A 53,478-nucleotide genomic window follows, 5' to 3' on the forward strand; every position below is an offset into this window, starting at 1 on the left:
GGAGTGGCGGGAGCGGCGGGAGCGGCGGCGGAGGAGGCGGCGGCTGGGGATAACGGTGAATGGCGGCTGCAGGTTAGCCAGGCAACTAATTCAGAGAATTCTGCAGCCAAGTGGAATCACTTGGCGTTGCAGGAATGCGACTTAGTCAAAGAGATAGAGCCGGATTCTCAGTTCAATTTGAACGTATGCCGCTCGCGGATCCGGGCTACGATCTAACTCGCATCCGCTGATTGGCGCAGCGCCTCTGTCTCTGCCAACTGGATGCCCATTTCGACAAACGCGGAAAGAACTGAAAAGCGTTCTTCCAACGCAACGCGTGCCAGTCCGGCCAGTACGCCCGCACTCACAGCGCGGGCGGCTGGCTGCGTGGCCGATAGCGCTGGCGCCTCCACAGCTGAACCGTTGCCATGGCGCCCTGCAGCCAGGGCAATCCAGGCGGCCGGCGTTGTTGGCGGCATTGCCGCAGCCTCGCTCACTTCCGGGCGATGGTGAGGGCTCTCCGGTTCGCTGACCCAGTCACGAACAACCGCGAGCAATTCCTGATCCCTGCTGTCGAGCAGAACGGTGAGGTGGCTCAGGCATTCATGTGCCCACCACACCGCAGCCCGCTCAGGAAGCAGATAGGCACAGAACGTAATCGCCTCCTCTGGCACCCGCCCGGCCAGCAGGGCGCGGCAAAATTCGATTGAAGGCTGTTCGGTCGGAAGTGCCACCATGTCCCTGGAAACAGCGGGGCAGGCCATGAAAAGGTCCCGTGCCGTTTTGAATCGAAGCTCATTGGCCATGGCGCCACGCTTTCCCCAGGGAACAATCGACACTGAAGCCCCGGACGGGGCGGGTCAAGTCTCCAGTCCCTGGCAAGATGCAACTGCCCTCCACCACTCGTATGCTTGACGTTTATTGACAGACAACCGCTTCGCAATTTGGTATTGTCCGCAGTCGATGAAATCGATGCTCAAGACAGGAGTAACCGTTATGCGGTTGGGCAGTTTAGCCTTCGTGTTTACGGTCGCGTTTTATTCGACCCACGCTTTTGCCGATCCACTTCAGAAATCAGAAGACATCGTGAAGTTTTTTGACGCGGCGAGCGAGCTCGGCCCGCCGCGTGGAATTTGCGTCGGCACCGAGGAAGAGTGCAACAGCAAGAACAAAGCAGCGCCTGCCGAAAAAACCAGCCTCGACATGCTGATCAATTTCGGCCTTGATTCTGCGGAACTCGATGCGACTGCGCGCGCTGAACTGGACGAGTTCGCCAAGGCACTGAAGGACAGCCGACTGAGCACTTTGAACTTCGTTGTCGAGGGTCACACAGATGCATCCGGCTCGGAGCGCTACAACGAGGGGCTGTCGGAACGCAGAGCCAGATCGGTAACAACCTTCCTGACCTCCAACGGCATCGATCCTGCCCGCATCAAAGCGACAGGCCTGGGCGAAGCGAGTCCGCGCAACCCCAATCCATTCGATCCGGTAAACCGCCGGGTGGAAATGCGGATAAGGACTGAGTAGGGCCGCTCCGACCACCGAGGCACGGCCAGCGTCGACACGCCTGAAACTGGCTCGTCAGTTGTTGTTGAGCACGCCACCCACGGCCACACCGGTGCCGAAAATCAGCGCCTTGGTCAGGAAATCGTTGTTGTCCGGCGGCGGAACATCCCGTCGAACCACGACCTGCTGCCTGCGGGGCTTCTGTGCCACCACCGGCTTTTGTGTGCGGGCCTTCTGTGCCACCGGCTTCTTTGTGCGGGCCTGCTGCACCTGTTTCTTCGGCTGTGCTCGAGCCAGATCGGCAGCGTAGCTGGCGCGCACCGAATCCATCATTGGATCCGTCTGGATCACCAGGAACGTCAGTTGCTCGCGTGTCAAAAAGGTCGTCTGCGGCAGGCCGTTTTTCGCTTGCCAGATGCCGATTGCCTGGCGGGTTTTTGGGCCTATGTTTCCGTCGATACGGCCAAGCTCGTTGCCCAAGGCTTCGATGCGCAACTGCAGATCGATACGGCCCTGGCGATCGAGACCGATCGCGCTTTCCGTCAACTCGGTGCCCGGGGCCTGCTTCACCTCGTCCGAAACCCCAACCGAGGTGCGAACGGCTGAGCCGGAAATTGCGTTGGCCTCGTCCTCATCGACTGCCGGGACCTGCCGATCTTCGGCCTTCGGTTCGTTCAACTGGTCGATGTTCAGCCGTGCCACCGTGGCGAAGCGGCCGCTCGGAAACTGTTCAAGATAGGCTTCGTAGAACGGAATGGAATTGCGCTTGGAAGCTTCGTCCCACAGACGCTGCTCAACCTCCCAGGAAGGAGGCTCGTTGGTCACCGGGGCAGGCGCCGGTGTCATCGCGCCGGACGCACCAGCGATCGGTTTTGTGGCAGGCGCCGCTTCCGCTTTGGACTGTCCCAGGAAGACCTCGCGTCCCAGTGATGCGTTGTGCCAAGGTCTTTGGCGACCTTGTGTCGTTTCGGTCACCTGGCCGCGCACACGCGTCAGCGCGCTCTGGATTTCAACGCTAGGTTCAGTCAGGTGTCTGGCGAGCGCCGCGGAGTAGGGACTGTTTACGCCGTTGCCGTCGAAAGCGATGGCGCCGGGGTCGGTTGCATACGCAATCAAGACTCCGCCGGTTCCAACGCCGTCCGATCTTGCTTCAATCGGCGCCAGTCCGGAGCCAAACGAGGCGGAACGGCTCTTCGGCATCGAGGCGGCCAGCGTCCTGGCCAATGGATTGTCGCGGCAGGCATCGAGGATGATGACGCCGATCGCCGGCTCGGCTGGTAACGCTGCCATGAAGTCGTCGATCTGAACGGTGCGGGTCTTGAGATGAGCGGGCGATGTCAGTTCGGCGTCTATCGGAATCAAGAAATTCTTGCCGTCGACCTGCATGCCGTGGCCGGCATAGAAAATGACGGCGAGCTCGGCATCGTAGGATTGCTCGGTAAACCGACTGATGAGGCTGTGCATGCCTGCATTGTCTTGATCGAGCCCCTCGATCACCTGGAAGCCGGCATTGCGTAGCGTGGATGCGATGAGGTGCGCATCGTTGGCGGGATTGGGCAAGGCAACAGCATGGACATATTTACTGTTGCCGATGACCAGTGCCACGCGTTTGGCATCAGGCGCGGCAGCCTCGGCTCCAAGCGACGTGATGACAAACAGGACAAACCCGCTCAGAAAGACGGCAAATGCTTTCATGGTCCAGCCCTCCGCCCCGCCGGGGCGCACTATCGATGTCTGCGCATGCCAAAATGGCTCCTGGGCGTATGTGATCTCGACCACAGTTTTGGTTCACAAAGGCCCGAAAAAGGTTGGCTATAGTAGCACTTGGCAGCGGGAACACCAATGGACTAACGGCAAACTCGCACGCCTCGAGAAGCAGGTTCAAAGGGTATTCTGCATCGAGCCTATGAGAGCCGTGATCGCCTGCTTGTATTTTTCGAACTCGGGCGATGTCTGCCGGACTTCCGTCGTTGTCGTTGTTTGTTGGCTCACTTCAACCATCGCCGGGCTCAGCTTCCGGCCCATTTTCCTTTCGGCCCAGCTCACGACATAGCTGGCGGACTTGCCGGTGAGGAACGGGTTGGCTTGAATGACGGCCGATCCGAGCACGGCGCTCAATTGCGCCGAGCCCGGCGACGACAACACTTGATGGGCGCCTTCCATTCCCAGGAAATGACAGAGATAAAGCCGGCCGGCTGTGATCTGGTGGCCGCGTGCCCGAAGATAGGCTTCGCCTTCGCGCGCCAGATTGCTGACCATCTCGCGTGAGATGGTGGCGTCAAAACGCAGAGCGAGCAGGTCGGCGGTTGACAGTGTCCGCGCCAGTTCGGGGCGGTAGGTGTTCATCATCCGGATCCACGTCTTGGTTATGAACTGACCGGCGCCGGTCGCCGAAGAAAGTGGGTTCTTGGCGCGGGCTTTGCCGCCACTTTCGACTTGAACGATACGCTCGGTCAGGGTTTCGACAGCGGAAGCGTCCGTCGCGATTGCCGTAACCGTGCCCAGCGGATCGATGGCCTGGCCGTTGCGATAGAGTTCGAAATGCAGGTGCGGCCCGGTCGAAAGACCGGTGGTGCCGATGTAGCCAATGATATCGCCTGCCTTCACCTTCGCGCCGACACCGCCCTTGTCAGCGAATTTCTGCATATGCGCATAGCGCGTCTCGCTGCCGTCCCCGTGCGAAATCTTCACCAAATTGCCGTAACCACTTCCATCGCCCTGAAAGACGATTTCGCCGTCGAAGGCGGCGGCTATCGGCGTGCCCAGAGGCGCCGCCCAATCGACGCCCTTGTGGATACGAACGGTTCCGAGGATTGGGTGCTTGCGTGGGCCGAAAGTCGAGGTCATGACCCCGTTGACCGGTGTGACCATGCCGTTGGCGACTGTCAGCGAGCGAACCTGATCGTCGCCGCTGACGCATGCATACTGGCCGTCGGTCTGCTGGAACACGAAACAGTCAAGGCTTTTCTCGCTACCCCGGACGCCAACATACAGCACCCGTCCGGCCGTCTCTTCCTTGCCACGCGGTTTTTGCGAATAGATCAGGACCAGACGCTGGTCTTCGCTGGCGAAGGCATCCAGATCCTGTCCTCGCGACAGATACATGATCGCTTCTCCGATCACGCCGGTTGGAACCTTGTTGCGCGCTGCTGTCGAGTAGATCGCGTCGAGCAGCCGGTATTGCCTTTTGTGCGTGCCTTGCGCCTGCGCGCCCGAGTAGTTGAATAAATCTTCGCGGACCCACGGGTCGACACCAGACACAAACACACCGGCGGCATTGCGCGTCAGCGTGCCGACAAATACGTTCTTGGCGTAGATCGAAACCTGCATGAGGGACATGGTTGTCGTCTCGCGCGTCGGCCTGAAACCGCGCATGGCGACGACATGACCTGGCTCAAGGCTCTCCCGATTGAAAAGCGCCTTCAGTGCCTCGCCTGCCAGCCTGGCATCCTCGGCGGAGAAATGCGCATCCAGGGCAACGCTGTCCAGGCTGCGGTCGTTGAGGATCTTTACGAAAATGTCCTCGGTAGCCTCGTATCGTTGATGTTCACTGATGACATTTGCAACGCTTGTGTTGTTTTCGATCTGGGTTTTCTGGAACGCGGGAAGGGCTGCCTCGCCTGAATCGATTGTTTCGCCCCAACCTGCTTCGGCATCATCGGTATCCCCCTGCGGGTCCGAAGCAACCGGAGCCTCGTTTGGAACGGGCGGTGGCTGAACATCGTTTTGCAGCTCGTCGGATGGCGCCGGCGCGGTCTGTCGCTGCGCCTGGAAGAAAGCGAAATCTTCTTGCGTCGACGGTATCGTTGTCATGAACTTTTCGCTGGCGCTAAGCATCACGTCGGACAGAATTTCGATCTGCGGAGAAACGCCGGCCTGATCCAGCTCTGCCGGCCGCGGGATCACCTGGCTTTTTGTTGCGCCGCCGGTGTCGGGCGCAAGGGTGATCCACATCGGGTCGCCTGCGAGATCGATGATGGCAGGCACATAGACAGATGCGTCGGCCGGCACATCGTCGGTTCCCTCGACGGCGTGCAACTCCTCATCTTCGTCGCCAAACGACCAATAATCCGCGGTGAGATAGAAGCCGGCAGCGATCGACAACAGGACAGCCACAGCAAGACCGGCAAGAAGCCTGCGCCAGAGCCTGCGTCTGCGCAGGGCGGCGCGCGCCTGCTTTTTCAGCCTGAAGCTTGTGTCGATACTGTGCGTCACGGATTGCTTCCGGTCAGAAAAAAGGTCCACCGCACCTGTTCAAGCGTATCGACTTCGAGAAATCGTGCGGCGATATGGCCGCGCTGCCAGCATTCATCGATGCCGCGTATCGAGAAACGCCGCCGGTCGATGCACATTTCGGTCGACCCGGTCAGGGTCGCATGGCCAAAAACGTCCGTCGCATAGATGTAGATGTAGCGGTTGGTGAGTTCCTCGCGGATGACGTTCACGCACTGATTTGCGCCGATGGTCCACCAGCCATCGGTCTGGTCCGCATTGTCGACCTTTTGGCCGACAGCGAGATTGACGACGTCGAGCGTCTGATTGCAGACGGTGAATTCGGCGCGCGCTTCGTGGGACGACAGGAGAGCCAGCAATGTCGCGCCCAATATCACCACAAGTCTGGTACGGCCTGTCAGGGCAAGCAGGCCGCGAAGCCAATCACGCTGATTGTTGGGCGGGACAGCGGTCAGGAAGGAAAAACGCGAGCTGCGGAGGTCCATCGGCGTCCATGCTACCCGCCGAGCCGGAAGTACTTTGCCGTGGCGGAGAACTCAGCTCGGTTGGCGTCGATCTCTTCGAGTATCCTGGGCAACAGCAGCGCGGCTGGTGTCGGCTCGGAGAACGCCGCAGCGTGAATATCCTGTGGACCCGTGATCACCATTATGATCTGCGGCACGACCTTGCCGGCCGCCTTGTCGGCTGCGCCGAGATCGATCGGAATGTTGAAGGTCGCCTTGTCCGCTTGCGCCAGCATAAGATCGTCGAGGCTGAATGCCATGCCCCTGTGGTCGATCAGCAGCACGCTGGAAATCAGGCCGCCCTGCGTCACCAGCGTGCCACCGATCGGCGAGCCGCTCGGCACCGTCGTTCGATCGAGAACAAGCTGCGGCTTGTCAGCCGGCATCTGGTCCAGAAAGCGCAGAAAGTTGGTGACTTCGCATTGAGCCGGCTCAATGAGGCGGACGCTGATGTCCGGTTCGACACGGAATTTTGCCTGGAAATCGGACAGCATTCGTTCGAACGGCTGGATCTCCGTGCCCAATCCTTCGATTGCGGCGGCGGCCTCGGTTGCCGACGTCAACGTCGCATAGAAACAGTCGCCGCCGTTGAAATCCCGCACCCAGGAGACCCGTTGCGCAGCGGGGTCGAGGGCATTTTTCGGCGGCAGTTTTAGGTCCGGTTTCGGCACGTTCAAGGCAATAGTGGCTTCGCCCGGATGTTTGCCTGCCGCCGTCTCGTCCTGCTGCCGTTTTTCGTTCGCATCATCCGTCTGGCTTTCGGCCCGCGCGTGCTGGCTGGCCGGCTGATCGGGCCTCCGGCTCTCCATAATTTCGGGCCGGACCGCTGCGGGCGGCGAGGTCTTGTCGGCCGGCGGCATTGGCGCGACCTGGATGCGCGGCGGGACCGGGCTTTCCTCGGTTGGCGAAAGGACTTCGGCGGGCGGTGTCGGCTGCAACTTTTGATCAGCCGCGGCATCTGCCCGATCTTCAGCTGGCGATGGCGCCTCGGCTGCCGCCGGCTCCGAGGTGTCCTCGGCGGCCGCCCGCTGCGGGGTTTCCTCGGTTGGCGAGAGGACTTCGGCGGGCCGCGTCGGCTCCAGCCTTTGATCCGCCGCGGCATCTGCCCGATTTTCAGCTGGCAACTGCGCTTCTTCTGCTGCCGGCTCCGAGATTTCCGCGGATGCCGCCGGCTCCGAGCTTTCTTCCGATGCCAACCGTTCCGGGGTTTCCTCGGATGGTGAGAGGACTTCGGCGGGCCGTGCCGGCTCCAACTTTTGATCCGCGCCTGCCTGACCTTCGGTTGGCGGCGCAGTGGCTTCTGTTCGTGACTGCTCAGGTGCAACTGCTTTTGCCGGCTCATCGCCCGGCGAATTTGCCGCGCTGTCCGTCGGACCCGGTTTGGATGCTTTTGGCGACAAGAACGCTGTGTCGCCGGCGGTCGGCGTGGAAGGCGCCATCACGCCGCTGAGATAAACGCCTGCACCCGACGCGACAGCCAATGTCGCCAGGACAGCGATCGCGATCGATCGGGTCCTGGCGGACTTTGCCGGGACCTTTGGCAAGACCGCCCGAGCAGGACCGGCAACTGGCGACGGCCTTGGCTCGGACAGAAGTGCGGGCCGGACATGCGGAACGAAGCGCTGCTCACCGGCGGCCGCCGGAGATTGACTTGCAATCTTGGGGCCGGCAATCTCGGGGCCGGCAAGCCTGGGGCCAGGCGCGGCGGTTCCCCCCGTTCGCGGCGTCCGGTCGCGCGGTGTGATCGACGTTGGCGGCCTTGTCTCCTCGTCCGTGTCGTCACGTGTCGCCCTGGCGATATCGGCCATGCTGATCGGCCGGTCTTGTGGGTCCGGCTGCAGCATGGCCTCGACAATTTCGCGAAAATCGGCGTCGATGTCGGAGAGGTCCGGAACGGTTCGGCGTTTTTCCACGATCTCGTACTGGGAGCCGCCCATGTCGATCGGTTTCCCGCGCAGAGCAGCGGCCAGCACCAGGCCCAGGCTGTAGATGTCGGATTGCTCGCTGACATCGCCGCTGTACAGCCCGAGTTGCTCGGGAGAAACGTAATTGTACTTTCCCGCGAACTTTCCGCCGATCAGCGTCTCGCCGCCGACGGTCGCCGATCGCGCGATGCCAAAATCGATGATCTTTGCGCGATCGACCCGGCCTCCTGGCAGGATGATGTTATCCGGGGAGAGGTCGCGGTGTATCGCTCCGGCCTGGTGCACGGCGCTCAAGCCGGAAGCCAGACGATGGCAGAGCTTGCGCACGTCTTCCGTCGGCATCGGGCCACGTCCCATGATATCGAACAGCGATTGGCCGTCGACGAACTCCATGGCGAGGTAGGGGCGACCAATACCCGGGTCGATCGTGAAGACGTGATATCGCACGACCGCGTCGTGCGACAAATGATTGAGGATCGTCGCTTCCTTGCGGAACAGCGACAGGATCGTCTGGTCACGGGCGAACTCGGGCAATACGATCTTGATGGCGACATGGTCGCCGGTCTGGATGTTGTGGCCACGGTAGACTTCGCCCATGCCACCGAATGCGATTCGCTCGTCCAGTTCATAGATGCCGCTGAGTTGCGTGCCGACCGCTGTGGTGGCCACGTCAGGCGATATCCGCGTCTTGTCGTCGGCGCTCATCGGCCTCAGCCTTCCGCTCTGGAAGGACCGGGATAGGCCCCATTGCGCCCGTCTCCGATCTTGACGAGCACGATCGTGACATTGTCCGTTCCCCCGCGCGCCAGCACCATCTGCAGCAGGTTTTCGCAGGCCGCCTGAGGTGTCGCCGACACCGCCGCCGCCTCGATCTCGGCGTCTGTGACATGCGCTGTCAGCCCGTCGGTGCTCAACACGAATATGTCGCCCGGCATGATTTCGCCTTGCTGGAAATCGATCACGATCTCGTCGCTGACGCCGACCGCATGGGTGATGACGTTGCGGCGCGGCCAGGCGAGTGCTTCGGCTGCGCTGATCATGCCCTTGTCGAGAAGTTCCTGGACTTCGGTATGGTCCTTCGAAATCTGCGAGATCGAGCCGTTGCGGATCAGGTAGACGCGACTGTCGCCTGCCCACAGGCAGGCAAACCGCCCATCCATCGCCAGCAGGGCGGCGACAGTGGAGCCAATGGTTACCCCACGGGATTGCGATATCCTGCGGATTTCGGCGTTGGCCCGGCTCAGCCGGTCCTCGAAGCGCGCACGCAGATCCGGTGCAGAGCTTGCAATGCCGATCGTTGCCAGATGATCGACGATGCTGGCCGAAGCGACTTCCCCGGCATCGTGGCCACCCATTCCATCGGCCACCACCCACAGGCCGGTTTCCGGCTCGACCAGATAGCTGTCTTCGTTGAGCTCACGGACACAGCCTCTGTGGCTAACGCCGAAGCTTTCAAAGGGAAGGGCGACAGTGTTCACTTTGCCACCAAGCGCTTCTCAAGCGTCCTCTGCGGCGCCCCGTCAGGTGCTCGCTCGCGCCAGTTTGCCACAGGCTCGAACGTTAGAGTATCGAAATAAACGTCCGCCCATCTGTTGCCGATGGACAGCCGCACCGTGTTGGGAAATTCAAAAATCATCTCAAAACGCCTTTGGACAGCTGAACCCGGAAAGCGCAGGAAGGAAGAGAGGGTTTTGGTCCGAACTGGCCTGGACCGTATAGGCGACATCGCGTCCGCCGATCACGAAGCGGGCTTGCGTGTTGCCGCCGGTGCTGGTGATATCGGCCTTGTCCAGCAGGCGCTTCAGTGCCCACGGACCGTCGAACTTGATCGCGGACTCACGGCCCGGCATTTCGGGAATGAGGCTCAGGCTCGCCGACGCGGAAGCCATGCCGCTCGGCCAGGTCACCGTGCTTGGCGCGTTGCCGGCCTGGTTGCTTTGGACGATCTGGCCATCGACGTCGAGTACCGCCGTATCGGCATCGCCATGCAGTGAAAACGGTGTAAAGGTGACACTGACCGACGGCACCGAACCACCTGAAGGAAAGAAGGCGTTGCGGATTTCCGCCGCCAGCTGGAAGCTTTTCAAGGTCGACTTCGACAGGTCGCGCCCGAAACGCGCATCCTGCTTCCAGTTCCAGTCCTGGCCGGTCATGTCGATCAGCGATGCGAGATTCTGTGCGAAGAACCGGTCCATCAGCCCGCCTGGAGCGAACAGTTTCGCAAAATCCGCCATCGCAATATCCTCCGGGCCATCGCTGGCGAAGGGATAACGGCCCTCGACCGTCTCCTCGCAGGCGCGCGTGACCGTCTGGTCGAGCAGCTGGTTCAAATTCGTCAGCGAGGTTTCTGCGACGTTGCCGTCAAGCTCGTCGGCGGTCGCAGTAACCATTCGGGCGAGTTGCTTGGGCAGCCGCGAGACATTGGCGCGAAGCGTGGATATCTGCAGCTGCAGATTCATGTTGGCGCGTTCCGTTTGCGAAGGGATATCGGCCGCCAATTGCAGGCTTTGATGGATGTCGCGGAAATTCTGGGTCAGTGCATCGATCGGGCGGCGCCCAGTGGGACCGCTCACCAAAGCCTGGAATGATCTGAATTGCGCTTCGATGTTCGCCCCGGGGTACTGGTTTTGCGCGCGAGCGGACCCCGTGCCGGCCCGGCTTTGCGATTTGCCGCCGGCGATTTGAATGCCGATGCGGGCCAATCCGCTGGCGATATCTGCAGCGTTTTGCGGCTGGTTTTGAAGCATGCCGGCTTCGGCCCCGGAGCCTGACTCTTCACTGGAACCAGCTTCTCGCGTCAGCGCTGTTTCGTCGGCTATCGCGGTAAAAAGCTGGTCGATTGGCGAGCTTGGTGACGCGGCGGCGGAGAGCGCGATATAGTCCGGCTTGTCCTCCAGCATTGGCTTGAACTTCAGCTTTTCGAGAACGCCGTTCCACGCCGCGGCGAACTCCCTGCCATAGCGCTCGACAAGTTCGGGACCGAGTTTTGGCAATTCCTGGTCGATGCCGCCTTGCTCGGCGCCGCCGCCGAGAACCCACTGGTCATCGACAAGCATCTGCGCGATGCGCGAGAGTTGTGCGAGATAGAAGTTGTTGAAGCCGCTATAGGTGTAGATACCGGGAACGCGCAGGCCCGACAGATCGCCACCATCGACACGCTCGAACAACAGCTGCGCTTCCGGGCCGCCTTTGACGGAGACTGAAAAATCGTCCAGTGCTGTGGCGTATACCGCCGACTTCACCAGGGCAGAGGCACGATCGGCAAGGCTCATGCGTCCGAGCGAGCGTTGAGCGGCTTCGACAAGTGGCTGGTTGAGTTCGAAAACCGGATCATAGGCGTCGTCCAACGCCAGCATGGCCCGCAGATGCTTTTCGAGTTGCGCCCGTCCCTCGTGGTTGTTTTCACCCGGATACCGGTTCTGCTCCCAGTCCTGCCTCATCCACGACACGATCAGTTCGTCGTCGACCTTGGGCGCCTTGCCGCCAAGCATCATGTAGATCTTCAGCGGTTCGTAGAGCGCGGTGGGATCAGCCATCCTGGCCTGGATCGTCCGTTCGGCCTGAAGCAGCAGGCGCGAGCGGAACATGCGCTCCAGCGCCTGCCGGTAAGCTGTCTTTGATGCCGAAAGAAGTCTTTCCCGCTGACTGAGACCGAACGTCTCCTGGATCGGGATCGGCAAGGCACCGGTGTCGAACCCGGCCGGCAGTTCGCGTAACTGGTCGAGCGGGCCGATGACGTTTTCAAGGTCGACGTCGGCGACTTCAGTGCTTTTGAGGAGCGGGTCTGCCGTCTCGCGATACTGGCTTGCAGCTTGCGTGGTGGAAGCGATCAGCGACCTGTTGGCTGAAAAGCTCAGGGCCAGGGTGCCCAGAGCCGCAGCAGCCACCAATGCTATTGCGCCAAGGCCGCCATACCTGGCGATCGCTGCACGCCTTTCAGCCGATTTGTCGTATGAAACCCAGCCGGATTCCGCGAAAATGACTTCGGTCAGAAGATCATGCAGGAAGAAGCTTTTGCCGGTGCCGGAAAGATGGGCGCGAGAAGCGCTGCCGAAACTGCGACCGATTGCGCCCAGCACCTGGTCGATCGGCGTGCCCTCCTGCGTGCCTGACGAAAAATAGAATCCGCGCAGGCTGACATTCACCTGGCTGCGGGCCGGATCGAATATGCTGGCGACGAAACCGGCAATACGGCTTTTCAGTGCGTCAAATTGAGCTGGAAAGCCAAAGATGGCTATGCGCGCGACCGGATCGGCCTCTTCCTGCAGGCGGTCGGCCATCTCCTCCGCCAGGCGCTTTGCCAATGCGTCGAATTCGGCCGGTGCCTCACCGGCCATGTTCTTGCTGCGATCGGCGGTCTGGAATGTCGCGCCCCACACTTTGCGGCGGCGCTGCTCGTCGAAGCCGCCAAAATAATCCATGAAACCGGAGACAAGGTCGGCCTTGGTGAAGAGCAGGTACACCGGGAACTGGATTTTCAGTGTTTCGTGAATTTCGCGCAGACGGCTGCGTATTTCGACGACATGGGCGTCAAGCTGCCGATCATCGAGGCTGATGAGATCGGCAAGGCTGATGGCCAGGATAACCCCGTTTATCGGTTGCCGGGTGCGGTTTCGCTTGAGCAGCGACAAGAAGGCGAGCCAGCTCTTCTTGTCGCTCTGCGCATTGGAATCCTGCGTGGTGTAGCGCCCGGCGGTGTCGATCAGCACCGCCTGGTCGGTGAACCACCAGTCGCAGGATCGTGTGCCGCCAACGCCGGCCACTGGCTGGGCGTCGCCCGAACCGGCAAGCGGAAAATTCAGGCCCGAATTGACCAACGCCGTTGTCTTGCCGGCACCAGGCGGGCCGATGACGACGTACCAAGGAACCTCGTAGAGGAAATTGCGCTTGCCGCTCGACCGCTTGAGCGCAGCGATGGCTTCATTCATCCGAGTCTCGAGCACCTGCGAGTCGTCGTCCCTGTCGTCGTTGCGGGCGACTATCGTCTCGAGCGCCTTTTGCGCCTTTCGCTTTTGCCAGAAACGCACGCCATAAAACAGCGTCGCGATCGCAACGATCACGCCGATGATCGTCACGCGCAGCCAGACGGGTGCCAGTGGACGCGTGTCGGCAAAGCGGATCAATGGTCCGGCAAACCAGACGGCTGCCGCGAAACCGGCCAACGCGATCGCGCTGAATATCCGCAGCAGCCAGCGCGTCATGGGCACTTCCAAATGGCCGTGCTCACAGCGTTTCCTCCTTGGGGATCATCAAGTCGACACGGCGATTCTGGGCGCGGCCTTCCGGCGTCGCATTGTCGGCGATCGGTTCGTCTTCACCCTTGCCGTCGACGGTGATCCGGGAAGGCTTGCTGAACCGTGGCGCCATGACAGCTGCGACGGCCTTCGCCCGGGCGATGGAAAGGTCGAAGTTGGATTTGAACGGGCTCGATTTTCGCGGCTTCACATTGTCTGTGTGGCCGACGATCATGATCGGTCCACGCTCCGGTTCCAGCGCGGCGGCGATGTCCGCGGCGATTGGTCCAAACTCCGGTTTTATCTCGGCCCTGCCGGACGGGAACAGCAGGACATTGTTGATCTCCACGATGATGAACCTGCCCTGCGTGCCGACGCTCAGCCCGCCGCGCGCAATAGTCTTGGCCAGTGCCGCATGGATGCGATCGATCTGGGAACGGGTAGGGGCGACAGGCGGAGCGACTTTCACCGGCGCAGCCGACGGCACCACGCTGGCGCGTTCGATGGCGATCGGCGTCGACGGATCGAGCGCCAGCAGCCTGCCGGCAAGGGCATCGCCCTCGTTGGTAATGAAGACCCGCAATGCGAAGAATGCCGCCGTCAGCAGCGCCGACGCAGCCGCCGCAATCACCCAGAGCGGCAGCCGGGCCGACGACTGTGGGCTGGAGACCGCCAGGCTTTGCCAGTGCGGCGAGATGTCGTCGTCGGCGCGCGGCCTGAAGTAACGAAGCGTCTCGTAGACGTCGCTTCGAACGCGTTCGAGATTGTTGTCCTCGCGCGCAAGGCCTCGATACTGGCCTTCGAACCCCAGCGACAGGCAGGCATGCATCAGTTCAAGCAAATCATAGTGTGCCTCCGGCGCAGCCAGTATCTTGTTCAGCGCTTGGTAGAAGCCCGAGCCGGTGGGCACGACTTGAAAGAACTGTGACAGCATGCTGTGCTGCGCCCAGGCGTCTGTCTGGGGCCAAGGCAGGTTGCCGATGAGGTCGTCAGCGGTTTCGCAGAGAGCAAATTTAGCGATCCGTGCATCTTCCTCGGGAACACCGGCTTTCTCCATTGTCCGGTCGAATTTTTCGATCGCCTCGGCGACATGTTCCGCCAGTTGCTCCGCCTGTCTTTCGACAGCCATAAGCCTGAGCTGGCCAAACAGCATCAGCAAAGGCGCGGCCGCGGCGAGGATCTGATTTGCTGCGGAATATCTGACGCTGTCCGTGGCATTCAGCAGGATGTCCTGCTGAATGCCCGGCGCCGCCGCAAAGGAGCTGGTTGCCGCCGCAGCGCCGGGGTCTGCAGCCTGATAAATCACGGTTCCGGATGTCCAGCCCGGCGGTGCATGCTGACCAGGATCGAAAACCGTTGAATCCTTGACCGGCGAGGGACCGGGGCGCCCGCCGTCGGCAACGGCCCGCTGGGGATCGGGCGCTGATTTTTCAGCACGGCGCGGTACGCGAATGACGGTCTTGCCCGCTGGGCCGAAAGGGTCGTCCTTCGAGCTCATCGCCAATCGTCCGTGCACGCGTCGGTGCCGCATGCGCGCCACATGAGGGCAAGACGGTCCCCGGCCGGGCGCAGGGACTGCAGGCGCAGGAACTGCAGGCGCTGCTGACGAGGGCAGTGTCCGGAGGAAGGTCGGCTATATCTTTCTAACCCGCAGTAACATGACATGTGCCGCAGACCCCCAGGTCAATCAGCCTTACCCGCTGGCGAACTGTCGAAAATGATCGTAAGCTTAGAAACGGTCGATTGGAACCAGAAGCAGCGCTGCCAAAGAATTTTTCTTCGCCAACGACAGCGCCGTATCTTTGGGCTCGCCAAGGATACATTCCACCTGGTGCGTGATCCGCTCCGCAGCCGAAGCTAAGCGCAGCAACCGATCCGATTTTCGGGGCACCTGCCAGGTTCAGTCCTGCCGGTCTACTTTTGCTTGTCGGCTTTGGCATAGGCTTCGCTGAAATAGGCCAGGAATATGTCCAGCATGCCGTTTTCGTGCGCTTCCTCCATGGTGCGCCATTTGGCGACGAAGGCGTCCCAAGCCAGGCCCTTCTTCGATGTGAACGACGTCGGTGGGAGTTTTTTGCTGATCGCCTCAGGCGACAAATCGTCAAGCAGCCGGGAGAGCGCAGCTTGCATGGCTGCATAGGTGGCAAATTCGTGCGTCTTGAGATCGCGGAACGCGTCTTCGACACTGTGCTTGGCATCAAGGTAGCCGGATCTGCGCCGCGCAAACATGATTTCTAGGATGTCGTCGGTTCCCGGGACGAACTTTAGGGGGTTGTTATCGGCAGCGCTGATCATCGTCCGGTGTGTGCTCTTGGCCAGTATTTTCGCAGCCGCACGTGCCTTCAGCAGCAGGGCCAGTTCCTCGACAACAGTCCGAAGCACCGCGCCGATTTCGGCGGCCGCTTCATGCGGATCACGCGATTGAAGCAGTTCCGGCGCGATGCCGGCTGCAATCGCGATGTCCCGCAGCACCTCGTCTTTCGTCGAAGCGAGAGGCGCGGGCGTCGAAGCGAGAGGCGCGGGCGGCGAAGACGTCGACACCGGTGCTCTCTGCCCGGGCCGTTGCTCCACCGGCTCGAAGAAAGGCTGGTCTCCGAAATCCCGCGGCCGGCCGGTGGTGATCGGCATTTGTCGCTGCGTCGAACCGTGGCTGCTTCGCGGAAGCCCTGTCGCGGCCCGCTCGTCGTCAATCGAAACCAGGACGACATAGCGGCCGATCAGCAACCGGTCGCCTTGACCGAGCCGGTGGGGGCCGGCCATGCGCTGGGTCGATCCGTTGATGAATGTGCCGTTGCGCGAGATGTCGTACAGCCAGAACGCGCCTGCCTGGTAACGCACTTCGCAGTGTCTGGCGGAGATGAACTTGTCGGGGTCGGGCAAGGTCCAGTCACAGGCCTCGCGGCCGATTTCGAAGCTGCGATCACGAGCGGAGTAGCCGGTCGACATACCGGCGGGCAGGGAGACGACATTGTTGATCTGCAGCCTGATATACATTCAAAATCGCCGTCGATCCTGTCGGGAAACTCACCCAGGACACCCCATTATACCAGCAATTTCTGAGCGCGGCGGCACAGAAGCGTTCAAGTCGATGATTCCACAGGGGGCCAGGCTGCAGTCACCAAGGGTCCCCTTTGGTCGGTGCAAGACATGTGCTAGGCTCAGGCAGAAACGAGCGGCGGGAGGGGGCACGACCCATGCCGAACGAACGTGCCACGGTTGTGCAGACGCCGGTTGGCGCTGACCTGTTGACCTTCACGCATCTTGTCGGGCGCGATGAGATCAGTCGTTGTTTGGCCTATACGGTCGGGTTCGTCAGCAGCAGCCCCGAAATCGATCCGCTGAAGATGCTGGGCGGCGCGGTTTCGATCGAAGGTGAATCAGACCCCAAACGCTGGTTCAGCGGCCTTGTCTCCGAGTTTCGGCTGACCCGGATCGAGGACCGTCTGGCCTACTACGAAGCCGTCATCAGGCCATGGCTCTGGTTTCTCGGCAATACCACCGATTGCCGTATTTTCCAGAACATGAGCGTCATCGAAATCGTCGAGGAGGTTTTCTCGAAATACAGCACGGCAAAATTCGAGAAGCGCCTGCAAGGGTCCTATCCGCCGCGCGAATACTGCGTCCAGTATGACGAGAGCGATCTCGATTTCGTGCAGCGGCTGCTCGAGCACGAAGGCATCCTGTATTTCTTCGAGCACGACGAGGGCAAGCACACGCTTGTGCTGGCCGATGCCATGAACAAGCTCAAGCCGGCGCCGGGCTATGAAAAGGTGCCCTATCACTTTGAAGGGCAGGGCTCCCGGCGCGATGTCGAATACATCACCGAATGGATTCCGGGCAGCTCGGTGCGGCCGGGCGCCTATGTCCATACCGACTATGATTTCGAGAAGCCGGGCGCCGACCTGATGGCCAAATCCGCCCAGCCGTTCAGCCACAAGCTGGCCGCGGGCGAGAATTACCGCCAGCCCGGCGCGCATCTCGACGTCGGTCGCGGCGACAGCCTTGCCGCGATCCGGCGCGAGGAAATCCAGGCTGTGCACCAGCGCATCGCTGCAGTCGGCACCGTGCGCGGCCTGTATTCGGGCTGCACGTTCAAGCTGGACGGCTTCCCAAGGGAAGACCAGAACCAGGAATATCTGGTGGTCAGCGCCGAATACAGGCTGTTCGATCCGGGCTACAGAGCCCTTGCCGACGTCGAAAGCGAGAACTTCAAGGTGATCCTCGGCGTGGCGCCGACCGCCTTGGCCTATCGCCCGCCGCGGGTCACGACACGGCCGATCATGCGCGGCCCGCAGACGGCGACGGTGGTCGGCCCATCCGGCGAGGAAATATTCACCGACAAATATGCCCGGGTGAAGGTGCAGTTCCACTGGGACCGTCTCGGCAAGAAGGACCAGAACAGCTCCTGTTTCGTGCGGGTTTCGCAGACCTGGGCCGGCAGCGGCTGGGGTTTCATCCAGATACCGCGCATCGGCCAGGAGGTGATCGTCGACTTCATCGAAGGCGACCCGGATCTGCCGATCATCACCGGCCGCGTCTACAACGCCTCCCAGATGCCGCCCTACGGGCTGCCGGGCAGCGCCACGCAATCCGGCTGGAAATCGGACTCCTCGAAAGGCGGCGGCGGTTACAACGAGCTGATGTTCGAGGACAAGGCCGGCTCCGAACTGGTCAATTTCCAGGCGCAGAAGGACCACAACCTTCTGATCAAGAACGACCGCACCAAGCTGGTGCAGCACGACCAGTCCGACCGCATCGACCACGACGCCAAGCACTCCGTCGGCCACAACCTCGACGAGGACGTCGGCAACAACAAGACGGTCAAGGTCGGCGTCGACCAGACCACGGATATCGGCAACAACGACACCGAGACGGTGGGGGTGAACAGGTCGCTGACGGTGGGGTCGAACGAGACGATCAATGTTGGGTCAAACTCGACGGAGACGATCGGCATAGCGCACACGCAAACGGTCGGTGCTGTGCAGACGATAACCGTGGGCGCGGCTCGGGTCGACTCGGTCGGAACATCCGAAACCCGAACCGTGGGTGGCCCGCAAGCGAACACGATCGGCGCGACCCGCTCGGTCACCGTAGGTGCTGCGCAGAGCCACACAATTGGCTCGGCAGACAAGTGGCAGATCGGTGCCGCGCAGACGGTTGACGTCGCCGCCGACCAGAGCTTTACTGTTGGCGGCGCCCATTCCTCGCAGGTCGGCAAGGCGCGGCTGGCCAAGATTGCAGCGGACGAGGGGATTGAGGTCGGCGGGGCCTATTCGCTAAAAGTAGCCAAGGCGAGCAGTGTCGTCGTCGGCGAAGACGGCGTAATGAAGTTCGGCAAGAAGCTGTACGTTGAGGCGGCTGACGAGATCACGCTGAAATGCGGCGATGCCAGCATCATCCTCAAAAAGGACGGCACGATCAGCGTCAAGGGCAAGGACATAAGGCTCGACGGCAGCGGCGACATCGACGTGAAGGCCGACGGCAAGACCAAGATCAAAGGCAGCAGTGTTCACAACAATTGAGGGCCGAGCGATGGACGTTGTGGAGCGTGTTGATGGGGTGATAATTGGGTTGCTGATCGGCTTCGATGATGGCTCGCCGCTCGTCGTTTTCGTCGGCAATCCCAGCGACACGGCGCTCAAGGCCCGCAGCCTCGCCGCTCTCGACGCTTCCTCTGTGGGCTCGGAAGTGGCGCTGCTGTTCGAAGCGGGTGACCCCGCCCGGCCGCTTGTGGTCGGAAGGATAGTTGATCCGCGTCCCAATCCGCATCCCGTTGAAGTGTTGCGCGACGGTGAGACGGTGACATTGAACGCGCGCGATCGCATTGAGTTCAGATGTGGCTTGGCGTCCATCATTTTGGAGAAGAACGGGCGCGTCTCTATCCGCGGCACACAACTTGTCAGTCATGCAGCCGGTACGAACTGGATCCGAGGGGCGGCTGTTCACCTGAATTAGGACGAGCCGATGCAGCGCCTTGCAACGATCCCTGCCATGGTAGACCAACACGCGGAGGACGCCGCGTTCCTCTGGTCGCGGCGGCGCCGCGAGATCAACGGACCGCTTCTGGACGAAATCGATATCGGCCGCATCGACCAGCGGCTTGACGCCAATCTTGAAGGCCTATTCGCCTCGGGCGAGGCTGCGTGGGCGTCGGCGAGCGCGCGTTTCTCCGATTATCCGGAAGCCCCAGAACTCTTTGTGATGGCCTGTCTGGCACTCCATTGGGGGCTGGAAAAGCCGCTTGCAGAGGTGATCGAGTCTGCCTCCGCGCTCGGCGAGACTGGAATCAAAGGCATATCAGGCGCCATCGCCCGGACACCGCGCGAAAAACTCCGTCCTTTCGTCGCCAAGTGGGTTGGCTCCAGGGAAACGATGCTCAAATGCGTCGGGCTCGCGGCGCTCTGGCATCATCGCGCCGATGCCGGGCCGAGGCTCGGCGAACTGGTCGCGAATGGCCAGGCTGAGGTCCGGATCCGGGCGCTGCGGTTGGCCGGCGCGTTGCGCCGCCGCGATCTGCTCCCGGCGGCAACCGAATGCCTCTCTGCCGACCAGCCACGGGAGCGGTTGGCAGCCTCGCTCGCCGCTTGTCTCCTCGGCGCGGGCCGCACAGCTCTGCCTGTCTTCGATGAATTGCTCGCCTCTGCCAGTGTTCCTCAGGGTGAGGTGATCGACATCCGGTTACTCGCCTCGGCGGGAACTTCCGCAACGGCCTGGCTTCAGAAGTGCCTGAACCAATCGGCGGTCCGACAGCCGGCTCTAGCCGCCATCGGAATGCTTGGCGACAGATCGATCGTCCCATGGCTGATCGAACGCATGCGCGAGCCCCAATCCGCATATGCCGCGGGCCTCGCCTGGCGCGATCTGTTCGAGGTCGATTTCAACGACACCGACGTCTTCACTGTCGATACCGCGCCCCTTGGAAAGCAATTCGCCAAAATCGAGGAGTCGCCGCTTCCAATGGCTGAACGCGCGAGTGCATGGTGGGACGATGGGCGGGGACCGGGCAAGCACGCCGCATTCCGCTCTATGCGTCGGCTACGGCTCGCGGCCATCCGCGCCTCTTTGGACAACCCCGATCTCCCCTTGGCCGACTGGCGGCGTACGCGGCGCTTCCCCGCCTGGATGTGATTCAGCCGGACTTCACGTCGCTGACCAGCGCCGCGGCGCGCAATCCGGCTTCCGACGCGACCTCGCACATGGCGACCGGACCGGGTGCGTAGCCAGCGGTGAAACTGTCGGACGCCACGAGCAGCGCCAGCGCCCCGCCGGCCGCTCCCACCTCGCCGACGGTCATCGCCGGATAGGCGATCGGCAACATTTCACGCCGCGTTCGATAGAAGCGAGACCGCGCTATATTTGCTTCCCACCCGCTATAGCGCTCCCCATTGCCATTGCTTACGACAAAGACGATGTCAGGCTCTCGCGGACCATCGCCGGTCCCATTCAAGGCACCCTGAAGCGCACCAAGAAGCGCCTTGCCCTGGCTGTATCGCTCCGTCAGAACACTATCGGCTTCCTGAGCAAAGCCTGCGCCGTGGATGGCGGCGAGACATGGCGACTTCGAATCCGGCCTCGATTGCAGGCAAACGAAGGCTGCCGCCTCTCCGGGAACAAGCCCTTGAGAATTGTCAGAGCCCTTCAGCCGTCCCCCTTCAGCGAGCCGAGCGATATCCTTGTCGTTGACCAGACTGTCGACGCCGCCGAGCAAAACGCGCTCGACGCCCGGATGGGCAAGTATCTCCACCATTTTGTGAAGCACGCCAATGCTTGCGGCGGCACCGCCATCGAGCGTGCGAGACGCCTCATGGAATGGGCCGCCGCATGCGCGCACGATGGCATTCAGGAAGCCAGAAGGGTCTTCTTCTTCGAAGGCCGCATGGTTTCTGAACTGCTCCGGCAACACTAGGATCAGCACGGTCGTTCGCGGATCCGCCGACGTCGATGCGAGCGCGTCCATGATGGCGCGCGCCGCCATGTTGACCAGCCAGTCCCAATTGGTGGTTCTCAGGGACCAGTGAGTGGGAATGCGCGAGACGATCTGCGACGCTCCCATAGGCTCGGCCAGCAGGTACTCTTCATAGGCGGAGAGCCCAGCGCGGACCGCGGCGAGCGTTTGCCGCCGGTTCAGACCGGCGGGCGTCACCGCGCCACCGCCAGCGATATACAATGGCCGCTTCATGGCAGCCACGCCGGGCGGTCCGTGATGGTGCCGTCAGTCCCGCGCAGCGCGAAATAGCCCTTGCCCTTTCGCTTCGCCGCAATCAGCGCCGGCGTGACATGGCCGAAGACGAGTTCACGCAGCGCAGGCCGGTTACGCCGCGTTGTCACAGCCACCCGCGCCTTCAGCGTTACCCGAAACACGTCGGGCTCGATGATGATCGTATCCGCCTTAAAAATTTGGTCTTCGACGCGGTCCTCAAAAATCAGGCGGATGGGCGCGACCACGCGTGGGAGTTTAAAATTCCATCGGCCGCCGGGAGTGAGTCCTATCAGAGTCACCTGATCGCCGCCGTTGAGATCTGGAAGTTGCTGGTCCGCCGGCGCCGCGAGATTGTAGCGCGGATCGTAATCCTTCGGCGGCAATGGCCACTGGGAGTCGATCCAAGCCTGATTATAGGTTCCTGCCAACGGCAGGCGCGGCTGCCACCCGCGCCCGAGCGCCCCGAAACCGGCCGGCCGCGGCTTGTCCAAGGGGCTCATGAATGGCTCGGCCGGGTAGGTTATGTTTGGCGCCTGCGTCTTGACTGCTGGATCAGCCGACCGGGCATGGGCGAAACCCACTCCCAGCGGATTGCGAGGATCGGTCTTCAGATCGGCGGTGGTGCCGCCGTAGGCGCGTTCATAGACGATAGGCATCCGTGTGAATGGATGTGGCGCGCTATAGCTGCCGGCATCGTAGATGCGGTCGCCGACTATAGTGAGCACCTTTTGCAGTGGCCCGAACTTCAGTCCCGCTTGCATTTCTCGAACCGCCTTCCCGTTCGGCGCATATGCGGTGCCGTTGACGATGACGTCGACGCCGGGCTTCAGCATCGCGATATCGGCCTCGTAGCGCGTCGATGAAAGGGTAGGATCGCCGAAAAGGACATCGCTGAGCGTCACCGGCAATTGTTCCTCGGCCGGATCCAGGGCGGTCGTTTCCTCCGCGCCTTGGAAGCTCGCCGAGAAAAGGCCCAGGAAAACCTCCTGACCGTCCGCGTCAGGCAGCGTGTAAGATCCGACCGCGAAGGGGGTACGATTCTCCAACCAGACAGCGAAGCTCATCGCTCAGCACCAGGCTCTGTTCTCATCCATCCCGATCGGCCAGTACGGCATACAGGCGATCAGGCGCACCAGTTCCTTCTTCTTGGCGTCGATCAGCCATTGCAGAAGCAGGATTTCGGGATAGACGACCTCTCCAGAGCTCTTGTTGGCGTCGCAGCAATCGAGCCAGTAATTGCGTACGATCCAGACTACGTTCCCATGCGCGGCTGCGCCGGCGGCGCGCTTGTTGAACGCCTTGCGGATAGCCTCGTCCCGATTCAACCCCCGCTGTTGTTGCGCTTTGACCGTGTCCGCCCACCAGGGCACCGCGATTTCGTAGGCCATCTGGATATCTTCCAGGTAGCCGTCGAAAAGATCTTGGTGCCGCCCGGAACTCTGGGCGAGCTTGCGCGCCTCGATTTTCGCATCCCGGGGCTCGATGTAGCCGGGCTGGCGTAGCAGGCGGCGAATGCCGCGGTCGGTTTCAAAATAGGTGATCAGCGCCATCAGGTGATCTCTTCATCCTGATCGAGCCCGATCGGCACGAAAACGAAGCCGTTGACCACCTCGGTCAGATCGGGCGCCTTGCTGGGGATGTCGTCGATCAGCAAATCTATGTGCCCGACATAGCGGGGGCTGTCGCCGAGGTCGTCGACCCCCCATTTTTCTTCGGGCGACTTCTCAGCCTCCTCGACGAATTCGTGCTCGTTTTTTCGGTTCAGATTCTCCACCTCAAAATAGTGCGTCCGAAAGACATGCAGAAAGCGCGGGTGCCCGGAAATTCCAGTCGGCCAGATTAGCGAGATAGAATCGTAAGTTTCGGCTGCGACGATGCCGCTCCACCAGGCTTTGATTTCAGGCAGAAGCGCGCGGAGTTCGGCGATGTAGCGCTGCTGGATGTCGTCGTAGCTCTTGGCGATCGCGATCATGACTCACCTCCCTTACAGCGTCGCCGCGTAAGCGTCCGCCTGACTTCCCTGACTGCGAAAATGCGCTTCACAGTGAGGTTTGACCCTGCTTGCCCGTTCGAAATACTTCTTGAAATCCGCAAGTTTCATATTGCATCCGCCAAGCGCCCAGGCCACGCACAGCGGCGGCTGATGGTCATGGGTCATATGGCCTTCGCCGCGCGCCATATCCTTTCCATGGACAGGATCCTCGTATCGTACGATTGGTCCCCCCGTCCTCGATCGCTCAGTGCGCCAATGAGCGCGCGTCACCCGTTTGTCGTCCCGAGCGCATTCCCAGCATGGCTTGTTGCGGACCGCCTTCTTCTGGGCCGGGGAAGGATCCTTGTCCGGGCGGTGGACCTTCGCGTCGTAAGGCTTGCTCGGACAGGGGCCGGGCGCGATACCCTTGCGTCTCAGCAGCGCCTTGAAGGTATTGATCGCCGTCTGGTCGATACAGTTGGGCAGATCGCTGGCCGTGTTCTGAGCCATCATGTCGCCGTGGCGGTCGACCCCCTTTCCCTCCGCCTTGACCGTGAACGACCACAGTTTGAAGACGCCCTTACCTTTGATCTTGTGGGTGATGACGCCTGCACCGAGACCCTGCGTCGCCGGCTCGTTGCCGGTGCTGGTCGAGATCTCCGAGGAATTCTCGATCGCCGTCGGCTCGCCGTCGATCTTGACGCTTTTAGTGCCCTTCGACAGGTCGGAGGAGGACAGCATATTCACATAGGGCACCGGAACCGGGCCTGCCGGCGGCGATGGCGGCGACAGACAGACATCGCCCGGCGCGATGCCCTTGCCATTGCTGCCCTTGTGGAAAAATCCCATGTTCTCGGCGAATACGGTGATTGCCATGATCAGCTTTCTTCCGCCGGCAGAGGCACCGTTCGCATGACCGGCAAGCCGTTGTCAGCCAGATCATGGATGTCTTTGAAATGGCATTCGTGCACGTTCCAGCTGTCGCACCAGAAGACGATCTTGACCTCCGCGGGGTTGGCTGGCGGCGGCTGAACCGCGTTGATCCGCTCGGCGACCATGGCGCTCGTCCAGTAGCGCGACACCGCGTCACCCGCGATCCCGGACACAGCATCGAACCATTCGTCGTCCATGCGAGGCGAGCGTCCGACGGCGACGACCACGAATGGATATCTGCGCCCGACGCGATCCTCGCTCATCCGCCACGCGCCGGCGCAAGGCTGGTCGCAGAAGATGCCAGCCGGCACCGTGAAGCGCCAGACACGCGGGTCGAGCTCACCCTCATCGGGCCGAGCCCGCAGTTCCATCGACATCCAGCGGTCCCAGCGGTCGATGAAAGTCCGCGGCAGGTTCCAGGCGACGAAATCTCCAGTCGCCGGGATCTTGCCAAAAAATCCGGTGATCATATCTGCGGCGGGCATGAGAATTTCTTGAACATTTGCAAATTGTAGGGATTTTCGACGCTTGCTGCCTTGAGCTCGAAATCGGCGTACATGCCTTGCGTGCCCAGTCGCAGGCTGTAGACGTCAGACAGCGAGGTGCCGGTGAAGCGGCCGCTGCGCAGCAGCCTCAGCCAGGCCCAGCTGCCGGTTTCGTTCAACATGACTTCAGGCGAGCCGTCGATCGGCTGGAAGGCGAGCGAGATGACGCCGGTGCCGTCCTTGCCGGGCCAGGTCATCGGCTGCGGCCGCGTCGCGTTGTTGTAATAGACGAGGTTCTGGCCATCGAGATTGAGCGTCACGCGCGTCACGTTGGGCGACAGGTCCGTCGGCTGCAGCGTGAAGCTCATCACCGGGCCGGTACCGCCTGGAAACAGATCGTCGCGGATCCGCCTGGCCTGTTCGAACGCCGCCAGGGCCGCCGCGTCGAGGCCGAAATCGGCGCGCCATTTCCATGGCTGGCTTGCGGTGTCGACATAGCTGATCAAATGGTCGTTGATGAAGGTGTCGATCATCCCGGCCGGCCCGAACAGGCGGGCGAAATCGCGGACATTGACGTCGACCGCGCTTTCGGGGCTGAACGGATAGCGGTCGTTCAGCGCCGCCTGGCAGAACGGCAGGATGTCGGCGCGCCAGATGGCGTTGAGCTCCGAGGTCACCGCCTTCTGTGTCAGGCCGCTGGTGTCGCCGGCAATGCCGCCGAGCCAGTCGTCGACCGGATCGGGCAGGATCTGGGCTTGCCTGGCGACCGTTCCCGTCAGTTCGGCGAGGCCACCCTGCTTCTTGATGGCGTCCTGCGGGTCGGGATTGGCCGTGACCGTCTGCAGCACGTTCGAAAGTGCGGTCAGCGCCACCACCGCGGCGTCGAGCGCCGGCGGCTGGCCGTCGACCTCGGCGATCGCCCCCTTGAGCGGCTTGAAATGTTCGGCCACCAGAGTGCCGGTAAGATCCACCTCGTCGGCGGAACCCGCGCGCGGCAGCAGTTTTGCCCCTGTCTTCACGATCTTTCCAAGCTTCCCCAGCTTGCCGAGCAGTTTCGAGGTGCCCTTGGCTGCCGCCTTGTTGTCGGCCGGCGCTGCTTCATCGGATCGGGTCAGCTCGGTCTCCTGGACGACCGCCGTAAGCAGGCGCTTCAGCGCGGAATCGGCACTCGAAAGGTCTTTTAGGTTCTCGCTGGCGACATTCAGGTCGGCCAATGGCGCGAGCCTGATATCGCGCAGGATGCTGTCCCATTGCGCGATGTAGTCTTCGTAATAGAGTTTTAGAATATCCTCCGACAGCGCCGAGACCGAGGTTTCGGAATTTTCCGAACAGCCTCCGGCAAACACCGCTCGATCGAGCGCGGCCTGGGCGGCGACGTCCTCAACCCGTTCGAGAATGGCATCGTGGAAGCCGGAATAGGTGAACGCGCCGGAAATGCCAACGCGCAGCGTCTTGTCGGAACGCCGTGCAAAAACCTTGGCGCCGTTGGGACCGGCGAAATTCGCCGGGATCCATTCCTTGAGGCCGGCCACCGCCGGGTCGGCCAGCAACTGCCTGTAGGCACGCGCCGGCAGCGAAATCGTGCAAACCGTTTTCAGCGCCTCGGCAACCAGCGCCTGATCCGGCGCGATGTAGCTGTCGTCGACCGCCATGCGGCGGATCGCGGCAAGCTGGTGCTCTTCCGAGTCGGCGGTCGGAAACGGTGCCGCCGGTGCGAATTCCGGCAAGTCGTTGACCCACCAGCTCTGGACGTAACCGGCGTCCATCTGCGACAGGCCGGTCATCATCCGATAGGTTTTTAGCGCCCCCAGCATGAAATCCGGATCGCGGATCTGCCGCCACATGGTCGCCTCGAGCAGGGCGACCATGTGCGGCTCGAGGACATTGCGCAAAGCGTGGTCATAAGTGTCGGCCTGCGCCCGCAGCAGCTCTGCCGACGCCGACGGCCCGAGCAGGTCCTGGGCGCTGCTCGGCGGTGCGGTACGGGCGTTTGCGACCTCTGCCATCGCATAGAGCGCGCTGTCGATGGCGGGCTGCTCCACCGATGCCGGGCTCGCGGCTGCCGCGGTCAGCGGCGCCTGCAGCGCTTCGAACTGGCCCGCCTGCGCTGCGATCGCATTGCGGTTGTCATAGTAGGACCAGGTGAACATCGCACCGGCCAACAAGGCGGCGACGGCACAGGCGGCCGCGGCGCCACGCCAGATCCAGGCGCGGCGGCGCTGCGCCAGCGGATCGAACGTCCCCAGGCCGGCTTCCCTGAAAATGACCTCGGTCAGCAGGTTCTTCAGGAAAAAGCTGCGTTTTTCAACGCGCGGCGCCGGCATCGCCCGTCGCGGCGGAAGACCGAAGGATGACGACAGCGCCGCGGTCAGCCGGTCGATGGGCGCCCCTTCCTGGGTAGCCGACGTCAGATAGAGGCCGCGCAGCCAGGCGGCTTCTTCGTAGCGGCTTTCGCCGAACATCGCCTCGACCAGCACCTGGATCGGCTCGGACAGGCTCGTCAGCTGGGCGGGAAACCTGAAAATCTCGGCGCGGGCGGCGAGCTTGTCCTCGTCCTCCAGGCGCGGCACCAGCCGCCGCTCGAGCTCCGTCGCAAGGGTGGCGATTTCCCGTTCTATGGTCTTTGCGTCGACGCGCGCATCCAGCGCGAAGGTCGTCCCCCAGACCTGCTCGCGCGAGGCCGTCGACAGGCCGCCGAAGAAAGCCTCGAAACCCTTGATCAGATCGGCCTTGGTCAGCATCAGATAGACCGGAAGGCGAATCTCGAGCCGGTCGTTGAGCTCCGCCAGGCGCCGACGGATCTTGCGGCCATGAGCCTTGATGGCTTCGTCGCCCTCTGAAAGCGCATCGATCGACAGCGCGACGATCGCGCCGTTCAGCGCGCGGCGGCCGCGATGCTTTTTCAGGAGGTCGAGGAAGCCCAGCCATTCCGCCGCATCGACGTCGGGCTGGCTCTCCTGCTGCACATAGCGGCCCGCCGTGTCGATCAGAACTGCGTTCTCGGAGAAAAACCAGTCGCAGTTGCGGGTGCCGCCAACCCCCTGCAGGTCGTCGGTGAGGTCGATCGGAAAGTTCAGGCCGGACTGGCGCAAGGCCGTGGTCTTGCCGGTGGCCGGCGGCCCGACGATCACGTACCAGGGCATCTCGCGCAGGAACTTGCGTCCGCCCAGCTTGCGGCGCTTCAATTCGACCATCACCTCGGCGAACTTGGCGCCGACGGCGGCGACGTTCTCTTCGCCGGGGCTGAGCGGTTTTTCCACCACGGGCGCAGCGATTTCGGCGACGAACATGCGGTTGGCTCGGATCGCCCGGCGCTGCGCGACGATCAGCCAGATCAGCCAGAAGATGACCAGCAGGGCAATGATGACGATGCGGACGTTTTCCGAGGCGAAGGGTTCGTAGGCACCGACCCTGACGATCGGGCCGAACACCCAGATAACCAGGGAAAGCAGCGTGATGCCGATCAGCGTCCACAGCCAGCGCGATGTCAGAACCGCCCAGAGGAAGCGCAGGATGAACATCTCACAGCCTCTTTTCGACCAGCACCTCGACGCGGCGGTTCAAGGCCCGTCCCGCGCGGGTGCTGTCGTCGGCCACTGGATCGGTAGCTGCACGTCCTTCGAAGCGGATGCGGTCCTGCGGCACACCGTTCTGGACCAGCATCTCGGTAATGGTTGCTGCGCGCGCTTCCGACAGCCGCTGGTTGGTGGAAAGCGGATTGGACCGTTGCAAGGGAATACTGTCGGTATGGCCGACCACGGTGATGTTTCCGATCAGTTCCTGATTGGCGAGGATCACTTTGGCGATCGAACCGATCAGCGGTTCGAAGCCTTCCGTCAGTGTCGGCCGCGACGACTGGAACAGTTCGGGGTTGGAGGCCTGGATGATCAGCCTGGCCAGCGAAACGCTCTCGGTGCCGCTGAGCGCAGCCCTGAGGTTGTCCGGCGCTCCGGCCTGAAACTCCGGCACCAGCGCGAAATCCACGGCCTCCGGTGGCGGCGCGTCGACCTGTGGCGACGTCCGGCTGATCTCGCCGCGCTCCGGCGGCGGCAAAGCACGAACCAGCGTCGAAAGCTCGACCGCCTGACTGCTCAGTCCCATCGACAGCCCGAGATAGATTGCAGTGGCGAGAACCGCCGCACCGAGCCCCATCACCCAGATCGGCACGATGAAACGCTGCGGCTCGTCGGATGCGATCACGCCTTTCCAGTTCGGCGATAGCGGCGCGCCGTCGGCGTCGGCATCACGCAGAAAGCGCGCGGCAGCAACGCGAACCGCATTGAGCGAGCGGTCGCCCGACCGGCCTGGAACACGATATTTGCCGCGGAAGCCGAGCGCCAGGCAATGATATTGCAGTTCCAGCAGTTCGCGATCCCGGTTCGGATGGCGCTCCAGTTCATCGAGACGCGTGAAGAACTGGGTGCCGGCATCGACATCGCCTCGCAGCATCACCACAAGCGGCTGGCGCGGCCATGCGCTGGCACCGCCCCATGGCGTGTTCAGGGCCAGATCATCGAGCAATGCCGCCACCACCCAGGCTGCCTGGTCGGCGCGCTCCAGAGAGGACCCCGCCGCCATTGCCGCGTCACGCGCCCTAACCAGCTCATCGAGCAACCGGGTGCGTAACGCTTCCGGGTTTTCCGGCGGCAGCGCGCTTTCAAGCTCGGGCGCGAACTCGAGCAGGGGCGCGAATGCGTTGACCAGCGTGTTGGGATGCGTACGCGACCGTTTGATTGGCGCGCCCGACAACAGTGGCGTCATCGGTCGCGGCATCGGCGCGCCGGTCAGTCGTATGCGAGTACGTTCACGATCCTCCGACAGTCCGAAAGGATCATCCCGGCTCATCATCTCACCTGTTTACCGAATAGCAGTCCACCTGCGGCTCGCTCGGCAGCACGCCCGACACGCCGATGACGAAGCCGGGGGCATCGAGCAGCGAGGCCCAGTGCTCGCTTTTCTGATCCAGCTCAAGGCACAGCCGATCGCCATCGTAGGGGATTTCGCGCGGCTGGGAATGAAGCGGCTTCAGCGGAATGCCGGGTAGACGGGACTTCCACAGGCCCTCGAACTGATCGGCCGAACCGACGGTCGCCTGGTTGACGAAAATCTTGCGCAAGGCATCTTCCGACAGCTCGGAGCCGACCCGGATGACGATCCGGCTGGCCACCAGCAGCTTCGGGTTGTCGATGCGGATTTTCCAGACATTGGTCGAATGCCGCATGACCGGCAGTGCGCGTGATTTAGGCTCGATGTAGCGCAGGCTCAGGATGAGCGAGCGCAAGGCGTCGGCCAGCGCCGAATAGGCGGGGCCGGGCGCCATGTGATCGTAGGCCGGCAACTCGCCCAGCCGCCGCGCGCTCGAGCCGTAGGTCGCCATTGAACCGGCAAGACCGGCAAGCTCCAGGTAAAGCTCGGCCGGATGGAAGACATCCTGCGCCAGCATGTGCGCCAGCCGCGGACGCGCCGCATTGGCGAGATTGAGCATCAGCAGGTCTTCGACACTGCGCCCTGGCCCGCCCATGACCATTTTGCCATGCGCCTCGGCGATCTGGTCGAGGCCGGTGACAACTTCTAGAAGCAGCTGCCGGTACCAGGCCACCGCCCCGGTAACCAGTGTCGGCGGCAGGAACGTCTCGTCCAGCGAGACGCCGCCGTCGGCTCGAACGCCTTTGATGTCGGCTATCGGCAGGGCGGTGTAGCCGCCAACCGATTTTCCCGGTGCAATCAGCAGCGCCTGCGGGCGGGCGATTTCGATTTCTTCAGGATCCGAACCGCCATGGACGGCGTCGCGCACCGAAACGATCCGCCCATGATAGCGTGCGCCTGTCGATGCGGCGTGCGCCGGATCGAAGCCGACACCGCCGGCAGGCTCGATCGGCAGGGCCACCAGCACCGGTCCGGCGCCGGTATCGGCGGTGACCGGCAGCGGTCGTGGCGCATCCATCAGGTCAGGGATGGAGAAGGGGGTTCCATCCGGAAAGATGCCCCGTGCCGACAGGATCGAGACCTGGCCGGCATCGAGCATTGCCTGGTCCAGCGTCAGCTGCTGAAAGCCGAACGTATGCAGCTGCCCGGCCTGCAACGCGCCGCGCACCGTCGCCTCGAAAAAGCGATCCTGCTGCTGAAAATGCTGGGTCCGGAGAAACAGGCCTTCGGACCACAGCACCCTGTTTGCATCGCTCATGCCGCTACTTCCTGCATCGAGCACCCCTTGCCCTGGCCGCTAGGCGGAAATGCCGCCGCTGCCTAGTGTGACGTTGACGGTAACTGTTGATCCCGACGACACCGACTTGGTTGTACGCCAGGTCCGGCCGCCGGGCTCGCGAACGAGGGCAACGAAGCCCAGCGCAGCCGCGTCCGGCTCGACCGTGATGGTTTTGGATGCGGTCTTGCCAGGCCCGACGGAGATCTGGTCGGATCCGATGAGATCGCCTGCGAGTGCCGAGCCGGCATCCCCCTGCAGCGCGAAATAATCGGCCGAATTGAATTTGCCGGTGCTGCGCAGCCGCATCACGAGGACCGTCACCGGCCGGTCGCCGCCGCCTGGTCCCGGGTTCATGCCGGCCGCGCCGGTCAGGTTGACGGTCACCGCGGATGGTTTTGGCGGACCGCTCTGGCAAGCAGCAAGCAGCCCGGTTGCGCCCAGGGCAACGATAAATTCGCGGCGATCGATCATGTTTCACTCCTCCTCATATGCATCCCGAAAATCAGCGCCGATTTCGCCCAAAAAGCTCGATTCCGCACTCTGGGCGATTTCACGATGGCGTTTCTGGTAAAGCTCCCACAGCCTGGCGCGGCGCCCGCCCGAAAGCACGGTGCCGATCGCGGAACTCGATTTGAGCTCTTCCTCGATCGCTGCCGGGTCAAAACGGTCAATCATTCGCCGCAAGGCGGACTGCACGCCTCGCCAGGCGCGCACATGATGTTGCGCGAGATCGCGGACCGCGTCGGCGATTGCCGCTTCACCGGCCAGAAATCCGGGGCTGCGCTCGGCGATGAGGGTCACGATGGCGTCGTCGACCGTCGGCAGAAATTTTAGCGGATTGACTTCAGAGGCCCCAACCACCGTCTGGGCGACGCGAGCGTTGCCTTTTTCCTCGGCCCGCTTGCGCAGCAGCTGCATCAGGCCTTCCATCATCAGCCGATACTCGCGACCGAACTTCTCCATTTCCGCGATGCTGTCGCGTCCGGGAAAATCGGCTTCCTCAACACCCATGCCTCGCAAGAACGCGGTGCGAAAGGCCGTGTTCGCCGGTTGCGCCGCTGCCGGGGAGGGGGCGGGTTTGGGGGCACCGCCAGCACGTGGCTGAGCAGGGATAGCTGCCGCGGGGCCAGGCAAATCCCAGGGATGGGCCGGCTCTCCGGCGACGTGTTTGCGTTGACCGGCCGGGCCGGCGCCGTTTCTCAAATCGGGCGACGCGGCCGGCCCGAAACCGAAACCGTCATCGAATTCGGAGGACTTTCTTGAAACAGACTGGCTTGAAACGGGCTGGCCTGGAACGGGCTCGCTTGCACCGGAAGGCACCGGATCGAAGCTGAATGGGTCTGCGGCGTCCGGCGCACCACGCGGTTCGGAATAGCTGGCGCCATTCGGCGCCGGCGTTGCTACCGGGTCGAGGCTGAACGGGTCGTCGAAGGCAGGCGAACTGCGCTGGTTGGCGCGCTCGAACGCTCCTGGAACGGGTTGCTCGAACGGGTTCGGCAGGTCGGCGGGACGCGGCCGGCGCGGCTCTTCTTCGACCGTGGCTGAGAAGAAGTCATCGCGGCCGATGCTTACCGGCGCTCGCGATGCCGGCGGTGACCGCTCTGTGAACGTTTGGCTGGCCGCTGGTGCGTGAGCGACCGGCGTCTGCAGATCGACGCATACGATGTAGTCACCCAGCCTCAGCCGCATGCCGTTCTGAAGACGGACCGACGTGCCGGTGCCGAGCGGGCTGTCGGAATCGTTTATGAACAATCCGCTGCTTGATGTGTCGGTGACGAAATATCCATCCGGCCCGCCGCTGATCCTGCAATGGGCGCGTGAAACGAACATGTCGGGATCGTCGATCTGCCAGTCCGCGTCCGCGCTACGGCCGATCACCAGTTCACCCTCGTCCAGCCGGGTCTGCCGTACCGCCTGGGTGCGTGGCCCGTGCTCCAGCGTCAGCAGCAGACTCATGCCGCGACCTCCGCCATTTCCGGCCGCCATCCGACGATTGTCCGCAGCCGCATATCGTCAGCATCGCCCCTTTCAGTGGGCCGCGCAAGCCAGGTGGTTCGGCCGAGCTGTACCGCTCCGATACGCGGCGGCGGCACCGCTTCACGCGCCAGCACGATCCGCAGATCGACGTCGAGCGATTCCCCGACCATGTCGCGAACCGCCTGCTTGAACATCTTCAGACGATGACCGCCCGGCAGGAACGTCTTGAACTCCTCGTAGCCGACTGGGCCGACGCGGAGTTCGATCCTGCTTTGGCGGCTGAAAACGCGCGGGCCGATCGTCGCCCCGCGACCCAGCACTGCGTAAGCCTGGGTAAGCCGGGTCTGGAGCGTCGCTGGTATGGTCATCCAGGTGGCAACGAACTCCTTGATCGCGACCGGCACCTTGAACGCTTCCGCCAGGAACAGCGTCAGCCGCTCCGGGCCGTCGACCTGGCTGGCGAGCGACGCGGCCTGGCGAAGCTTTACGGCGTCGAGATCGGAATTTTGGGTACCGGGAAGTCCGGTTCCCGCCATCGCTTCAAGCATGGCCCTTACTCGGCCGCCGACCGCACGTTCGACCTGTACCGCCGGATGCGCGTCGGCCCAGGCTCGATAGTACAGGGCGATCATGCGGTGCTGGAGAATATTGACGAAGTCCACGAACGTCGTGTCGCTGGTCTGCCGTGCGTCAGCGCCGGTGAACCAGCGCTGCGACAGACGATCGAGCACCCAACGTGTCAAATGAAGCGGCATCGGGCCTTCCGGTCCCATCAGCCCGAGATTGGCAACCGTGACCCGGGCCGGCACCCCGTCGTTCCCCGGCGTCTTGTCCTTCCCTTCGCGGAATTCGACCACGTCCTTGGCGGAAAAGCTAAGACGCACATGCTGCCCGAGCCTTGCCGGCTCGCGATCTGCGCGGCCGGAATAGCCGAACAGCCCGCCCCGTTGTTCGAGCCGGCGCAACAGTTCGAAGAAGTCGAACGTATCATCCAGTTCTTCGGCCCGGACCGGGTCGAGCTTGCCTAGATCAGGTAGCGATTGCCGGGCGTCATCGGCCATGGCACATCCTCCTGCTTCTGCAGCAACCGCGTGCGGGTCCGCACAAAGCCGTTTATCCCGGCGTGACGGGCAAACAGCCGGGCAAGCATGGCTGAAAGCAGCAATGTGCTTTGCCCGGCCAGGACCGACTGGTCCACATGCAATGTCACTTCCGTGCCCCGTCCGAAGCACATCGGCCCATCGATCTGCAGCCGTTCGATGACGGATCGCGAGTCGATGCGAACGATCGAGTGCACGTTGCGAGCCAGGCTCGGATCTCCCCGGTCGGCATAAAGATCGAGCAGCGCATGCAGCGGATCGACACCGCGGCCTTCCTTGGCGAGGCTGAGAAAGTTGAGGGCCAACTGCGCCACGAGCCGCCATGCGAGATTGTCGGCTCGAGATTCGCCTTCGGCGCCGGCGGGCAGCGCGGCCGGGATCGCCGGCTGGGGCGGGCGCAAAGCACCGATAAGCCGGACCGTTTCGACCGGATCGCCTGTCTCCAGCGTCAGGGTAGGGTTGTCGTCGAGGATCGGCAGATCGCGGTTGGTGCAAAGCGCCATGATGTCGAGCCGCTTCAGCGGCCGGTTCGCCGGGCTTCCGGCCGGCCGGGAAACCGAAAGGAAAACGTCGTCTCCGGTGTAGGAAGTGCGGGTCAGTCCGTCGCGCCGTTCATCTTCGGTGGCCCGGCGAGGGCGCCGTTCGGTGGAATAGACCCAGCCATTGCTGCGGTTTTGCCCCAGGCTGAAGAGTTCTGGAATTTCGGCGTCAGGACCCTCGGCATCGGCGTCCTCGACATGGGTCACCCGATAGATTTCGAAGTCGCGCGCCCGCGTGCGGTCGGCATGCAGCACCTGCCGCGTTCTGCGCGGATCGAGTTCGATGACGTTGCAGTCACGCTCGAACAGGTTGATGATCGGTGTCGCGAAAAGTTCGAAATCCGCCGGCGTCACATCGGCAAGCTCAGGTACCGGACGCCGGAACATGAAGATGATCTCGACCCCGGCCTCGCATCGGCGCACGACCGGTTGCAGTCCTGAAACCCGCACGTAGTGAAAGCGCTCGGGCATCATGAAATATTCACGCAGCAGGCGGTAGCCTTCGAATGTCGGCCGGGTACGAGGCATCAACGCCTCGTCGTCGCTGATGCCGACCATTTCGGGTTCCGGCAACCGCGACAGCGGATTGGCCTTGCCCTCGGCGCGTGCGCCAACCGCCGAGCAGGCGCCGAAAATCGCGTCGAACAGCAATGGCGCTTTGGTGCGCCCGGCAAAATAGAAATCAAGCCGGTCGAGCGCCAGTTCGCCGAGCTTGCCTTTTCCGGTCCGACCCAGCGTGATGCGCAGCGCCGCCTCGCCGCCTGCGCCGCCGATCGGTGTTATGCCGGCCGCCGCCAACCCGCTGCGATCCTGGAAACAGCTGACCGAATTGATGGTTATCGGCCACAGCGTGATTTCCTGCGCGGTGGTGAATGTGCAGCGCGTCGACAGGCCGGGTTGCAGACTGGACACCAGCCGCGTGTTCCGCTTGATGACATGGCCGGCAATCATCGACTGGACCTGCTGGCCGGGTTTCAGCACTGCCATTGCCGTAGCCGGGGCCGGGGTAACCAGATCGGGATACAGCACATCCAGCACGCTGCGTGAAAACCGCGAACGCTCGGCGTCGACTTTCAACCGGGTGCGTGCAGCGAGGAAGGCGACGCCGTCAAGCAGCCGCTCGACATACGGATCCGGGCACGGGACGGTATCGAGAGAAAGATTGCGCGCCACCGCCGGATGCATGTCGGCAAATTCCGCCGCGAGTCCGCGGATATGGGTCAGTTCCTCCTCGTAATATTCTACGAAGACCCGATCCATCTCAGCTGTCCCTGAATTCGGTCCGCGCCAGGCCGTTATCGAGATTGATCGTGGTGCGCAGGCGCATGCGTTCCGGCGTCGGCGTCATGATCAGAACGGCGTCTATCTCGATCTTCAGGCCGACACTTTTGTCACCGAGGGTCACCGTTACCTTGGTTGCGCTTTCCTTGAGACGGGGCTCGAAGGTGGCAAGGACCGAGCGGATCTCGCGCGCCAGGGTCTCGCGATCAAAGTCGCGGGACGAACGGCCCGAAAACGACGGCACGCCGTAGTTGACCACACTTCGGCGCACCTCCGGAAAATCGGCCAGCGACGGCGGATTGTCTGCGGCCTGTTCGCTTTCGAAATCGGAAAGAAGCGGAACAGCTTCAAAACGCTCGGTGTTGAACAAGGCCTCGATGTCGCGCCGCACCGCCTCCCTGAGGACGCGGGCCGATACAACCACGCCACGGCTTTCGATCTCGGCGCGGTGTTGGGTCTGAAAGGCCAGGCGGTGCAGACGCCGCTTCTGATCGGGAGTCAGCTCCGCGTCGGCGTCGATCAGCCGCGCGCTGCCCGCCAGCAGCGTGTCCAGCCGGTCCGCGCCCAACTCGTCCTGCAAGGTCTGGCGCAGCCCGTCTATCTCGGAGGTGACGCCCGGCAGGTCGTTGACGAGGCGGTCCCAAAGAGAGGGCTGGACCGCCTCGCGTTTTGCTCGCGAACTGCCGGTTACCTGCAGCTTGTCGGCGCCGGGCCGCCGCGCCTCACTTGCCGACATAGACATCCATTTCGATTTCGTCATCCTTGTCATAGACGAACTTGATCTTCTTGTAGGCGAAGCTGACCTCCTCCTCGATCAGGTCTTCCTCGTCCTCGGCCTGCGACATGTCGTATTCCATGATCGAAGCGTCGGTCAGGGTGACGACCAGATAATCGCTGGTCTCGCCATCGATGGTCCGGCGGGCGGAGAACACAACTTCGTCCAGCGCTTTGTTGTCGAACAGCGCCTTTTTCAGATAGGGCGATGACTTGTCATAATGCTTGGTGAACTTGATCATCCCCAGCGACACGCGACCGCGGCGTGAGAGCGAATTCGGATCGTATGGCGCGATTATCTTGTAATCGACCCCGTGGACTTCGATTTCGTCCTCATGACCGTCGCGAACGCTTGGCCCTTTGATATCCGGAACTTTTAGAAAACCATCAATTTTCACGGGCATTGTCTTCCTCCAGCGCTTTCAAAACAAAACAAGGTAGATGTTGCTGCAAAATCAAGTCTTTACGGACGGTAGTTCTGACACCAGTCGAAGCGAGGCGTTGATGCCCTCCAACTGGTAATGCGGGCGCAGATAGAAGCGGGCGTTGTAGTAGCCCGGCCGCCCCTCGACGCTGTCCACCTGGACTTCAGCGGCGGCAAGCGGGCGCTTGGCGCGCGCCTTGTCGTCGGCAAAGGCCGGATTGGCCAGCACGTAGCGGTTGATCCACTCGGTCAACCAGATCTGCATGTCGGAGCGCTCCTTGAACGACCCTATCTTGTCGCGCGCAATGGCCTTGAGGTAGTGCGCAAAACGCGAAACCGGGAAAAGATAGGGCAGGTTGGCGCTCAGCCGTTCATTTGACTGGGCGTCGGGATCGACCAGCCGCCCGGCGCGCGTCTCGTCGTCCTGCAGCGAATGCGCACCGATAAAGGCTGCGAGATCGGTGTTCTTGCGGTGCAGAATGGGCATCAGGCCGAGCTTGGCCAGTTCCGCCTCGCGCCGGTCGTCGATGGCAACTTCCGTCGGGCATTTCATCGCGATCGATCCGTCGTCCGTGGGGAAGGAGTGCACCGGCAGGTTGATCACTGTGCCGCCGTTCTCGACTCCGCGGATCTGCGTGCCCCAGCCATAGAGCTTGTGACTGCGGTTTATGTTGACGCCCATCGGGAAGGCGGCGTTCATCCAGACATATTTGTTGTGGTCGCCCTGCACTTCTTCCTCGAAAGTGAAGCCCTTCACCGGAACGGTTTCCGAGCCATACGGCAGTCGCGCCAGAACACGTGGCATGGTCAGGCCGATGTAGCGCGCGTCCTCGCTCTCGCGCAGCGATTGCCACGAGGCATAGGCCGGGTTGGAGACGATCATCTGCAGGTCCTGCGGGTTCGGCAGTTCCTGCCAGCTGTCCATGCGGAACAGCCGCGGGTCGGCGGCTGCGATGAACGGCGTATGCGCGGAGGCACAGATGCCCGAGATGTTGCGCAACAGGCCGACGTCACGCGGATGGTTCGAGAATTCGTAGGCGCCGATCAGGCAGCCGATCGGCTCGCCACCCAGCATCGAATACTCGTCCGTATAGACCTTCTTGAAGATCGGGCTTTGATCCCACATCTGGCCTTCGTAGTCTTCAAGCGTGTCGGCAAGCTGAACCTTGGAAATGTTCATCACCCGGATCTTCAGCTTCTGATCCGTCTCGGTGTTGTTGACGAGATACCATAGGCCGCGCCATGTGCCTTCCATTTCGCGGACTTCCGGCGCATGCAGAATCTCGTTCACCTGGGTAGTCAGCATCTTGTCGATGCCTGCTATCAGCGACTTGATCGATTTGATCGCGTTGGACGAGATGGTCGTGGTATCGGAGCGGGACTGCGCCGCCAGCGCGAGATTACGGACGAGCTGCTGCAGCTTCTCGCTGTCGTCCTTCTTGACCTTGAAATCCTTCTCGAGGAGCCCGCTGAATTCTCCGAGGTCTATGGCTTCCGCCTCAGCGGCGACGGCTGCGGTTTTTTGTTGTTCGGCCATGATTTACTCCTGAACCTTGTCGTCGTCGGATAATGCCTGGTTGGCGATCTTGCCGAGAAGCGGCTCGTTGTTCAGAAGTTGCGCGATGCGCTTTTCGGCGTCGACACGGCCGTCCATGAAACCGAGCAGCTCCTCGAGCTGACGACGCATCTTGAGGATCTCGGCCAATTGCGGGACTTGTTCGGCGATCTTGTCCGGGGCGAAATCGCCCATTTTGGTGAAGGTAAGATCGAGTGCTAGCTCTTCGTCCCGCTCGGCGCCCTCAGCCTGGGGCAGCGTATTCTTCACACGGGCTTTGACGCGCGGCCCGAGCGCCTCCATGAAACGGGGGAAGCGGTTCGCGTCAGTCTCGACAAAGGAGCGGTCCAGTACCGACTTCATCGCTTCCCTGGTCTGTGAAGCGCCGGAGAGGTCGGCCATCACGCCCATGACGAACGGCAATTCGATCGTCGTCGGGCTGCCATAGGTTTCCACGTCATAGGCGATCTGCACGCGCGGAGCGCGGTTCCGTTCGATGACTTTCGCTTTGCTTTCAGCTGCCATGGCTCGTTACCTTTCATCCTTCTGGGCCGTCTTCTTGGCATCGGGAACGCCGGCAAGCAGCCGGAATTCCTTCAGCCCCGACGGGGCGAGATCTTCCATCAGTTCAACGAAATCCATATGCACCATCCGGCGCACCCGGCGGGCCAGGTGCGGGATCGGGCTCGACGGTTCGGTGCGGTCATAAAAGGCGACGACGAGGTCGAGGCATTTCACGACGTCGTCGCGCGAGGAAATGCGCTCCGGCAGCCCCGTGGTCGGTTCCGCGTAACTCGCCACACTTGCCATAGTATCGGCTCCATGGCCCTTTGCAGGCATTTGACCGTTTCGAGCAGGCATTTCCGGATCTGCAGTCGTGGGGGCTGGCTCGGCCGCGCCGTTCGTCGCCGTTTCGATTGCCGAATTCCGTTCGAGGGTCGACAGCAAACGCTGCAGAAACCGTTTCAATTCCGGAACAGCGGCGCCACCGCCCTGCAGACGGCCGTTGAGAGCCGTCTCGACCGCATCAAGAGCCGTGATCGCCGCATGAGCATCGGCAATGAGCGACATCATCTCCGCATTGGCTTGATCGGCCTGCGCCTTGCACCCGCTATGAACCCGGTTCAGCAGTTGACCGTGCGCGCTGGCCAGCGTTGCCTTTTCCGCCGCATTCAATCCCGAAGCCGCTTCCAGAAGCATGACCCGCTCGTCGAGTGCGGCTTGTTCCAGATCGCGTCCGCTGATCGGTCCCATAGGGCGCGGCGCGAAGAAAATCATTCGCCGCAAGTCCGCCAGCAGCCCGTCCTGGCCATTCTGGAGGTCGAGCAGGGCGTTGATGCGACGCAAGGCGGCGTCGCGTGGTGAAGCACTGGGCCGCAGGGCCGGGTGCATGGTCTCCCAATGCTGATCGAAGCTCCGCGCAACAAGGGTCAGGCCATGTGCGAGCCCGGCGAGCCGCTGCTCATTGGCCAGCGCGCGCGTGACAATGACGAGCAGGCGCAGATCCCGGCCATGCGCACGCAATTCCTCCGCCTTGTCGAGGACGGCAGGCCAGTCGACCGGAATGGTGCTTTGCGACGAGGGCTGGTTGTGGCCGCCATGGACGACCTTGACCTGCGGCTCGGTGAGACGCTCCAGCTCATGAAAGGCTGGATCGTTGCGCAAATCCTCCCCCGACGGATTTTCACCGTCCAGCGGATTCAGCCAGAGTGCGAGATCAAGCACACCATCCCCCAGCGCGCGGCTCGTGGGCCGTGCCTGACCCAACGCTACCACACTGCGACACTTTACCACAATTTAGTTGATGCTCAATCTTAATACGAGCCTGCAACCGGCGCGCTGGGCTCAAAAGTGCTGGCGGATTTGTCGAACCCTGTCGGTGAAGGCATCGCCAACAGGCGCGGCGTTCGATGGCGTTGCAGCCGATGGCGCCGGCGCCTGCCGGGACGGAAGAAATCGACTGAATCGCACACCCGGACGCCCCGCTCATAAACGCTCTTTGTCAAGTCGCTGCTTATGTGGCAGTTTGTTGGCTGGCAGATTGGAGGGGCAAGTTCGATGGAACAGCGCCGGTCGTCGCAGAGCTTTAAACGCAAGGAACTGGTCGGCAAGCTCAATCCCATCTGTTTGCGCGCCTTCAAGGCTGCGGCCGACACCGCCAAGCTGCGCGGCAATCCTTATGTCGAGCTCGTTCACTTCATCGAGCAACTGGTGCTTTCAGAGCGCTCGGATGTGCAACTGATACTGGCAGACGCCGGGGTGGATGCGAGCCGGCTCACGGCCGATATGACCCGCGCCGTCGACAAGCTGCCTTACGGCGCCACTTCGATCGAGGAATTTTCCGATCATATCTTTCACGCCATCCAGGAGGCCTGGGGCCTGGCGGGACTGGAATTCAGCGTCGAGGAAGTGCGCAGTGCGCATATTCTGCTCGCCTGCCTGAAGACGCCGGTGCTGGAAGGCCTGCTGTCGAAGATCAGCGGCGAATTCGACAAGATCGATGCGCAGGCCGTCATTGCCCGGTTCGCGGACGTCATGGAGGGTTCGCTCGAAGCCGGCGCCGCGACTGCGGTTGCCGCCGCCGAAACACCGCGGCGGGCTCCGGGCGGGGATTCGGCGCTGGCCAAATATGCCACCGACCTGACCCAGCGCGCCCGCGACGGCAAGATCGATCCGGTCGTCGGCCGCGATCCCGAGATCAGGCAGATCGTCGATATCCTGATGCGGCGCCGGCAAAACAACCCGATCCTGACCGGCGAGGCGGGGGTCGGCAAAACCGCGGTCGTCGAGGGCTTTGCCTTGCGCATTGCCGAGGGCGACGTGCCGCCGACGCTGCAGGGCGTCAGCGTGCGCATGCTCGATGTCGGCCTGATGCAGGCGGGCGCCAGCGTAAAGGGCGAATTTGAAAAACGGCTGAAGGCGGTCATTGACGAGGTGCAATCCTCGGAAACGCCGGTCATCCTCTTCATCGACGAAGCGCACACCTTGATCGGCGCCGGCGGCGCGGCAGGAACCGGTGATGCGGCCAATCTGCTGAAGCCGGCGCTGGCGCGCGGTGAGCTTCGCACCATCGCAGCAACGACCTGGGCCGAATACAAGCAGCACATCGAGAAGGACCCGGCGCTTACCCGTCGCTTCCAGGTCGTCAAGATAGATGAGCCGTCGGAAGCGGTCGCCGTTCTCATGCTGCGTGGTGTCGCCGGTGTCCTCGAGCAGCATCACAAGGTGCAGATACTCGATGAGGCGATCGAGGCGGCGGTCAGCCTCTCCCACCGCTACATCCCGGCACGGCAACTGCCCGACAAGGCCGTGAGCCTTCTCGACACCGCCTGCGCCCGTGTCGCCATTTCGCAGCATGCCACCCCGGCCGAGGTCGAGGACATCATGCGCCGCCGCCAGGCGCTGGAGGTCGAGCGCGCCATCATCGGCCGCGAGGCAGCGATCGGCATCGACGTGGCCGACCGGCAGGCTCGGGTCGAAACCGGGCTTGCCGAGACCGAACTCACGCTTGCTGCCGCGCAGCAACGCTGGGATCGGGAAAAGGCGCTGGTTGGCGAGATACTCGAACTGCGCGCCAGGCTGCGCGGCGAGGGTGTGCCGCTCGACGCGGTGGAGCCTCCGGGGGCGGTCGCCGAAACCGCAGGCGCCGATACCCCCGAGGTCAAGGCGCCCGAACCCGATGCGCCCGAACCCGATGCGGCAAGAGCGACCACTGCCGATCCTTCTCCACCCGATCCGGCTGCCGATCTCGCGCGGCTGCGCGAGCTGATGGCCGAACTCGCAGAAGCGCAGGGCGAGACGCCGCTGATCCTGCCGTCGGTCGACCGCAACGCCGTGGCGGCCGTGGTGCAGGACTGGACCGGCATCCCGACTGGCCGGATGCTGTCGAGCCAGACCGAGAAGGCACTGCGGCTCGCCGTCACACTGTCCGAGCGCGTGGTCGGTCAGGATCACGCCATGGAAATGATTGCCAAGCGCGTGCAGACCAGTCGCGCCGGGCTCGGCGCGCCCGAAAAGCCAGTGGGGGTTTTTCTGCTCTGCGGTCCCTCGGGCGTCGGCAAGACCGAAACCGCGCTGGCCCTGGCCGAGACGCTCTATGGCGGCGAGCAGAACCTCATTTCGATCAATATGTCCGAGTTTCAGGAGGCGCACACCGTCTCTACCTTGAAGGGCGCGCCACCCGGATATGTCGGGTACGGCAAGGGCGGCATCCTCACCGAGGCGGTCCGGCGCAAGCCCTATTCGGTGATCCTGCTTGACGAGGTCGAGAAGGCGCATCCGGATGTGCATGAGATCTTCTTCCAGGTCTTCGACAAAGGAATGATGGACGACAGTGAAGGCCGCCGGATCGATTTCAAGAACACGCTGATCCTGCTCACCTCGAACGTTGGCTCCGAAGTCATCATGGACCGGACCAACAGTGGCACGGTGCGGGCGGGGCTCGACGATCTCGACACAGCATTGCGCGCCCCGCTGCTGAAGGTTTTCCCAGCGGCCTTCTTGGGCCGGGTGGTGACCATCCCTTACTACCCGCTCTCGGACATGATGATCGAAGCGATCACCCGCCATCAGTTCGCCAAGATCGCCCGCCGGCTGCGCTCGAGCAACGATGCGGAGTTGGTGATCGGTGACGGTGTCATGGATCTGGTCAAAGCCCGCTGCACGGAGATCGAATCCGGCGGCCGAATGATCGACGCCATTTTGACAAACACGCTTCTGCCGGAATTGAGCCGTGGCGTGCTGAACCGGTCGCTCGAGGGCGAAAAAATGACGAAGGTGACGGTCGGAGCCTCCGAAGGAGGTTTCACCTATTCCTTCGAATAGCTGAGCAGAACGTGGGACCCCGATTCACTCGGCGGGCTGGACCGGCTGCGCGGTGGGTTTCGCGGCCCGCCGTCAGCATGCCGGAGCCGGCCGATCGGAAGATGTCGTTTTACCCAGGGCCGTTGCGCGAGGCACGTCTTATGGTCAGATGCCTGACACGGCGCGATGCAGCTCCAGCTTTGGCGATGGCGGGCGCACTGCATTATTGATATTGTACGCCCAGAACAGGCGCGCAAATGACATCCACTTCAGACAAGGCCGATGCGGTCGAGCAGTTGCTTGACACACCTGAACTCGCAACCGCACTGGAAAGCGAACAGTTCAAGAAATTCCTTGACCAGGTGCCGATCGCCATAGCCGTTGCAGACCTGGCCGCTGAGGAGCGTGTAGTCTACGCCAATCCGGAGTTCGAGAAACTGTCAGGCCTGACGGTCGCTAGGCTAACTCGAGAAAACTGGTCGGCCCTTTCGGGCACAGGCCTCTACCAGCAGAAGGACCGCCCGCTGGCCGAGGCCGTGGTCCGGGAGACCGATTTGGTCGGCACCTACAGGCTGGAGCACAACGAGGACAAGCTGCCGATCGTCGACGTTTATTCCAATGTCATCGAGGACGACAACGGCAAGATCTGCTTCCGGTTGGTGGCGCTGGTCGACGTATCCGCCCATGGCGAAGCGGCGGATCAGCCCTCGGTGGAGGAGCGTGTCAGCGAGAAAGACACGCTGCTGCGCGAACTGCAGCACCGGGTGAAGAATAACCTGCAGATGATCACCGCCCTGATACGGCTTGAAAGCCGCAATGCGACTGAGGCCGACCGGAGACGGTTTGAACGGCTCGCCGGTCGCGTCGACGCCCTGGCGATCCTCTACCAGACGCTGACGGCCGACGAGCAGAAGGAAGAGGTCGATCTTGGCGTCTATCTCAGCCAGATCGCGTCCGCGGTGATGAGCTCGCATGCAGTCGAGGGGATTCGCCTCGATATAAGGGTGGACACATATCCGGTGTCAATCAACGTCGCCATGCCGGCTGGACTGGTGGTCAACGAATTGCTGACCAATTCGCTAAAACATGCTTTCCAGGGGCGCGAAGGCGGCACGATAACGCTGCACAGCATCGTCGATGGCGACGGCTGCCGGGTCATAGTGGCTGACGACGGAATTGGACTGCCGGAAGGCGAGACGTGGCCCAAGCCAGGCAAGCTCGGAGCCCTGATCGCGCACTCGCTGACCGAGAACGCCAAGGCGCGGCTCGCGGTCGACTCGAGCGCCAGCAAAGGGACGAAGGTGACGATCGTCTTCACTCGATCAGCGGCCGCAAGCTGACACCCGACTAAGGCAGTTGGCTTCATGTCCGGCCTTGAGCAATTGCGCAAATAGCCGGCAGGCACGTCCGTAAGGTAGCAGGATGAAGTGCGGGCGTTTCGCTCGTTTACGCCGGCGTATCAAGCCCGCTGCCCCGAGGGCCTCTTCGAAGATCTTTTCACGCCGTGGGGCAGCGGGCTAGGAGGCAGCTCTGGACTCGGCGGACCGCGGGTGAGGGGACACGTTGCGGGTGCAAAGGAGCTCCGGGCGGGCGTGAAGGCGGATCAAGCGCTCGATTGGAATGAAGAGGCCTCGCGCGAGCCGGTTACCCGATCGCTGCTCGGAGATTCCACCAGATACTCCTGTGTCGCGCCCGATCAGCAGCCCCTGGTCCATGCCATTTCGCGCATCGGTTGCATCGCGGCCCCAGACACGCTACTATACTGTCTCGCATTCCCGGGGGGGAAGGTGGATGAGCATCGTCCATAGTGTCGGTCCAATTCTAGATCAGGCAATTGCCGCAGTTCTCAACAGGGCCGGCTTTGGGGATACCGTCTCGGTCAAAGCGGCATTAAACCTGGTTCGGCAGGCTGCACCTGATTTGGTCGCATCCAATGACGATCTGACCGAAGCTATCCTCGAAGTCGCTGCTGCCCTGGGCCTGTTCGTAGCTTTCGATGAGCAGGAAGAGTATCCGCTCAGTCCCGCTTAGGTGTCCGATCGCCGCTCGGAAGGTTCTAGCGAAATATTCCGCCCCTGATGGAACCCTTTAGTAATCGGCGAGTTGCGTTCGAAGCTGAAGGTGACCGTCATGGCAACCAGAGAGAGCGATCGTGCCTTCCGAGATCTGGTCCGTTCGGAAGACAATCGTCGGAGCCTGCGCAAGCGATTAGGACTGGAGAGCGATCAAACTCTGTCGCCGAGGCTTGTCGCATTAGCTCAAAAGCTTCAGAAGGAGCTTGAGCGGCGAGAGCAAGAGATGGCCGACGAGAACCCCCCGTCGGCCTGACAGGGACGGGTAAATGGTCATGGCGCAGCTACGACGCCTCGTGCCGGTCGTCCCTGCTAGGCCACTCGCGAAACCGCTTGCTGATCCAGGTCGCATCTAGCCAGTCCGAAACGCCAGCGATGGTTCGTTGCCTCTCGTCTGCTCTGGTAGAACAAGGTCAGTTTCCCGCCCTCGATCATCACCGTCGAATGACCGTTCTCGCCAGGCTCACCAGGATCGAGCACGGGGCCGACCGAGACGTAGGGACCCTGGACGTCGTCGGCGATGGCGAAGAATACGCGCTGACGACTTCCGCGCGGGCCGTCGGGAAGGAAGCAGGTGGCGTTGAGAAGCACGCGACCGTCAGGCAATTCGACAAGTTGGGCGCCCTCGATCCCCCATTCGTAGTCCGGATGCTCTCGCGCATTGTGGTGGGGAACGTCGAGATGATCCAATATTTTGCCGAGACGTTTCCACGGCCCGAACCAGGAATCGGATTGGCTGCGCGCCAGATAGACGTCAGGCTGCGGCACCCTGGTGAATTTAGGCATGCCTGAATAGACGATGTAGCGCTTGCCGCCGATAATCGCGGGATGGGGATCGTAGATACCGTCCTCATCGGTGTCGGGCAGGGACAATATCGCTGGATTCAGCACCACCCAGTTGAAGCCATCATTGGAAACCGCGTGTTCGCAACGTCCACCCGACTTCATGAATTCGGTCTGGATAAACATATGGAAGACGCCGCATTCATGAATGACGCCGGGTGCCGCTATGCCCGATCCGGTTACCGCCAAGTCGAGCGCCTTATGCTCAGTCCACGGCCCATAAAGGTCCGGAGCCGTGGCATGTAGTATTTTCCAGCTCTCGGTCGTGACGGTGCCGCTCGAGCCGAAGACATGCCAAAGCGTGCCGTCGAACACCGGACAAGGATCCTTCAGATCATCCACGGCCTGCGGGTGAAACAACGGAAAGACGTTGGTTTCGAAGTTGAATTTCATCTCTTGGCTCGCTCACGGTGTGTTTCGTCGGCGGTCGCGGGCCCGTGCGCCACTCGGCCGAATCGATTCACAGACCGTTAACTTATAGCTCCCCTGATTAACGCTTGTTGAACGAGCAAACGTTCTCAACCGTTTTGTGGCAATGCGCCACATCTGTGGCTGGCCGCTCCATTCATCGGTGGATCAATCACGCAAGTGCGGCGTCACTGCTCGGACACGCACGCAGTTCAACTCTGTGGAACAACTTACTTCAATGAAAGTTAGATGTGTGCCTACGGGCCTCAGGTCGAACGAGCCTCGATTAACATATGTTACTTCGAGTGGATAGCGCACTATGCCGAAGGGATAACTTGTATGGAAATGGCGGGCGGCAAGCAAATAGCACCTAACATACCCGTAAAATCGTCAATCTTACTTTGCTTTTCTCACCTAAGATGGAATTTCGTACACCAACGCCCACAGCACATTCTGACGCTCGCTTCAAAACAGCAGCAGCTAATTTACTTTGAGGAACCGGTCTTCGAGGAAAGACACTACCCCTTCATGCGGATGAAAGATGAGACGCCGATGATCCGAACCGTAACCCCGGTTCTTCCGGCCGGCATCTCCGCAACAAAGGCGGACGCCATCCAGCGCAGGTTCGTCGACCAGATCCTCACCTCAGCCCCGCATGACCGGCTCACCGTATGGTACTACACGCCCATGGCGCTACGTTTCAGCGATCATCTTCGCTACGACGTGTGCGTCTACGACTGCATGGATGAACTCTCCGCCTTCAAGAACGCGCCGACAGAGTTGACGCAGATGGAAAAGGCGCTGTTACAGCGCGCCGATGTCGTCTTCACGGGCGGACAGAGCCTGTACGAGGCCAAACGATGCCTCCACAAGTCGATCTTTCCGTTCCCAAGCAGCATCGACTTGGCGCATTTTCACAAGGCAAGACAGCCCGGCGATGACCCTGTAGATCAGGTCGACATACCTCACCCGAGAGTTGGCTTCTTCGGCGTGATCGACGAGCGGCTCGACATCGAGATGATCGCGCAGGCGGCTGCGGCAATGTCCGACGTGCATTTCGTCATGCTCGGCCCGGTGGTCAAGATCGACCCGCTAAGCCTGCCGCGCGCAGCTAACTTGCATTGGCTGGGTGCCAAGTCCTACGCCGACCTGCCTCGCTATCTCAGGCACTGGAGCGCCGGCTGGATGCCCTTCGCGCTCAATGAGGCGACACGCTATATCAGCCCGACCAAAACTCCTGAGTTCCTGGCCGCCGGACTGCCGGTGGTCTCCACGGCGATTGTGGACGTCGTGCGCACCTATGGTGCCGAAGGCCTGGTCGACATTGTTGACGCCGAAGACATCGAAACCAAGCTTCGCTCCCTTCTGTCACGTCCCCGGAATTTCCTGTTGAAGGAGGTCGATGCCTACCTCGCTAACATGTCCTGGGAACGAACGTGGGACGCAATGGCTGCCCATATTCAGCGCGCCTATGCAATGAAAAGCATTGTGCCTTTGCGCCGGGGAGCCTGACCATGTTCGATTGGTTGATTGTCGGCGCCGGCTTCGCTGGCAGCGTGCTCGCTGAACGCATCGCATCGCAACGGCAGGAAAGCGTCCTGCTCATCGACCGGCGAAACCACGTCGGCGGCAACGCTTATGACTGCTATGACGAAGCGGGGATTCTGGTCCACCGCTATGGGCCGCATATATTCCACACCAACGCCCGATCGATCATCGACTACCTCTCGCAATTCACCGAATGGAGGCTTTACGAACATCGCGTACTGTCGTCGGTCGACGGAAAACTGCTGCCGATACCGATCAACCTCGACACGATCAATCGCCTGTACTGTCTTGAATTGACGCCCGAGCAGTTGGAGGAGTTCTTCGCATCCCGGCGAGAAACGGTCGAGGAAGTCCGGACCGCCGAAGACGTGGTTGTGAGCACCGTTGGCAGGGAACTCTACGAAAAATTCTTTCGCGGCTATACAAGGAAGCAGTGGGGCGTCGATCCGGCCCAACTAAGCAAGTCCGTGACTGCGCGGGTCCCTACCCGGACCAACCGCGATGATCGTTACTTTGGCGACACTTTCCAGAATATGCCGGCTGGCGGGTATACACGCATGTTCCAGCGCATGCTGGACAACCCAAGGATCAAGATCATGCTGCAGACCGATTATCGCGAAATTCGCGACAAGATCCCCTTTCAGCGGATGATCTACACCGGGCCGATTGATGAATATTTCGACTGGAGCCTTGGTCGTCTGCCTTATCGGTCACTGCGGTTCGAACACGTGACGCTTGATTGCGAGCAGTTTCAGCCGGTCGCCGTTGTCAACTATCCGCAGACGGAAAACTATACCCGCATTACCGAGTACAAGCATCTGACCGGTCAGCAGAGCCCGAAGACCAGCCTGACTTACGAATATCCAACCGATATCGGCGATCCCTATTACCCGGTGCCGCGGGCGGAAAACGAGGCGCTGTACAAACGCTATCAAGCACTGGCAGCGGCGTGCCCCGAGGTGTGGTTCGTCGGGCGCCTAGCCACGTACCGCTACTACAATATGGATCAGGTCGTCGGTCAAGCTTTGGCGACGTTCGCGCGCATTCAACAAAGCCTGCCGGCAAATGGCGTGGCGCAGATGCCAACGCACCGAGCGATGCTCGATTCGTCGGGCACGGCTCGCGGCGAACATCTATACTGATCTCGGATAGTGGTAGCCAAGTCGTGCCTTGCCGTGATCCGCCGCGAAAGTCGCTAATGGTCGCGCGCCTTTTTTCGACGGCTACGAAACACCCGCCGAGAACAATGTGCGTTGGCGCTCCAATTCATTGGCGACCGGCTGGCGAAGACTGCGCGAACCGTCGGCATGAATCGTCGAGAACAAGCCGACTTCCGCGTGGCGCGAATTGTCCCAGCCGGGATACGCGGTCACCGGGTAAAGGCATATGCCCTGAATCGGCGCACCAAGGCTCATCGCGTCACGGATCTCATCGCAAACATAGTGGAGCCATGCCGGCCGGCCTGATCCTTCAGCGCCCGTCTCGGCGATAAACATCGGTTTTCTGTAGCGCTCAGCGACTTCGACCAACATTCCCGAAAGTGCGCGGTATTCGTGGTGACCCATCGGTATGGTTGGCCCGTGAAAGTACCATTGATTGTGCGGATAAAAGTTAAGACCGATGACGTCGACACAGTCCTCGCTGCCGCCCAGTTCGGGCTCGGCACGGCCCGTCAGCATGTCATAGGCTTCAAACTGGCCTTGACGCGCATTTTCCGCGCGCCGCTGCTCGGCGCGAGTGCGGTCACGAGGAGCGACATGGATTAGCGGTTCAGCCCAGATGAACCTGCAATCAGGTTCGGCACCCCGCATCGCTTTGACGCCCGCAACCGCTGCCCTCACAAGCTGACGCTTGAACCATCCCCGCTTCTTCGGCCCCACGCGCGGGAAATAGCCGACCTCTATCGCCCATGCAAAGAACGAGATTTCATTGATGGGACATACCAGGGGAGCTGTCCCTGCAACGGAGCGGTGAACCCGGACAGCCTCAGCGGCGAATCGCACATAGGCCTCGGTGAAGCCTGAGCCACCCTGGTCGACATGATCCGGCGAGCCGTAGTGAAAGATATCCCAGATGACCTGCACCCCGGCGGCCTGAGCTGCTTCGATCATCGATATCCAACCCGACCAATCGAAAACTCCTGGCGCTGTCTCAATCAGGTGCCAGCGCAAGCCGTCGCGAATCGTGCGAAGCCCAAGGGCAGCACAACTGCGATAGTCGCCGAGGGCGTGCGTGTCGTGTGCGGTCGCGCGGATCAAATCGAGGCGCACTCCGTCGCCGCGCCGATGGGATGAACACTCGAAACCAGCCATGAAGAAGCTGGCAAACGCGGACCGGTACTCGCCTGGCGGACGCGCCGGATCGCTGCTCATACGTGCGACCCGTCGGCCAAGGCTCGCGCCGACGCTCCCGCCAGGCGACCGGCCATTGCCATTCTCGACCGCCACAATTGCTTTCGGGCCTCCATCACGTCGTCCCCTGAGCGGTACATGCCGTGCAAGCGTCGAAAGTTGACCAAGCGAGCGTGAGCGGAGCCGAGTCCAGGTGTTGTCGGTGAGCAGACGTTGACCTCCGGATGACAGACTGTCGCTCTGAAGCCGCGCCTCGCCAATCGTTGTCGGGCTTGATGATGGAATCCGAGGAAGGAGAAGATCGCACGCACGACAACTATAAAGCCGATGAGATGCAACGACACGCGCAATCTCCCCCACACTGCCTACCGAACTTGCCTGCGACCGTTAGGTTCCCCTTCGGCTAAAGTTTTTCTGGTCGGGCAGGCGACCCGCCAACCTGGCATTTCTGCCCTTGTCGACGAAGCGACGCACGACAATTCCGCTCCCTCGTCATCCGCAGCGAGGGTTCGGCCTGCAACTTCTCTGGTGATCGGTCGACATCACCAGCTTCGCGCCGCTCTTGAGGCAGGGCGCCGCGGCGTCGAGACAGGGCATCGTTGTACCCAAGATGGGGTAAAGATCATCGGCCTGCCAAGCCCGGCGAAACATTTTGCCACCGCGGCAGTTATACCGCTCCGGCGACGAAATTCGGGGCATGCCTTTGAACGATATTAGATTGGCGATACCGCTGGTCGGGGAAGTGGGAGACTCTGCGCCGAGACCGGCTGCCGGCCTGCCTTGGATTAAGTTAGCCGGCTCCTATTTCGCCACCGAGGACGGCGAGGCATGGACGCCGATCGGGCAGAATGATGCGGTAAGCTGGCCCGAACTCAATGGCCTGTTCCGGCGCGCCGATATGGCCGGCGTGGAAAATCATCTCCGTTGGCTGAAGGAAAGCGGCGTCACATGCCTCAGGCTGATGCTGGAATATGCCCAGGTTCGCCACCGCTACTTCGAGAAGCCGCAGGGCCGCTTCGTGCCGGCGATGGTGCAATTGTGGGACGACCTCTTTCGTCTTTGCGAAAAGCAGGGCTTAAGAATCCTGCTCACTCCCTTTGATACGTTCTGGCAATGGCTCCATTGGCGCCACCACCCCTACAACCGCAATAACGGAGGCGTGCTGGACCACCCGTCGCGATTCCTGGTCTGCGCCGAGACGCGCCGCGCGATCAAGGCGAGACTGGAATTCGTGGTTCGCAGATGGAGCGGCAGCGGAGCCCTTTTCGCATGGGACCTCTGGAACGAGATCCATCCCGAGCAGGCTCAGGGCAGCGCGGATGGCTTCGGCGCCTTCATCCATGATCTTAGCAATTTTGTGCGCCGCCTGGAAACGTCACTTTACGGCCGCTCTCACCCGCAGACAGTTTCGCTGTTCGGACCTGAGCTTCGCTGGCGGCCCAAAATGCCGCTGGCGGCGCCGATCTTCCGTCACCCCGACCTCGATTTCGCCTCCCTGCATCTCTATGAGGAGGGCACAATTGACGACCCCAGTAACACGGTGGCGCCGGCGCTCGGCATGGCGCGAATCGTCGGACAGGCTCTGGGTGAAATTCATGACGGCCGCCCTTTTCTCGATTCCGAGCACGGCCCGATCCACTCGTTCAAAGACAAGAAGATCACGCTTCCTGAACCTTTCGACGACGAATATTTCCGCCATTTGCAATGGGCTCACCTGGCTTCGGGGGGTGCCGGTGGCGGCATGCGGTGGCCGAACCGCACCCCGCACGTGCTCACCCCCGGCATGCGGCGGGCGCAGCGTTCGCTGGCCGACTTCCTGCCCCTGATCGATTGGGTTTCGTTCCGGCGTGCCCATCTCGGCGACAAGATGCGGGTTTCCGGACCCGACATCGCGCCGGTCGCCTGCGGCGACGATTGCCAGGCAGTGGTCTGGCTGGTTCGCAACGACACGATCGGGCGAAACGGCATGCTGCGTGCCCGCACTGCGCCCATTCCTGCCGTCCTGGAGCTGCCCGGGTTGGCTCGCGGCACCTATCGCGTCATCGCCTGGGACACCGCGGCCGGCAGGCAAACAGCGGAATGGCAGGCGAATTCGGATGGCTGGCTGAAGCTTGATGTGCCGCCGTTCTCCGCAGATGTCGCGCTTGCCGTCCACCGGATCTAGGGAGGCAACTCGCGCGATGCCGTTCAGTGATCTCGCGTCGCCCTAGACAAAGTCGATAGAGGCGGAAGCTGTCCCAGACATTTCCGACCGTGGCATGCAAGTCAAAGCTTTGGTCCTTCGTCATGGCGATGGCGGCCACTCACCCTGCCAGTTTTTTTAACGGAGGCGGGAACATGGATGCTGCCTCGCGGTTGGATCCCGGGTAGCTAATTCGCAGCCTGAGGAAAGCGGCCGAACCCGCTTTCTTAAAAGAAGCAGTAATTCCGCAACCCCGTTCCGTGACATGCGAATTGCCGCGGGAGTTGCTGCGACGCCGCGAACCGCCCCTATCGGAGATTACGCATGCGAGCGCTGGTTTGGCATGGAAAAGAAGACATACGTTGCGACGAGGTTACCGACCCCGAAATCGAGGACCCGCGCGACGCCATTGTCAAGGTGACGAGCTGCGCGATCTGCGGCTCGGA

General features: G+C 62.0%; 40 protein-coding genes and 1 pseudogene. 12 read left to right on the forward strand and 29 right to left on the reverse strand.

The features are described from left to right. Window positions 1-216, forward strand: a 216-nt coding sequence (locus tag AC0L2C_RS29905) for a hypothetical protein (RefSeq protein ID WP_473525105.1), incomplete at its 5' end; no start/stop codon positions are given. Here AC0L2C_RS29905 and AC0L2C_RS29910 read toward each other — a convergent pair. Next, window positions 213-785 carry a DUF6931 family protein gene (locus AC0L2C_RS29910; protein WP_128172593.1) on the reverse strand — a complete coding sequence of 191 codons (573 nt, stop codon included), beginning with the start codon at window positions 783-785 and terminating at the stop codon, window positions 213-215. The genes AC0L2C_RS29905 and AC0L2C_RS29910 overlap by 4 nt on opposite strands. A gap of 190 nt (window positions 786-975) precedes the next feature. Here AC0L2C_RS29910 and AC0L2C_RS29915 point away from each other — a divergent pair, with 190 nt between their 5' ends. Further along, window positions 976-1,506, forward strand: a complete 531-nt coding sequence (locus tag AC0L2C_RS29915; RefSeq protein ID WP_128172594.1) for an OmpA family protein — start codon at window positions 976-978, stop codon at window positions 1,504-1,506. Window positions 1,507-1,560: 54 nt separating this feature from the next. On the opposite strand, the gene AC0L2C_RS29920 is transcribed toward AC0L2C_RS29915, so the two are convergent. The 8 genes from AC0L2C_RS29920 to tagH (AC0L2C_RS29955) all read right to left on the reverse strand — a co-directional run bounded on the left by AC0L2C_RS29920 (window position 1,561) and on the right by tagH (AC0L2C_RS29955) (window position 16,374). Next, a complete protein-coding gene (locus tag AC0L2C_RS29920; protein ID WP_287319130.1) occupies window positions 1,561-3,180 on the reverse strand; it encodes a caspase family protein in 1,620 nt (539 codons plus the stop codon). Between the two features lie 186 nt (window positions 3,181-3,366). After that, window positions 3,367-5,700: a M23 family metallopeptidase gene (locus AC0L2C_RS29925; protein WP_128172596.1), complete on the reverse strand. Its 2,334-nt coding sequence runs from the start codon at window positions 5,698-5,700 to the stop codon at window positions 3,367-3,369. Beyond that, window positions 5,697-6,203 (reverse strand): DUF1036 domain-containing protein, encoded by a 507-nt coding sequence (locus tag AC0L2C_RS29930; RefSeq protein ID WP_287180221.1) that lies wholly within the window; start codon window positions 6,201-6,203, stop codon window positions 5,697-5,699. The genes AC0L2C_RS29925 and AC0L2C_RS29930 overlap by 4 nt, the downstream gene beginning before the upstream one ends. Before the next feature lie 11 nt (window positions 6,204-6,214). Beyond that, the gene (locus tag AC0L2C_RS29935) at window positions 6,215-8,851 is read right to left on the reverse strand and encodes a serine/threonine-protein kinase (RefSeq protein WP_473525106.1); all 2,637 of its coding nucleotides are present in this window, start codon (window positions 8,849-8,851) and stop codon (window positions 6,215-6,217) included. A gap of 5 nt (window positions 8,852-8,856) precedes the next feature. Continuing rightward, window positions 8,857-9,624: a PP2C family protein-serine/threonine phosphatase gene (locus tag AC0L2C_RS29940; RefSeq protein WP_128172598.1), complete on the reverse strand. Its 768-nt coding sequence runs from the start codon at window positions 9,622-9,624 to the stop codon at window positions 8,857-8,859. A gap of 159 nt (window positions 9,625-9,783) precedes the next feature. Beyond that, entirely contained in the window at window positions 9,784-13,347 is a 3,564-nt protein-coding gene (gene tssM / locus AC0L2C_RS29945; protein ID WP_473525107.1) for a type VI secretion system membrane subunit TssM, read from the reverse strand. 22 nt (window positions 13,348-13,369) lie between these two features. Next, a complete protein-coding gene (gene tssL / locus AC0L2C_RS29950) occupies window positions 13,370-14,878 on the reverse strand; it encodes a type VI secretion system protein TssL, long form (RefSeq protein WP_473525108.1) in 1,509 nt (502 codons plus the stop codon). A 416-nt stretch (window positions 14,879-15,294) separates the two neighbouring features. Further along, entirely contained in the window at window positions 15,295-16,374 is a 1,080-nt protein-coding gene (gene tagH / locus AC0L2C_RS29955; RefSeq protein ID WP_473477115.1) for a type VI secretion system-associated FHA domain protein TagH, read from the reverse strand. A gap of 200 nt (window positions 16,375-16,574) precedes the next feature. Here tagH (AC0L2C_RS29955) and AC0L2C_RS29960 point away from each other — a divergent pair, with 200 nt between their 5' ends. The 3 genes from AC0L2C_RS29960 to AC0L2C_RS29970 are packed head-to-tail and all read left to right on the forward strand — an operon-like array spanning window position 16,575 to window position 20,508. Then, window positions 16,575-18,902, forward strand: coding sequence for a type VI secretion system Vgr family protein (locus AC0L2C_RS29960; RefSeq protein WP_473525109.1), 2,328 nt, complete (start codon window positions 16,575-16,577; stop codon window positions 18,900-18,902). 10 nt (window positions 18,903-18,912) lie between these two features. Further along, the gene (locus AC0L2C_RS29965) at window positions 18,913-19,335 is read left to right on the forward strand and encodes a DUF6484 domain-containing protein (protein ID WP_473525110.1); all 423 of its coding nucleotides are present in this window, start codon (window positions 18,913-18,915) and stop codon (window positions 19,333-19,335) included. Between the two features lie 9 nt (window positions 19,336-19,344). Then, window positions 19,345-20,508, forward strand: coding sequence for a hypothetical protein (locus tag AC0L2C_RS29970; RefSeq protein ID WP_473525111.1), 1,164 nt, complete (start codon window positions 19,345-19,347; stop codon window positions 20,506-20,508). A 1-nt stretch (window position 20,509) separates the two neighbouring features. On the opposite strand, the gene AC0L2C_RS29975 is transcribed toward AC0L2C_RS29970, so the two are convergent. Genes AC0L2C_RS29975 through tssA form a run of 18 tightly spaced genes read right to left on the reverse strand, consistent with a single transcriptional unit; the run spans window position 20,510 to window position 40,550 of the window. Further along, window positions 20,510-21,559 carry a hypothetical protein gene (locus AC0L2C_RS29975; protein ID WP_473525112.1) on the reverse strand — a complete coding sequence of 350 codons (1,050 nt, stop codon included), beginning with the start codon at window positions 21,557-21,559 and terminating at the stop codon, window positions 20,510-20,512. After that, window positions 21,556-22,644 carry a DUF2169 family type VI secretion system accessory protein gene (locus AC0L2C_RS29980; protein WP_473525113.1) on the reverse strand — a complete coding sequence of 363 codons (1,089 nt, stop codon included), beginning with the start codon at window positions 22,642-22,644 and terminating at the stop codon, window positions 21,556-21,558. Before AC0L2C_RS29980 ends, AC0L2C_RS29975 begins: the two co-directional genes overlap by 4 nt. Window positions 22,645-22,647: 3 nt before the next feature. Then, entirely contained in the window at window positions 22,648-23,130 is a 483-nt protein-coding gene (locus AC0L2C_RS29985; protein ID WP_287303751.1) for a hypothetical protein, read from the reverse strand. After that, on the reverse strand, window positions 23,130-23,552 hold the full coding sequence (locus tag AC0L2C_RS29990; protein ID WP_065006846.1) for a hypothetical protein: 423 nt from the start codon (window positions 23,550-23,552) through the stop codon (window positions 23,130-23,132). The genes AC0L2C_RS29985 and AC0L2C_RS29990 overlap by 1 nt, the downstream gene beginning before the upstream one ends. A 12-nt stretch (window positions 23,553-23,564) precedes the next feature. Beyond that, window positions 23,565-24,428 (reverse strand): DUF4150 domain-containing protein, encoded by an 864-nt coding sequence (locus AC0L2C_RS29995; RefSeq protein WP_287303753.1) that lies wholly within the window; start codon window positions 24,426-24,428, stop codon window positions 23,565-23,567. A gap of 2 nt (window positions 24,429-24,430) precedes the next feature. Then, entirely contained in the window at window positions 24,431-24,970 is a 540-nt protein-coding gene (gene tagF, locus AC0L2C_RS30000; protein WP_473525114.1) for a type VI secretion system-associated protein TagF, read from the reverse strand. After that, window positions 24,952-28,491, reverse strand: a complete 3,540-nt coding sequence (gene tssM, locus AC0L2C_RS30005) for a type VI secretion system membrane subunit TssM (RefSeq protein WP_473525115.1) — start codon at window positions 28,489-28,491, stop codon at window positions 24,952-24,954. The genes tagF and tssM (AC0L2C_RS30005) overlap by 19 nt, the downstream gene beginning before the upstream one ends. 1 nt (window position 28,492) lies before the next feature. Next, window positions 28,493-29,815, reverse strand: coding sequence for a type IVB secretion system protein IcmH/DotU (gene icmH / locus AC0L2C_RS30010; protein WP_473525116.1), 1,323 nt, complete (start codon window positions 29,813-29,815; stop codon window positions 28,493-28,495). Window positions 29,816-29,819: 4 nt separating this feature from the next. Beyond that, window positions 29,820-31,154 carry a type VI secretion system baseplate subunit TssK gene (tssK, locus tag AC0L2C_RS30015; protein ID WP_473525117.1) on the reverse strand — a complete coding sequence of 445 codons (1,335 nt, stop codon included), beginning with the start codon at window positions 31,152-31,154 and terminating at the stop codon, window positions 29,820-29,822. A gap of 39 nt (window positions 31,155-31,193) precedes the next feature. After that, window positions 31,194-31,646, reverse strand: coding sequence for a type VI secretion system lipoprotein TssJ (tssJ, locus tag AC0L2C_RS30020; protein ID WP_023801306.1), 453 nt, complete (start codon window positions 31,644-31,646; stop codon window positions 31,194-31,196). A 3-nt stretch (window positions 31,647-31,649) separates the two neighbouring features. Further along, window positions 31,650-33,131, reverse strand: coding sequence for a type VI secretion system-associated FHA domain protein TagH (tagH, locus tag AC0L2C_RS30025; protein ID WP_287364638.1), 1,482 nt, complete (start codon window positions 33,129-33,131; stop codon window positions 31,650-31,652). Then, window positions 33,128-34,213 carry a type VI secretion system baseplate subunit TssG gene (tssG, locus tag AC0L2C_RS30030; protein WP_473525118.1) on the reverse strand — a complete coding sequence of 362 codons (1,086 nt, stop codon included), beginning with the start codon at window positions 34,211-34,213 and terminating at the stop codon, window positions 33,128-33,130. The genes tagH (AC0L2C_RS30025) and tssG overlap by 4 nt, the downstream gene beginning before the upstream one ends. Further along, window positions 34,177-36,051: a type VI secretion system baseplate subunit TssF gene (tssF, locus tag AC0L2C_RS30035; RefSeq protein WP_473525119.1), complete on the reverse strand. Its 1,875-nt coding sequence runs from the start codon at window positions 36,049-36,051 to the stop codon at window positions 34,177-34,179. Before tssF ends, tssG begins: the two co-directional genes overlap by 37 nt. 1 nt (window position 36,052) lies before the next feature. After that, complete coding sequence (gene tssE, locus AC0L2C_RS30040) at window positions 36,053-36,808, reverse strand: type VI secretion system baseplate subunit TssE (protein WP_023801310.1); 756 nt, start codon at window positions 36,806-36,808, stop codon at window positions 36,053-36,055. After that, window positions 36,795-37,250, reverse strand: coding sequence for an Hcp family type VI secretion system effector (locus AC0L2C_RS30045; RefSeq protein ID WP_023801311.1), 456 nt, complete (start codon window positions 37,248-37,250; stop codon window positions 36,795-36,797). The genes tssE and AC0L2C_RS30045 overlap by 14 nt, the downstream gene beginning before the upstream one ends. A 51-nt stretch (window positions 37,251-37,301) precedes the next feature. Continuing rightward, complete coding sequence (gene tssC, locus AC0L2C_RS30050; protein WP_287067607.1) at window positions 37,302-38,807, reverse strand: type VI secretion system contractile sheath large subunit; 1,506 nt, start codon at window positions 38,805-38,807, stop codon at window positions 37,302-37,304. A 3-nt stretch (window positions 38,808-38,810) separates the two neighbouring features. Next, a complete protein-coding gene (gene tssB / locus AC0L2C_RS30055) occupies window positions 38,811-39,350 on the reverse strand; it encodes a type VI secretion system contractile sheath small subunit (protein WP_023801313.1) in 540 nt (179 codons plus the stop codon). A gap of 6 nt (window positions 39,351-39,356) precedes the next feature. Beyond that, a complete protein-coding gene (gene tssA / locus AC0L2C_RS30060; RefSeq protein ID WP_287067604.1) occupies window positions 39,357-40,550 on the reverse strand; it encodes a type VI secretion system protein TssA in 1,194 nt (397 codons plus the stop codon). 333 nt (window positions 40,551-40,883) lie between these two features. On the opposite strand from tssA, the gene tssH reads away from it, so the two are divergent. The 3 genes from tssH (at window position 40,884) to AC0L2C_RS30075 (ending at window position 45,659) form a co-directional block, all read left to right on the forward strand. After that, window positions 40,884-43,649, forward strand: coding sequence for a type VI secretion system ATPase TssH (tssH, locus tag AC0L2C_RS30065; protein WP_287067603.1), 2,766 nt, complete (start codon window positions 40,884-40,886; stop codon window positions 43,647-43,649). Between the two features lie 236 nt (window positions 43,650-43,885). After that, window positions 43,886-44,968 carry a sensor histidine kinase gene (locus AC0L2C_RS30070; RefSeq protein ID WP_473525120.1) on the forward strand — a complete coding sequence of 361 codons (1,083 nt, stop codon included), beginning with the start codon at window positions 43,886-43,888 and terminating at the stop codon, window positions 44,966-44,968. Window positions 44,969-45,419: 451 nt separating this feature from the next. Further along, the gene (locus AC0L2C_RS30075) at window positions 45,420-45,659 is read left to right on the forward strand and encodes a hypothetical protein (protein WP_027154105.1); all 240 of its coding nucleotides are present in this window, start codon (window positions 45,420-45,422) and stop codon (window positions 45,657-45,659) included. 353 nt (window positions 45,660-46,012) lie between these two features. Here AC0L2C_RS30075 and AC0L2C_RS30080 read toward each other — a convergent pair whose 3' ends face one another. Next, window positions 46,013-46,936, reverse strand: coding sequence for a glycoside hydrolase family protein (locus AC0L2C_RS30080; RefSeq protein ID WP_287067598.1), 924 nt, complete (start codon window positions 46,934-46,936; stop codon window positions 46,013-46,015). Between the two features lie 354 nt (window positions 46,937-47,290). Here AC0L2C_RS30080 and AC0L2C_RS30085 point away from each other — a divergent pair, with 354 nt between their 5' ends. Together AC0L2C_RS30085 and glf are read left to right on the forward strand one after the other, a co-directional pair. After that, entirely contained in the window at window positions 47,291-48,463 is a 1,173-nt protein-coding gene (locus AC0L2C_RS30085) for a glycosyltransferase (protein ID WP_473525121.1), read from the forward strand. A gap of 2 nt (window positions 48,464-48,465) precedes the next feature. Then, window positions 48,466-49,641, forward strand: a complete 1,176-nt coding sequence (gene glf / locus AC0L2C_RS30090) for a UDP-galactopyranose mutase (RefSeq protein ID WP_128170936.1) — start codon at window positions 48,466-48,468, stop codon at window positions 49,639-49,641. An 81-nt stretch (window positions 49,642-49,722) separates the two neighbouring features. Here glf and AC0L2C_RS30095 read toward each other — a convergent pair whose 3' ends face one another. Then, a complete protein-coding gene (locus tag AC0L2C_RS30095; protein WP_051407890.1) occupies window positions 49,723-50,871 on the reverse strand; it encodes a beta-glucosidase in 1,149 nt (382 codons plus the stop codon). Between the two features lie 676 nt (window positions 50,872-51,547). Between AC0L2C_RS30095 and AC0L2C_RS30100 the strand changes: the two genes are divergently transcribed. After that, the gene (locus AC0L2C_RS30100) at window positions 51,548-53,014 is read left to right on the forward strand and encodes a glycoside hydrolase 5 family protein (RefSeq protein ID WP_473525122.1); all 1,467 of its coding nucleotides are present in this window, start codon (window positions 51,548-51,550) and stop codon (window positions 53,012-53,014) included. A gap of 342 nt (window positions 53,015-53,356) precedes the next feature. Then, window positions 53,357-53,478: pseudogene (locus tag AC0L2C_RS30105) on the forward strand (glutathione-dependent formaldehyde dehydrogenase); the annotation flags it as partial.

The sequence above is a fragment of the Mesorhizobium sp. WSM4845 genome (assembly GCF_055811455.1).

Excerpts from the sequence above, each read along its gene's own strand:
- AC0L2C_RS29910 (WP_128172593.1), bottom strand. The coding sequence starts at position 785 with ATGGCCAATGAGCTTCGATTCAAAACGGCACGGGACCTTTTCATGGCC.
- AC0L2C_RS29915 (WP_128172594.1), top strand. The coding sequence starts at position 976 with ATGCGGTTGGGCAGTTTAGCCTTCGTGTTTACGGTCGCGTTTTATTCG.
- AC0L2C_RS29920 (WP_287319130.1), bottom strand. The coding sequence starts at position 3,180 with ATGAAAGCATTTGCCGTCTTTCTGAGCGGGTTTGTCCTGTTTGTCATC.
- AC0L2C_RS29930 (WP_287180221.1), bottom strand. The coding sequence starts at position 6,203 with ATGGACCTCCGCAGCTCGCGTTTTTCCTTCCTGACCGCTGTCCCGCCC.
- AC0L2C_RS29935 (WP_473525106.1), bottom strand. The coding sequence starts at position 8,851 with ATGAGCGCCGACGACAAGACGCGGATATCGCCTGACGTGGCCACCACA.
- tssM (WP_473525107.1), bottom strand. The coding sequence starts at position 13,347 with ATGACGCGCTGGCTGCTGCGGATATTCAGCGCGATCGCGTTGGCCGGT.
- tssL (WP_473525108.1), bottom strand. The coding sequence starts at position 14,878 with ATGAGCTCGAAGGACGACCCTTTCGGCCCAGCGGGCAAGACCGTCATT.
- tagH (WP_473477115.1), bottom strand. The coding sequence starts at position 16,374 with ATGTATATCAGGCTGCAGATCAACAATGTCGTCTCCCTGCCCGCCGGT.
- AC0L2C_RS29960 (WP_473525109.1), top strand. The coding sequence starts at position 16,575 with ATGCCGAACGAACGTGCCACGGTTGTGCAGACGCCGGTTGGCGCTGAC.
- AC0L2C_RS29965 (WP_473525110.1), top strand. The coding sequence starts at position 18,913 with ATGGACGTTGTGGAGCGTGTTGATGGGGTGATAATTGGGTTGCTGATC.
- AC0L2C_RS29970 (WP_473525111.1), top strand. The coding sequence starts at position 19,345 with ATGCAGCGCCTTGCAACGATCCCTGCCATGGTAGACCAACACGCGGAG.
- AC0L2C_RS29975 (WP_473525112.1), bottom strand. The coding sequence starts at position 21,559 with ATGAAGCGGCCATTGTATATCGCTGGCGGTGGCGCGGTGACGCCCGCC.
- AC0L2C_RS29980 (WP_473525113.1), bottom strand. The coding sequence starts at position 22,644 with ATGAGCTTCGCTGTCTGGTTGGAGAATCGTACCCCCTTCGCGGTCGGA.
- AC0L2C_RS29985 (WP_287303751.1), bottom strand. The coding sequence starts at position 23,130 with ATGGCGCTGATCACCTATTTTGAAACCGACCGCGGCATTCGCCGCCTG.
- AC0L2C_RS29990 (WP_065006846.1), bottom strand. The coding sequence starts at position 23,552 with ATGATCGCGATCGCCAAGAGCTACGACGACATCCAGCAGCGCTACATC.
- AC0L2C_RS29995 (WP_287303753.1), bottom strand. The coding sequence starts at position 24,428 with ATGGCAATCACCGTATTCGCCGAGAACATGGGATTTTTCCACAAGGGC.
- tagF (WP_473525114.1), bottom strand. The coding sequence starts at position 24,970 with ATGCCCGCCGCAGATATGATCACCGGATTTTTTGGCAAGATCCCGGCG.
- tssM (WP_473525115.1), bottom strand. The coding sequence starts at position 28,491 with ATGTTCATCCTGCGCTTCCTCTGGGCGGTTCTGACATCGCGCTGGCTG.
- icmH (WP_473525116.1), bottom strand. The coding sequence starts at position 29,815 with ATGAGCCGGGATGATCCTTTCGGACTGTCGGAGGATCGTGAACGTACT.
- tssK (WP_473525117.1), bottom strand. The coding sequence starts at position 31,154 with ATGAGCGATGCAAACAGGGTGCTGTGGTCCGAAGGCCTGTTTCTCCGG.
- tssJ (WP_023801306.1), bottom strand. The coding sequence starts at position 31,646 with ATGATCGATCGCCGCGAATTTATCGTTGCCCTGGGCGCAACCGGGCTG.
- tagH (WP_287364638.1), bottom strand. The coding sequence starts at position 33,131 with ATGAGTCTGCTGCTGACGCTGGAGCACGGGCCACGCACCCAGGCGGTA.
- tssG (WP_473525118.1), bottom strand. The coding sequence starts at position 34,213 with ATGGCCGATGACGCCCGGCAATCGCTACCTGATCTAGGCAAGCTCGAC.
- tssF (WP_473525119.1), bottom strand. The coding sequence starts at position 36,051 with ATGGATCGGGTCTTCGTAGAATATTACGAGGAGGAACTGACCCATATC.
- tssE (WP_023801310.1), bottom strand. The coding sequence starts at position 36,808 with ATGTCGGCAAGTGAGGCGCGGCGGCCCGGCGCCGACAAGCTGCAGGTA.
- AC0L2C_RS30045 (WP_023801311.1), bottom strand. The coding sequence starts at position 37,250 with ATGCCCGTGAAAATTGATGGTTTTCTAAAAGTTCCGGATATCAAAGGG.
- tssC (WP_287067607.1), bottom strand. The coding sequence starts at position 38,807 with ATGGCCGAACAACAAAAAACCGCAGCCGTCGCCGCTGAGGCGGAAGCC.
- tssB (WP_023801313.1), bottom strand. The coding sequence starts at position 39,350 with ATGGCAGCTGAAAGCAAAGCGAAAGTCATCGAACGGAACCGCGCTCCG.
- tssH (WP_287067603.1), top strand. The coding sequence starts at position 40,884 with ATGGAACAGCGCCGGTCGTCGCAGAGCTTTAAACGCAAGGAACTGGTC.
- AC0L2C_RS30070 (WP_473525120.1), top strand. The coding sequence starts at position 43,886 with ATGACATCCACTTCAGACAAGGCCGATGCGGTCGAGCAGTTGCTTGAC.
- AC0L2C_RS30075 (WP_027154105.1), top strand. The coding sequence starts at position 45,420 with ATGAGCATCGTCCATAGTGTCGGTCCAATTCTAGATCAGGCAATTGCC.
- AC0L2C_RS30080 (WP_287067598.1), bottom strand. The coding sequence starts at position 46,936 with ATGAAATTCAACTTCGAAACCAACGTCTTTCCGTTGTTTCACCCGCAG.
- AC0L2C_RS30085 (WP_473525121.1), top strand. The coding sequence starts at position 47,291 with ATGGAAATGGCGGGCGGCAAGCAAATAGCACCTAACATACCCGTAAAA.
- glf (WP_128170936.1), top strand. The coding sequence starts at position 48,466 with ATGTTCGATTGGTTGATTGTCGGCGCCGGCTTCGCTGGCAGCGTGCTC.
- AC0L2C_RS30095 (WP_051407890.1), bottom strand. The coding sequence starts at position 50,871 with ATGAGCAGCGATCCGGCGCGTCCGCCAGGCGAGTACCGGTCCGCGTTT.
- AC0L2C_RS30100 (WP_473525122.1), top strand. The coding sequence starts at position 51,548 with ATGCCTTTGAACGATATTAGATTGGCGATACCGCTGGTCGGGGAAGTG.